This is a genomic window from Streptomyces sp. NPDC031049 (assembly GCF_055571015.1).
In genome coordinates, this window is record NZ_JBVIGC010000001.1 from 474291 (window position 1) to 531634 (window position 57344).

The 57344-nt window shown below is 71.7% G+C and carries 44 protein-coding genes and 1 pseudogene (1 of these 45 only partly in view); 16 read left to right on the top strand and 29 right to left on the bottom strand.

Features of this window, described 5'->3' with window-relative positions; all coding sequences use genetic code 11:
• A protein-coding gene (locus ACZ45Q_RS02085) for a uridine kinase (RefSeq protein ID WP_468253856.1) crosses the window boundary here: on the top strand, positions 1 to 584 show its 3' portion. The gene continues 121 nt to the left of window position 1, outside the view; 584 of the gene's 705 nt are visible here — the last part of the coding sequence; the start codon falls outside the window, past its left edge; it ends in the stop codon at positions 582 to 584.
• A gap of 237 nt (positions 585 to 821) precedes the next feature.
• Here the strand turns inward: ACZ45Q_RS02085 and ACZ45Q_RS02090 are convergent, their stop codons facing one another.
• Positions 822 to 1574 (bottom strand): SigE family RNA polymerase sigma factor, encoded by a 753-nt coding sequence (locus ACZ45Q_RS02090; protein WP_468253857.1) that lies wholly within the window; start codon positions 1572 to 1574, stop codon positions 822 to 824.
• 237 nt (positions 1575 to 1811) lie between these two features.
• Between ACZ45Q_RS02090 and afsQ1 the strand changes: the two genes are divergently transcribed.
• The 5 genes from afsQ1 (at position 1812) to ACZ45Q_RS02115 (ending at position 5630) form a co-directional block, all read left to right on the top strand.
• The gene (gene afsQ1, locus ACZ45Q_RS02095; protein WP_176710952.1) at positions 1812 to 2489 is read left to right on the top strand and encodes a two-component system response regulator AfsQ1; all 678 of its coding nucleotides are present in this window, start codon (positions 1812 to 1814) and stop codon (positions 2487 to 2489) included.
• On the top strand, positions 2486 to 4087 hold the full coding sequence (locus ACZ45Q_RS02100) for an ATP-binding protein (protein ID WP_468253858.1): 1602 nt from the start codon (positions 2486 to 2488) through the stop codon (positions 4085 to 4087). Before afsQ1 ends, ACZ45Q_RS02100 begins: the two co-directional genes overlap by 4 nt.
• A complete protein-coding gene (locus ACZ45Q_RS02105) occupies positions 4087 to 4686 on the top strand; it encodes a hypothetical protein (protein ID WP_468253859.1) in 600 nt (199 codons plus the stop codon). The genes ACZ45Q_RS02100 and ACZ45Q_RS02105 overlap by 1 nt, the downstream gene beginning before the upstream one ends.
• Before the next feature lie 94 nt (positions 4687 to 4780).
• Complete coding sequence (locus ACZ45Q_RS02110) at positions 4781 to 5335, top strand: VanZ family protein (protein ID WP_468253860.1); 555 nt, start codon at positions 4781 to 4783, stop codon at positions 5333 to 5335.
• Positions 5336 to 5426: 91 nt separating this feature from the next.
• On the top strand, positions 5427 to 5630 hold the full coding sequence (locus tag ACZ45Q_RS02115; protein ID WP_468253861.1) for a PspC domain-containing protein: 204 nt from the start codon (positions 5427 to 5429) through the stop codon (positions 5628 to 5630).
• An 86-nt stretch (positions 5631 to 5716) separates the two neighbouring features.
• On the opposite strand, the gene ACZ45Q_RS02120 is transcribed toward ACZ45Q_RS02115, so the two are convergent.
• A complete protein-coding gene (locus ACZ45Q_RS02120; RefSeq protein ID WP_468253862.1) occupies positions 5717 to 6082 on the bottom strand; it encodes an ATP-binding protein in 366 nt (121 codons plus the stop codon).
• Between the two features lie 138 nt (positions 6083 to 6220).
• Positions 6221 to 7378 (bottom strand): adenosine deaminase, encoded by a 1158-nt coding sequence (locus ACZ45Q_RS02125; RefSeq protein WP_468253863.1) that lies wholly within the window; start codon positions 7376 to 7378, stop codon positions 6221 to 6223.
• Positions 7379 to 7493: 115 nt separating this feature from the next.
• Here ACZ45Q_RS02125 and ACZ45Q_RS02130 point away from each other — a divergent pair, with 115 nt between their 5' ends.
• On the top strand, positions 7494 to 8258 hold the full coding sequence (locus tag ACZ45Q_RS02130) for an alpha/beta hydrolase family protein (protein ID WP_468253864.1): 765 nt from the start codon (positions 7494 to 7496) through the stop codon (positions 8256 to 8258).
• 151 nt (positions 8259 to 8409) lie between these two features.
• On the opposite strand, the gene ACZ45Q_RS02135 is transcribed toward ACZ45Q_RS02130, so the two are convergent.
• Together ACZ45Q_RS02135 and ACZ45Q_RS02140 are read right to left on the bottom strand one after the other, a co-directional pair.
• Positions 8410 to 9960, bottom strand: coding sequence for a M28 family metallopeptidase (locus ACZ45Q_RS02135; protein ID WP_468253865.1), 1551 nt, complete (start codon positions 9958 to 9960; stop codon positions 8410 to 8412).
• Between the two features lie 189 nt (positions 9961 to 10149).
• Entirely contained in the window at positions 10150 to 11103 is a 954-nt protein-coding gene (locus tag ACZ45Q_RS02140; RefSeq protein ID WP_468253866.1) for a LysR family transcriptional regulator, read from the bottom strand.
• A gap of 63 nt (positions 11104 to 11166) precedes the next feature.
• On the opposite strand from ACZ45Q_RS02140, the gene ACZ45Q_RS02145 reads away from it, so the two are divergent.
• Complete coding sequence (locus tag ACZ45Q_RS02145) at positions 11167 to 12504, top strand: MFS transporter (protein WP_468253867.1); 1338 nt, start codon at positions 11167 to 11169, stop codon at positions 12502 to 12504.
• Positions 12505 to 12638: 134 nt separating this feature from the next.
• Positions 12639 to 13652 carry a sigma-70 family RNA polymerase sigma factor gene (locus ACZ45Q_RS02150; RefSeq protein WP_468253868.1) on the top strand — a complete coding sequence of 338 codons (1014 nt, stop codon included), beginning with the start codon at positions 12639 to 12641 and terminating at the stop codon, positions 13650 to 13652.
• On the opposite strand, the gene ACZ45Q_RS02155 is transcribed toward ACZ45Q_RS02150, so the two are convergent.
• Positions 13536 to 13922 (bottom strand): STAS domain-containing protein, encoded by a 387-nt coding sequence (locus ACZ45Q_RS02155; RefSeq protein WP_468253869.1) that lies wholly within the window; start codon positions 13920 to 13922, stop codon positions 13536 to 13538. The two genes, ACZ45Q_RS02150 and ACZ45Q_RS02155, sit on opposite strands and share 117 nt — an antisense overlap.
• A gap of 126 nt (positions 13923 to 14048) precedes the next feature.
• On the opposite strand from ACZ45Q_RS02155, the gene ACZ45Q_RS02160 reads away from it, so the two are divergent.
• Positions 14049 to 14972: an AEC family transporter gene (locus ACZ45Q_RS02160; RefSeq protein ID WP_468253870.1), complete on the top strand. Its 924-nt coding sequence runs from the start codon at positions 14049 to 14051 to the stop codon at positions 14970 to 14972.
• A gap of 106 nt (positions 14973 to 15078) precedes the next feature.
• Here the strand turns inward: ACZ45Q_RS02160 and ACZ45Q_RS02165 are convergent, their stop codons facing one another.
• The 9 genes from ACZ45Q_RS02165 to ACZ45Q_RS02205 all read right to left on the bottom strand — a co-directional run bounded on the left by ACZ45Q_RS02165 (position 15079) and on the right by ACZ45Q_RS02205 (position 25744).
• Entirely contained in the window at positions 15079 to 16362 is a 1284-nt protein-coding gene (locus ACZ45Q_RS02165) for a thymidine phosphorylase (RefSeq protein ID WP_468253871.1), read from the bottom strand.
• A gap of 22 nt (positions 16363 to 16384) precedes the next feature.
• Positions 16385 to 16777, bottom strand: a complete 393-nt coding sequence (locus ACZ45Q_RS02170; protein WP_468253872.1) for a cytidine deaminase — start codon at positions 16775 to 16777, stop codon at positions 16385 to 16387.
• Positions 16774 to 18039 carry an ABC transporter permease gene (locus tag ACZ45Q_RS02175; RefSeq protein WP_468253873.1) on the bottom strand — a complete coding sequence of 422 codons (1266 nt, stop codon included), beginning with the start codon at positions 18037 to 18039 and terminating at the stop codon, positions 16774 to 16776. Before ACZ45Q_RS02175 ends, ACZ45Q_RS02170 begins: the two co-directional genes overlap by 4 nt.
• Positions 18039 to 19157 (bottom strand): ABC transporter permease, encoded by a 1119-nt coding sequence (locus ACZ45Q_RS02180; RefSeq protein ID WP_468253874.1) that lies wholly within the window; start codon positions 19155 to 19157, stop codon positions 18039 to 18041. Before ACZ45Q_RS02180 ends, ACZ45Q_RS02175 begins: the two co-directional genes overlap by 1 nt.
• The gene (locus tag ACZ45Q_RS02185; RefSeq protein WP_468254312.1) at positions 19157 to 20782 is read right to left on the bottom strand and encodes an ABC transporter ATP-binding protein; all 1626 of its coding nucleotides are present in this window, start codon (positions 20780 to 20782) and stop codon (positions 19157 to 19159) included. The genes ACZ45Q_RS02180 and ACZ45Q_RS02185 overlap by 1 nt, the downstream gene beginning before the upstream one ends.
• 164 nt (positions 20783 to 20946) lie before the next feature.
• On the bottom strand, positions 20947 to 21996 hold the full coding sequence (locus tag ACZ45Q_RS02190; RefSeq protein ID WP_468253875.1) for a BMP family lipoprotein: 1050 nt from the start codon (positions 21994 to 21996) through the stop codon (positions 20947 to 20949).
• 348 nt (positions 21997 to 22344) lie between these two features.
• Positions 22345 to 23400, bottom strand: a complete 1056-nt coding sequence (locus ACZ45Q_RS02195; protein WP_468253876.1) for a BMP family lipoprotein — start codon at positions 23398 to 23400, stop codon at positions 22345 to 22347.
• 226 nt (positions 23401 to 23626) lie between these two features.
• Positions 23627 to 24871 carry a M20 family metallopeptidase gene (locus ACZ45Q_RS02200; protein ID WP_468253877.1) on the bottom strand — a complete coding sequence of 415 codons (1245 nt, stop codon included), beginning with the start codon at positions 24869 to 24871 and terminating at the stop codon, positions 23627 to 23629.
• A 366-nt stretch (positions 24872 to 25237) separates the two neighbouring features.
• The gene (locus tag ACZ45Q_RS02205) at positions 25238 to 25744 is read right to left on the bottom strand and encodes a DUF6624 domain-containing protein (RefSeq protein ID WP_468253878.1); all 507 of its coding nucleotides are present in this window, start codon (positions 25742 to 25744) and stop codon (positions 25238 to 25240) included.
• A 194-nt stretch (positions 25745 to 25938) separates the two neighbouring features.
• Here ACZ45Q_RS02205 and ACZ45Q_RS02210 point away from each other — a divergent pair.
• Positions 25939 to 26514: pseudogene (locus ACZ45Q_RS02210) on the top strand (site-specific integrase); the annotation flags it as partial.
• A 114-nt stretch (positions 26515 to 26628) separates the two neighbouring features.
• Here ACZ45Q_RS02210 and ACZ45Q_RS02215 read toward each other — a convergent pair.
• From ACZ45Q_RS02215 to ACZ45Q_RS02245, 7 genes are all read right to left on the bottom strand, one after another.
• The gene (locus ACZ45Q_RS02215) at positions 26629 to 27369 is read right to left on the bottom strand and encodes a barstar family protein (RefSeq protein WP_468253879.1); all 741 of its coding nucleotides are present in this window, start codon (positions 27367 to 27369) and stop codon (positions 26629 to 26631) included.
• A 99-nt stretch (positions 27370 to 27468) separates the two neighbouring features.
• Positions 27469 to 34365, bottom strand: coding sequence for a polymorphic toxin-type HINT domain-containing protein (locus ACZ45Q_RS02220; protein WP_468253880.1), 6897 nt, complete (start codon positions 34363 to 34365; stop codon positions 27469 to 27471).
• Positions 34366 to 34488: 123 nt separating this feature from the next.
• Entirely contained in the window at positions 34489 to 37809 is a 3321-nt protein-coding gene (locus ACZ45Q_RS02225) for a laminin G domain-containing protein (protein WP_468254314.1), read from the bottom strand.
• A 705-nt stretch (positions 37810 to 38514) separates the two neighbouring features.
• Positions 38515 to 39576 (bottom strand): hypothetical protein, encoded by a 1062-nt coding sequence (locus tag ACZ45Q_RS02230; protein ID WP_468253881.1) that lies wholly within the window; start codon positions 39574 to 39576, stop codon positions 38515 to 38517.
• 49 nt (positions 39577 to 39625) lie between these two features.
• Positions 39626 to 40561 carry an N-acetylneuraminate synthase family protein gene (locus ACZ45Q_RS02235; RefSeq protein ID WP_468253882.1) on the bottom strand — a complete coding sequence of 312 codons (936 nt, stop codon included), beginning with the start codon at positions 40559 to 40561 and terminating at the stop codon, positions 39626 to 39628.
• A gap of 14 nt (positions 40562 to 40575) precedes the next feature.
• Complete coding sequence (locus tag ACZ45Q_RS02240; protein WP_468253883.1) at positions 40576 to 41877, bottom strand: cytidylyltransferase domain-containing protein; 1302 nt, start codon at positions 41875 to 41877, stop codon at positions 40576 to 40578.
• Positions 41878 to 42230: 353 nt separating this feature from the next.
• A complete protein-coding gene (locus tag ACZ45Q_RS02245) occupies positions 42231 to 43544 on the bottom strand; it encodes a DUF6716 putative glycosyltransferase (protein WP_468253884.1) in 1314 nt (437 codons plus the stop codon).
• A 198-nt stretch (positions 43545 to 43742) separates the two neighbouring features.
• Between ACZ45Q_RS02245 and ACZ45Q_RS02250 the strand changes: the two genes are divergently transcribed.
• The 4 genes from ACZ45Q_RS02250 (at position 43743) to ACZ45Q_RS02265 (ending at position 48252) form a co-directional block, all read left to right on the top strand.
• Positions 43743 to 44723, top strand: coding sequence for a glycosyltransferase family 2 protein (locus ACZ45Q_RS02250; protein ID WP_468253885.1), 981 nt, complete (start codon positions 43743 to 43745; stop codon positions 44721 to 44723).
• The gene (locus tag ACZ45Q_RS02255) at positions 44720 to 46057 is read left to right on the top strand and encodes a polysialyltransferase family glycosyltransferase (protein ID WP_468253886.1); all 1338 of its coding nucleotides are present in this window, start codon (positions 44720 to 44722) and stop codon (positions 46055 to 46057) included. The genes ACZ45Q_RS02250 and ACZ45Q_RS02255 overlap by 4 nt, the downstream gene beginning before the upstream one ends.
• A gap of 14 nt (positions 46058 to 46071) precedes the next feature.
• Positions 46072 to 47250 carry an acyltransferase family protein gene (locus ACZ45Q_RS02260; protein WP_468253887.1) on the top strand — a complete coding sequence of 393 codons (1179 nt, stop codon included), beginning with the start codon at positions 46072 to 46074 and terminating at the stop codon, positions 47248 to 47250.
• A 63-nt stretch (positions 47251 to 47313) separates the two neighbouring features.
• Positions 47314 to 48252: a class I SAM-dependent methyltransferase gene (locus tag ACZ45Q_RS02265; protein WP_468253888.1), complete on the top strand. Its 939-nt coding sequence runs from the start codon at positions 47314 to 47316 to the stop codon at positions 48250 to 48252.
• Positions 48253 to 48405: 153 nt separating this feature from the next.
• Here ACZ45Q_RS02265 and leuE read toward each other — a convergent pair whose 3' ends face one another.
• Positions 48406 to 49059 (bottom strand): leucine efflux protein LeuE, encoded by a 654-nt coding sequence (gene leuE / locus ACZ45Q_RS02270; protein ID WP_468253889.1) that lies wholly within the window; start codon positions 49057 to 49059, stop codon positions 48406 to 48408.
• A 178-nt stretch (positions 49060 to 49237) separates the two neighbouring features.
• The gene (locus ACZ45Q_RS02275) at positions 49238 to 50818 is read right to left on the bottom strand and encodes an acyl-CoA mutase large subunit family protein (RefSeq protein ID WP_468253890.1); all 1581 of its coding nucleotides are present in this window, start codon (positions 50816 to 50818) and stop codon (positions 49238 to 49240) included.
• Between the two features lie 178 nt (positions 50819 to 50996).
• Between ACZ45Q_RS02275 and ACZ45Q_RS02280 the strand changes: the two genes are divergently transcribed.
• Positions 50997 to 51917 carry a L,D-transpeptidase family protein gene (locus ACZ45Q_RS02280; RefSeq protein ID WP_468253891.1) on the top strand — a complete coding sequence of 307 codons (921 nt, stop codon included), beginning with the start codon at positions 50997 to 50999 and terminating at the stop codon, positions 51915 to 51917.
• Positions 51918 to 52059: 142 nt separating this feature from the next.
• On the opposite strand, the gene ACZ45Q_RS02285 is transcribed toward ACZ45Q_RS02280, so the two are convergent.
• The 5 genes from ACZ45Q_RS02285 to ACZ45Q_RS02305 all read right to left on the bottom strand — a co-directional run bounded on the left by ACZ45Q_RS02285 (position 52060) and on the right by ACZ45Q_RS02305 (position 57029).
• Positions 52060 to 53286 (bottom strand): hypothetical protein, encoded by a 1227-nt coding sequence (locus ACZ45Q_RS02285; protein ID WP_468253892.1) that lies wholly within the window; start codon positions 53284 to 53286, stop codon positions 52060 to 52062.
• Positions 53286 to 53948, bottom strand: a complete 663-nt coding sequence (locus ACZ45Q_RS02290; protein WP_468254316.1) for an RNA polymerase sigma factor — start codon at positions 53946 to 53948, stop codon at positions 53286 to 53288. The genes ACZ45Q_RS02285 and ACZ45Q_RS02290 overlap by 1 nt, the downstream gene beginning before the upstream one ends.
• Positions 53949 to 54302: 354 nt before the next feature.
• Positions 54303 to 55442, bottom strand: a complete 1140-nt coding sequence (locus ACZ45Q_RS02295) for a hypothetical protein (RefSeq protein ID WP_468253893.1) — start codon at positions 55440 to 55442, stop codon at positions 54303 to 54305.
• Positions 55443 to 55492: 50 nt separating this feature from the next.
• The gene (locus ACZ45Q_RS02300) at positions 55493 to 56110 is read right to left on the bottom strand and encodes an RNA polymerase sigma factor (RefSeq protein WP_468253894.1); all 618 of its coding nucleotides are present in this window, start codon (positions 56108 to 56110) and stop codon (positions 55493 to 55495) included.
• Between the two features lie 124 nt (positions 56111 to 56234).
• Complete coding sequence (locus ACZ45Q_RS02305) at positions 56235 to 57029, bottom strand: DUF3152 domain-containing protein (protein WP_468253895.1); 795 nt, start codon at positions 57027 to 57029, stop codon at positions 56235 to 56237.
• Between the last annotated feature and the right edge of the window lie 315 nt (positions 57030 to 57344).

Here is a 57344-nt window from a genome sequence, read left to right on the forward strand (position 1 = left end):
CCGGCTCCGGCAAGTCCCTTCTCGCCGCCCGCTCCGGTCTTCCCGTGCTGCGGCTCGACGACTTCTACAAGGAGGGCACCGACCCGACGCTGCCGCTGGTCGCCGGGGGTTCCGACATCGACTGGGACCACCCGGACTCCTGGGACGCGGACGCCGCCGTCGCCGCGATCGCGGAGCTGTGCCGCACCGGCCGTACGGAGGTGCCGGTCTACGACCTGGCGCTCAGCGCCCGGACCGGCGCGGAGACCGTCGACATCGGCCGTACGCCGTTGTTCGTGGCGGAGGGCGTCTTCGCCGCCGAGCTCGTCACGCGCTGCCGGGAGGCGGGCGTCCTCGCCGACGCACTGTGCCTGAGCCGGGGTCCGGTGACCACCTTCCGCCGCCGTTTCCTGCGCGACCTGCGGGAGGGCCGCAAGTCGGTGCCGTTCCTGCTGCGCCGCGGCTGGCGGCTGATGCGGCAGGAAAGGACGATCATCGCCCGGCAGACGGCCCTGGGCGCGCACGCCTGCGACCGGGACGAGGCGATGGGCCGCCTGGCGGCCGCGGCGGCCGGCCACTGCGCGACGGTCCGCACGGCGGCCTGAGGCGGGCACGGAAAACGGGACTGGACGGACCCCCCGGCCCTCCAGTCCCGTTCCCTTGGTGCTCCCCCCGTGTCCCCCGTGTTCCCCTTTGGTGCTCCCCCTTCGGGTCCCCCCGTTCCTGCTTCCCCCGTGATCCCCCGTGTTCCCCCCGGGTGGGGCTTCCCGTGAGTAAGAGTCCGGGTCCGCCCCCGTGATACACCCGGGCCCGTACTTTTTTTCGGGAACCCCCCCGAGCCCTCAGGCGACCAGTTCGCCGAAGGCGTCCTCCCGGTCACGGCCGAAGCTGAGGACCTCGTCCTCGCGCAGCCGGCGGAGCGACCGCCAGATGCTGGACTTCACCGTGCCGACGCTGATGTCGAGGATGTCCGCGATCTCCGGGTCCGTGCGGCCCTCGTAGTAGCGCAGGACCAGCATGGTGCGCTGGAGTTCGGGCAGCCGGGCCAGCGCCTGCCACAGGACCGCGCGCAGTTCGGTGCCGCGCATCGCGTCCGTGTCGCCGGGCGTCTCCGGCAGTTCCTCGGTCGGGTACTCGTTCAGCTTGCGGCGGCGCCACGCGCTGATGTGCAGATTGGTCATGGTGCGGCGGAGGTATCCGCCGACGGCGGCCTTGTCGCTGATCCGGTCCCACGCCCGGTAGGTCGAGAACAGCGCGCTCTGGAGCAGGTCCTCGGCCTCGAAGCGGTCGCCGGTCAGGTGGTAGGCGGTGGCGTACAGGGAGGCGCGGCGCTCCTGGACGTAGGCGGTGAACTCCGCCTCCGTCAGCGAGCGACGCTCCCCCTGGTCCTCCCCGTACGCTGCTCCCCCGTCCGTCTCCCCCCGGTCCCCCGTGTGCGCGTCAACCACCGTCATGTAGGCGGTGTGCTGACGCCCGGTGCCGCGAGCGCACCCCCGCCCGCTCACGGCACCGGACTTCTCGGAACCCCGGTGTGCGTGCACGTCGTGCAGACGCGTGATCACTGCGCTGGTGCTGGTGCTGTGCAGCGTGTTCATCTCGCGCCCCCGTCGTGGACTTCCGGTGTTCGACTGCTGTGGTGCGACGTGCTGTGTTGCCTGTGCCGAAAATCCTGCCCGGGTGACTTCATGGCCGTGTCCGCCGACTGTCACAGAGCTGTCACAGGGGTCCGTCACAGTGGCACCACACGTCCTTCACGGACCCCGGCGGCCGGGGCGGCCCGCATCCGCACCCACAGGTCGAACACCACCCCCTCCATGGGCCAGAATGAGCCCGTGCCTTCCCTGTTGCTGATCGAGGACGACGACGCCATCCGCACGGCCCTGGAGCTCTCCCTGACGCGCCAGGGACACCGGGTGGCCACCGCTGCCAGCGGTGAGGACGGTCTGAAGCTGCTGCGCGAGCAGCGCCCGGACCTGATCGTGCTGGACGTGATGCTGCCCGGCATCGACGGTTTCGAGGTGTGCCGGCGCATCCGGCGCACCGACCAGCTGCCGATCATCCTGCTCACCGCGCGGAGCGACGACATCGACGTCGTCGTCGGACTGGAGTCCGGCGCCGACGACTACGTCGTCAAACCGGTGCAGGGCCGGGTGCTGGACGCCCGGATCCGGGCGGTGCTGCGGCGCGGGGAGCGGGAGTCCAGCGACTCGGCGACCTTCGGCGGCCTGGTGATCGACCGGGCCGCGATGACCGTCACCAAGAACGGCGAGGACCTCCAGCTCACGCCGACCGAGCTGCGACTCCTCCTCGAACTGAGCCGGCGGCCCGGGCAGGCGCTCTCCCGTCAGCAGCTGCTGCGGCTGGTGTGGGAGCACGACTACCTCGGCGACTCACGGCTGGTGGACGCGTGCGTGCAACGGCTGCGCGCCAAGGTCGAGGACGTGCCGTCGTCCCCGACGCTGATCCGTACGGTGCGGGGTGTGGGCTACCGGCTGGACCCGCCTCAGTGACACAGGACAACCCGGGGGGTCTGCGCGGCTGGGCCGCGGCACGCAAGGGAGTCTGGTCGCGGCTGCGCTTCACCAGCCTGCGGCTGAGGCTGGTCGTCGTCTTCGGACTGGTGGCGCTGACCGCCGCCGTGTCCGCGTCCGGCATCGCGTACTGGCTCAACCGCGAGGCCGTTCTCGGCCGCACCCAGGACGCCGTGCTGCGCGACTTCGAGCAGGAGATGCAGAACCGGGCCGGTTCGCTGCCCGAGCACCCCACGCAGGACGAGCTGCAGCACACCGCCGGGCAGATGGCCAGCGGCGGGCAGCGGTTCAGCGTGCTGCTGGTCGGCGAGAACGCCGCCGGGCGGACCGTGTACGGCAGTTCCGGCGGGCTCGGCGGCTTCACGCTGGCGGACGTGCCCGAGTCGCTGCGCACCGCCGTGAACAAGGAGCAGAAGGTCACCGGGACCAACGAGTCCCCGTACCACCTGTACTGGCAGCGGATCGTCGAGGACGACACCCCGTACCTGGTGGCCGGCACGCGGGTGATCGGCGGCGGGCCGACCGGCTACATGCTCAAGTCGCTGGAGCCGGAGGCCAAGGACCTCAACTCCCTGGCCTGGTCGCTGGGGATCGCCACCGCTCTGGCGCTGATCGGCTCGGCGCTGCTCGCGCAGGCCGCGGCGTCGACGGTGCTCAAGCCCGTGCAGCGGCTCGGCACGGCCGCCCGGCGGCTCGGCGAGGGCAAGCTCGACACCCGGCTCAGGGTGTCCGGCACCGACGAACTGGCCGATCTGTCCCGGACCTTCAACCGGGCCGCCGAGAACCTGGAGAAACGGGTCGCGGACATGGCGGCCCGGGAGCAGGCCTCCCGGCGCTTCGTGGCGGACATGAGCCATGAGCTGCGCACACCGCTGACCGCCATCACCGCCGTGACGGAGGTGCTGGAGGAGGAACTGGACTCCGAGGGCGGCGGCATCGACCCGATGATCGAGCCGGCCGTCCGGCTGGTGGTGAGCGAGACCCGGCGGCTGAACGACCTGGTCGAGAACCTGATGGAGGTCACCCGCTTCGACGCGGGCACCGCCAAGCTGGTCCTGGACGACGTCGACGTCGCCGACCAGATCACCGCCTGCATCGACGCCCGTGCCTGGCTGGACGCCGTCGAACTGGACGCAGAGCGGGGCATCCACGCCCGTCTCGACCCGCGGCGCCTGGACGTGATCCTGGCCAACCTCATCGGCAACGCGCTCAAGCACGGCGGGTCACCGGTCAGGGTGTCGGTGCGGGAGGCGGACGACGCCGTCGTGATCGCCGTCCGCGACCACGGGCCGGGCATCCCCGAGGACGTCCTGCCGCACGTCTTCGACCGCTTCTACAAGGCCAGCGCCTCCCGGCCGCGGTCCGAGGGCAGCGGGCTGGGGCTGTCCATCGCCCTGGAGAACGCCCACATCCACGGCGGTGAGATCACGGCGGCCAACTCCCCCGAGTCGGGGGCGGTGTTCACGCTGCGGCTGCCGCGGGACGCCTCCACGCTGCCGGGGGCGGGCGCCGACGACGCGGCGGAGGCGGCGGTGGGTGACGAGAGCAAGGGCGAGGACGCGAAGGGACAGGCCTGATGACCGTACGCCGCCTGCCGGTGCTGGGGGTGCTCGCGGTGCTGCTCGCCGGGTGCGGCATCCGGGCCACGGAGGTGCCGACGGACTTCGGGCCGGCGCCCTCACGGGTGCGGTGCTCGCTCTCCGAGCAGGGCACGACGACACGGACCTCGCCCGGCATGGCGGTGCGGGTGTTCCTGCTGTGCGGCTCGTCGCTGGTGACCGTGGACCGGACGGTGCGGGTGCCGGACGGCGCGGCGGACTCCCAGCGGCGCGTGCTGGTGGCCCAGGGGCTGCTGGACGAGCTGGCCGAGCCGCCGTCGGCCGCGGAGAAGGAGGCCGGGTACACCACGGACGTGCGCGGGACGAAGGTGTCGGGGCCGCGGCCCGGCGACCCCGAGGACGCGCTGCGGCTCGGCACCGCGCCGGACGCCCTCACCTCGTACGCCCTCGCGCAGATCGTCTGCACGTTCTCCGACTCGGCCGCCGCCGAGGGCGACGGCTCGGTGATCCTCGGCGGCCCCGGCGACGAGGCGCCACGCCGCTACTCCTGCACGGAGGAGGTCCGTGCCCGCCCGGGCAGCAACGAGCCCCCGTCGACCGAGGTCACCGGGGGCTGAACGGCGCCCGAGGGCACGGGTGTGGTGTACGCCTCACGGGGGTGGCGGGTGACTCGCCGGAACCGACCGTGGCGGCGGCCGCGTCTAGGGGTTCGTGCAGCGTCAAGGGTCCATCGGCGGCGGGAACGCCGCGGTCCGTGTCCGAGTGGCGGGGAGTGTCCTCCTGGTCGCCCATCTCGCGTCCGTCGCCTGGCTGACGCTGCGGCCCCTGGACGTGCCCTGGGTGGTGCCCGCCAATCTGCGCCCACTGGAGGGCATCCGCGCCGATCTGGCGCTGGGCTGGCCGGGGGCGGCCCGACGGCTCGGCGAGGGGCTCGCGCTGCTGGCGCCGCTGGGGGCGCTGCTGCCGATGGCGCACGGCCGGCTGACCGCTTCCCCGGTCGCCTCCCTGCTGCGTACCGTGGCCGCCGGAGCGCTGCTGTCGCTGGCCATCGAACTGCTCCAGACCGGGGTCCCGGGCCAGGTGGTGGACGTCGACTCCCTGCTGCTCAACACGGCCGGCGTGGCCCTCGTCCACCTGGCCGTGGTGCCCGCGGCGCGGGCCCGGCTCCGTCGCAGGTCGCCGTCGGCGGGCCCGCGTGACGTCCTGTGGGAGGAGCCCTCTCAGGGTCGGACCCCGACGATTCCCAGGGTCGGGATCGCACCGTAGAGCGACGCTTGCCCCCTTTTATCTCCGTAGCGTGGGTACCAGACGAAGCGAACGAAGAACGCCTCGACGGAACGCTCACGAAGGAGCCGCCATGTCCCGCCTTGCCCGCCCGACCCACGGCCGCGTGATCGGCGGAGTGTGTGCCGCGCTGGCGCGGCGCTTCGGCACCTCCGCGACGACCATGCGCGTGATCTTCCTGGTCTCGTGCCTGCTGCCCGGGCCGCAGTTCCTGCTGTACCTGGCCCTGTGGATCCTCCTCCCGTCGGAGGGGAAGGCGGCCCGCACGGCCTGGTAGTCCCGCAGTCCCCCACTCCCCCTCTGGTACGCCGACGGGGCGCACCCGGTACGACACCGGATGCGCCCCGTCGCGCGTGTGCGGGTTCAGCCCAGCGGGATGCCGTTCACCGGCAGGCCCTGCGTCGGCAGGCCCTGCACCGGCAGTCCGCCGAGCAGGTTGGCGACCGGCGCGGTCGGGCCGTTGGCGAGCTGGTCGGAGACGAGCTGCTCGGCGATCGGCTGCGCGGCGGTCAGGCCCTTGCCGGCGGCGCCCTGCCCCTCCTCCAGCGCGTGACCGGCGCCCGGCACCGCCTGGGAGACGTTCTCGGCGGGCAGCGTCCTGGTGACGCCGTCCAGCGTCGGGGCGAGGTCCGGGACGTCCGGGGCCGCGTTGGCCGCGCCAGCGCCGGAGGCGGCGAAGGCGGCACCGAGGGCGGCGACACCGAGGGTCTTGGCAGCAGACTGCTTCATGAAATGCGTCCTCGAAATGGGATGTCGGGGATGTGAGCGGTCCTCGACCGTAAACATGCTCCGTCGTCCGCCGCAAACATCGAAATGCGGACGGATGGTGAATGCCCGTCCCCATCTCCCCGCGCCGATCGGCCCGACTCAGCCCTTTTCTTCCGAAGAACCGCTGGTGGAGACGGTCTGCTGGAACAGCCATTCGGATTTCAGCTCGGCATATCCGGGCTTGATCACGTCATTGATCATGGCCAGTCGTTCATCGAAAGGAATGAACGCTGATTTCATCGCATTGACGGAGAACCACTGCATGTCGTCGAGCGTGTAACCGAATGCGTCGACCAGGTGCTCGAATTCCCGGCTCATGCTGGTGTGGGACATGAGGCGGTTGTCCGTGTTCACCGTGGCCCGGAAGTGCAGCCGGCGCAGCAGCCCGATGGGGTGCTCGGCGTACGAGGCCGCGGCCCCGGTCTGGAGGTTGGAGCTGGGGCACAGCTCCAGCGGGATGCGCTTGTCCCGGACGTAGGAGGCGAGCCGGCCGAGCTTGACCGTGCCGTCCTCGTGGACCTGGATGTCGTCGATGATCCGCACCCCGTGGCCGAGCCGGTCGGCGCCGCACCACTGGAGGGCCTGCCAGATGGACGGCAGCCCGAAGGCCTCGCCCGCGTGGATGGTGAAGTGGTTGTTCTCCCGCTTGAGGTACTCGAAGGCGTCCAGGTGGCGGGTGGGCGGGTAGCCGGCCTCGGCGCCGGCGATGTCGAAGCCGACGACGCCCAGGTCCCGGTAGCGGTTGGCGAGTTCGGCGATCTCCAGGGCACGGGCGGCGTGCCGCATGGCGGTGAGCAGGGCGCCGACGCGGATGCGGTGGCCGTTGGCCCTCGCGCGCCGCTCGCCCTCCCGGAAGCCCTCGTTGACGGCCTCGACGACCTGCTCGAGGGTCAGGCCCTTCTCCAGGTGCTGCTCGGGGGCGTAGCGCACCTCGGCGTAGACGACGCCGTCCTCGGCGAGGTCCTCGGCGCACTCGGCGGCGACCCGGACGAGTGCCTCGCGGGTCTGCATGACCCCGACGGTGTGCGAGAAGGTCTCCAGGTACCGCTCCAGCGAGCCGGAGTCGGCGGCCTCGCGGAACCAGGTGCCGAGCCGGTCGGGGTCGGTCTCGGGGAGCTGGGAGTACCCGCTGTCGCGGGCGAGGTCGACGACGGTGCCGGGGCGCAGCCCGCCGTCGAGGTGGTCGTGCAGCAGAACCTTGGGCGCCCGGCGGATCTGGTCCGGTGCCGGGCTCTTCGCGGTGGTCTGGCTCGTCATTTCCGCACTGTAACTCCTACGCGCGTAGAGCACACGGGGTGTACGGAACCGTCGATATGTAACGGTGATGGTGCGGACGGGTGGCGTACACCCGCTCTTCTGACACTGTTCTGTCATGGCACAGGAAGCGAGGCCGGCGCCCGGGGCCCGGCTGGGGCGAGCGCTGGGTCCGGAGCCGACGGCGGTGAGCGGTGTGGTGCTGCTGCTTCCCGCCGGCGACGAGGTCTCCAGCCGCAGACCCTCGCCCCTGCTCGCGACCGCGTCCGTGCGCGCGCTCGGGCGCCGGCTGGTGCGGGCGGGGCGGGACGAGGGGCTGGCCGCGCACGTCGTGCACTACCGCTACCGGGGCTGGAACGGCAGCGAGGCGCATCTCGCCCGGGACGCCGCCTGGGCCGCCGACGAGGCCGTACGGCGCTACGGCGACGTCCCCGTCTGTCTCGTCGGGCACGGCATGGGCGGCCGGGCCGCCCTGCGCGCGGGCGGGCACGAGGCCGTCAACTCGGCGGTGGCCATCGCCCCTTGGCTGCCGGAGGAGGACGTGGCCGCGCCACCCGAACCGGTGAAGCAGCTCGTCGGGCGGCGGGTGCTGATCGTGCACGGCACGAACGACGAACGCAGCGACCCCGAGCTGTCGTTCCGGCTGGCGGCGCGGGCGAAGAAGGCCAACCGGGACGTGTGCCGGTTCGAGGTGCACTCCGACGGGCACGGGCTGCACCACTACCGGGACGAGGTCGCGGCGCTGACGGAGGACTTCGTGCTGGGCGCGCTGTTCGGCAGGGCCCTGTCCCGGCCGGTGCAGGACGCCCTGGCGGCTCCCCCGCCGCTCGGCCTGCGGATGCCGCTGGCGGCGGGGTTCGGGCGGACGCTGCGGCACCGGTAGCGCTCGGCCCGGTCGATGGACCGGGCCGGCCGCGCGAGGGTGCGGAAGGCGCGCGCGACGGAGTTCGAGGCGTGCGCGACGGAGTTCGAGGGCGGGCCGGAGCACGGGGCGGCCCCCGCCCCGGGGACGGGGGCCGGTACCGGGCGGGTGGTTACTCCGTGGCGTGGTCGTGGCCGTCGTGGAGGCCGCCGCCACTGCCGTCCGTGCCGCCCGTCGGCTGCGAGACCACCGGCTCCGACAGCGGCGCCAGGTCGAACGCGTAGTGCCCGACCGCGTCGGCGATCACGTCGACGTTGATGTCCAGCGCCTTGTGGTCGATGTTGGTGATGTCGTCACCCGGACCGTGGTAGTTGACGTCGTACGCGACGCCCGCCTGCCCGCCGAACTTGGCGGCCTGGGCCTCCGTCTTGATGCCCTCCGCACCGGTGAACGTGCCGCCGGACGGGATGCCCACCTCGATGAACGGACCGTAGTCCGAGCGGCCGCTGAAGTCCGTGCCCTCGTGCGGGATGTTCTTCGAGTCGAGGAAGTCGGTGATGCCCTTCTCGAGCTGCGCGGAGCCCTCCGGGCCGGGGCCCGCGCCGACGCCGTCCGAGTCGTCACCGTCGTACACGAAGTACGCGGCGTTCGGCGAGGCGATCATGTCGAAGTTGAGGTAGAGCTTGATCTGCTTCTTCTGCTCCTCCGTCAGGGAGGCGACGTACGCCTCCGATCCGAGGAGACCGAACTCCTCCGCCGACCACCAGGCGAACTTGACCTTGTTCTTGATCTTGTCCTGGCTGGCCGCGAGACGCTGCGCGACCTGCATGATGCCCGCGGAGCCCGAGCCGTTGTCGTTGATGCCGGGCCCGTCCGTGACCGAGTCCAGGTGGGCGCCGAGGAACACCGTGTCGTCCGCGTCGCCGCCGCGGGTCTCGGCGACCACGTTCCACGTCGTGCGGTTCTCGCGCAGTTCGCGGATGTCCAGGGTGACCGAGACCTCCCCGGCCGCCGCCTCGGCGGCCAGCCTCTCGCCGTCCTCCTGGGTGATGCCGCCGGTGGGGATCTTGCCGAGGGCCGGGTCGCCGATGGTGCCGTTGAGCTCGCCCGGCGTGTTGTTGTAGATGACGGCGCCGACCGCGCCGGCCGCGGCAGCGTTCGCCTGCTTGGCCGCGAAGGTGCAGCCGCCCCGCTGGACCAGGGCTATCCTGCCGGTGAAGGCGCCGGACGCGAAGTCGCCCGGCTCGCAGCCGTTGCTGCCGTCGGCGTCGACCGGGGCGACGGCCACGGGGGCGGTGACGCCGCCCTCCGGCCCGCTCGCCGTGTACGTCATCAGCTTCACCGGGACGTCGCGCCCGGCCGGGCCGTTCACGGTCAGCTTCTCGGCGATCGTCTCGACGTACACGAAGTCGAACTCCTGCCGGGACACCCGGTAGCCGGCGGCTCTCATGACCGCCTCCACGTACTTGGCCGACTGCTCGTGCCCCTTGGAGCCCGCCACCCGGGTGTCGCCGTTGTGGTCGGCGATCGCCTGGAAGACCCTGAGGTGGTCGAACGCCCCCTTGCCGGTCGAGTCCTTGACCAGCTTCCTGGCGAGCGCGTCACCGCGCGCGGCGTCGCTGCGCGGGCTGGTGGCCCCCGCGGGGCCGGCGAACAACAGCGGTGAGACGAGAGCCGCGGCGGCCAGGGTGGCGGTGGCAACGGCTGAACGACGTGAGGGCATGGAGGTCCTTCCACGACAGGCAGGGGCTCTGCGGTGGACGCACGCTAGACAGCAAACAGCCACTCTGACCAGAGTTCGCGCTGGTTCCGCTGTACGAGTTTCAGATGATCGGTACGCCATATCGGTACGTCAGCATGCGAACGGGCGTTTGCGGACCGGCCCGGACCCAGGAGCACCCGTCAGAAGCCGCTAGTCCGGGAGCAGGTGGCCCCTGCGGGACAGCAGGAACTTCTTGAACGCCGCCACCGGGGGCGTGTCCGGGTGGCCCGCGAGCCAGGCGACGCCGATCTCGCGGACCGCGCGCGGCGCGGTGACCGTCAGTTCGGTCACCCCCGGGCGGGGCACGGTCGGCGGCGGCAGCAGGGCGACGCCCAGGCCCGCCGCGACCAGACCGCGCAGCGTCTCGGCCTCCTCGCCCTCGAAGGCCACCTTGGGGCGGAAGCCGGCCTCCTTGCACAGGTCGTCGGTGATGCGGCGCAGGCCGTAACCGGGCTCCAGGGTCACGAAGGTCTCGTCGGCGGCCTCGGCGAGGCGGATGCGCCGGCGGCCGGCCAGACGGTGGTCGGCGGGGACGACCAGGCGCAGCTTCTGCTCGTCGAGGCGGCGGGCGACGAGGTCGGGGGCGTCGGGGACCGGGGAGGTCAGGCACAGGTCGAGTTCGCCGGAGCGCAGCCGCTCCAGCATGGCCTCGCCGTAGTTCTGGACCAGGCTGAAGCGGACCCGGGGGTGGTCGGCGCGGAAGGCGTGCAGCAGGCCGGGCACGGTCTCGGCGCCCATGGTGTGCAGGAAGCCGAAGGCGACCTTCCCGGTGGCCGCGTGGGCGTCGGCGCGGACCTCGTCGGCGGCCCGCTCGATCTCGCCCAGCGCGCGTTCGACGGAAGCGAGGAAGGTGCGTCCGGCCGGGGTGAGGGAGACGGTGCGGCCGTGGCGGGCGAACAGGTCGACGCCGAGGTCCTCCTCCAGACGGGCCAGGGAGCGGGAGAGGGTCGACTGGGGGACGTTCATCTCCTGGGCGGCGCGGGTGACGTGCTCGGTGCGGGCGACGCCGGCGAAGTGGACGAGGCGTGGCGCGAGCAGCGCGACGATGTCTTCTGTGTCACCGGTCCGTGACAGCCGGGGCTGCGACCTCTGCTGATGCACCATGGGAACGATTATGGCGAATCCATGCATTGGACGGATCAGTGCGGGTCTCCGTACCGTCGCAGCATGACTCCCGCCGATACCGGGGCGTCCACCGTCGTGGGCGCCGCCTCCGCATCCGCCGCCTCCGCCGCCTCCGCATCCGGTGCTCCCGCCGCCTCCTCGTCCGGTGGTCCTGCATCCGGTGCTCCCTGCGCCCCCGACTCCCGGGTGGCCCCCGGCGGTCGCGGCTACCGCCGGATGAGTTTCGCCCTCTTCCTCGCGGGCGTCGCCACGTTCGCCCTGCTGTACTCCACCCAGGCCCTGCTGCCGCTGATCTCCGGCGACCTGGGCGGCACCGCGGGCGACGCGAGCTGGACGGTGGCCGCCGCGACCGGCGGACTCGCGCTGTTCGTGCTGCCGATGAGCGCCCTGTCGGAGCGCTTCGGACGGCGTACGGTCATGACGGCGTCGCTCGCGGTCGCCGTGACGGTGGGGCTGCTGGTCCCCTTCGCGCCCTCCCTGCCGGTGCTGGTGGCGCTGCGGGCGGTCCAGGGGGCGGCGCTGGCCGGGCTGCCGGCGTCGGCGACGGCGTACCTCGCGGAGGAGGTCACGCCGCGGGCCCTGGTGACCGCGATCGGACTGTTCGTGGCGGGCAACAGCGTCGGCGGCATGAGCGGCCGGGTCATCACCGGCTGGGTCGCGCAGGAGTGGGGCTGGCGGGTCGCCGTCGGCGTGCTCGGCGTGCTCGCGGTGGCCTGCGCGGTCGCCTTCCGGCTGCTGCTGCCGAGGCCGCGGCACTTCACGCCGGGCTCCCTGCGGCCCCGGGTGCTGGCCCGCACGGTCCGCGACCACCTGTCCGACCCGCTGCTGCGCCGGCTGTACGCGATCGGTGCCCTGTTCATGACGGTGTTCGGCGGCGTCTACACGGTGATCGGCTACCGCCTGGCCGGGGAGCCCTTCTCGCTGCCGCAGGGCATCGTGGGCTCGGTCTTCCTCGTCTACCTGGTCGGCACGGTCTCGGCGTCGACGGCCGGCCGGCTGGTGGGCCGGCTGGGCCGGCGCGGGGCGCTGTACCTGGGCGGCGGCACGACGGCCGCGGGCCTGGTGCTGTCCCTGGCGGACGCGCTGGTGCCGGTGCTGCTGGGCCTGGTGCTGATCACCGCGGGGTTCTTCGCGGGGCACGCGGTGGCCTCGTCGGCGGTCAGCAAGACGGCCACGCACGGCCGGGCGCAGGCCTCCGCCCTGTACCAGTCGGCGTACTACGTCGGCTCCAGCGCGGGCAGCACCCTGGGCGCGGTCGCCTTCCACGCGGGCGGCTGGGCCGGGACCGTCGGGGTCGGGCTGCTGGCGGTGCTCGGGGTCGTGGCGATCACGGTGTCCGGTTCGCTGGCGGCGCGCCGCCGGGTCGCCGCGATGGCCTGAACCGGCGCCGCACGCCCCCTCGGCGACCTGCGGTTTTCCCGGCTGCACAGGCCATTGTCAGTGCCCTGCGGTAGCTTCCGGAGTGCGAGGCGCGAAGAGGCGCACGACTGGACGGCCACAGGGGTGGGTGGACGATGACCGACGGCACGGCGACGGCGGAGCTGGACTCCGCACTGGAAAAGCACCGGACCGAACTGACCGGGTACTGCTACCGGATGCTCGGCTCCTCCTTCGAGGCCGAGGACGCGGTGCAGGACACCCTGGTCCGCGCCTGGCGGAGCTACGACAGGTTCGAGGGCCGCTCCAGTCTCCGCTCCTGGCTCTACCGCATCGCGACCAACGTCTGCCTGGACATGCTGACCGCGGGCAACAAGCGCGCCCGGCCGATGGATCTGAGCGAGGCGACGCCCCTCGCCCAGGCGGCCCTCGCCCCCCGCCCCGACAACACCTGGCTGGAGCCGATGCCCGACGCCCGCGTGCTGCCGACGACGGACGACCCGGCGGAGGCCGCGGTGGCCAAGGAGTCGGTGCGGCTCGCGTTCATGGCCGCGCTCCAGCAGCTGCCGCCCAAGCAGCGGGCGGTGCTGATCCTGCGCGAGGTGCTGGCCTGGAAGGCGAGCGAGGTCGCCGAGCTGCTCGGCACCTCGGTCGCGTCGGTCAACAGCGCCCTTCAGCGGGCCCGGGCGACGCTGGCGGAGCGGAACGGCGGCAGCGGCGCCGGGGCGGTCTCCGACCCCCTGGACGAGGAGCAGCAGAAGCTCCTCGACCGCTATGTGGCGGCCTTCGAGGGGTACGACATGACCGCCCTGACGGCCCTGCTGCACGAGGACGCGGTCATGACGATGCCGCCGTTCGACCTGTGGCTGGCCGGCCCCGCGGACATCACCGGCTTCATGACGACCCTCGGCGCGTCCTGTGCCGGCTCCCGGCTGCTGCCGGTGCAGGCGAACGGGCTGCCGGGGTTCGCGCACTACAAGCCCGACCCGGAGGCCGGCGGCCACACCCCGTGGGCGATCCAGGTGCTGGAGACGTCACAGGGCCGCATCACCGGATTCCACTGCTTCCTCGACACCAAGCGGTGGTTCCCGCTGTTCGGGCTGCCCCTCCATCTCGAAGCGGAGTCCGACCAGCTCCAGGAGGGCGTGTAGCGCGGGGTCGGGGTCGCGCAGCCGGATCCGGCCGCCGGCCCGCCGGGCGTTGAGCTGAAGGCGAGCCAGCGTCTCGACGGTGCCGAGGCCCGGCGGCCCCAGCCCTCCCACGTCGCAGACGACGACGTTCGCCCCGGTGCTCCTCAGCAGCGCGCGCACCTCGTCGCAGAGCCGGGGCAGCTCCTCCGGGGAGACAGGCCCCGGCAGCACGAGTACGGCGGGTGTCACGGCATCCACGTCCGGTAGACCGGGCCCCGGTGCGGAACTCATCGGTGCCCGGTCCGGTCCGGGATCACATTGACCCCGGCGCAGCCCTGCCCCGAGGGTTTGCTGTATGCCTCAACCATCCCCTGCCGCCGTGTCGTCCGAGGTCCCGTCGTCCGCCGGGGAGGCCTCGTGCAGGGGGTGCTGACCGGCTTCGCGGTCATCGCGGCCGTGATCGGCGTGGGGTACGTCCTCGGCCGGGGCGGGCATCTCGGCGACCAGGGCCGCGAGGTGCTGACGAAGCTCGCCTTCCACGTGGCGTCGCCGGCCCTGCTGTTCACGACGCTCGCCGAGGCCGACCTCTCCGTCGTCTTCTCCGGGCGGCTCCTGGTGACGGCGCTGAGCACCCTCGCGGTGGCCGGGGTGTTCGTCGCGGTCGGCGTGGTGCGCGGCTGGGGCGTGGGCCCGACGACGATCGGCGCGCTGTGCTCCGGCTACGTCAACGCCGGCAACCTGGGCATCCCGATCGCGGTGTACGTGCTCGGCGACGCCTCGCTGGTGGCTCCGGTGCTGCTGTTCCAGCTGGTCGGGGTCACGCCGATCGCGTTGACGATCCTCGACCTGTCCGGCGGGGCCGGCCGGGGCGGCCCGCTGTGGCGAAGACTTCTGACGCCGCTGCGCAACCCCATCGCCGCCGGCTCGCTGACCGGCGTCGCGGTCGCGGCGAGCGGCCTGCGCGTCCCGGCCCCGGTCCTGGACCCGCTGACACTGATCGGCAACATGTCCGTCCCCGCGGTGCTGCTGGCCTTCGGCATCTCGCTGTGCGGCAGCAGCATGCCGCTGCGGGGCCCGGACCGAGGGGCGGTCCTGCTCGCGGTGGCGCTGAAGTCGGTGGCCCAGCCGGCGGTGGCCTGGTGCCTGGCGGCCGGGGCGTTCGGGCTGCGGGGCGCGGCCCTGCTGGACGTGGTGGTGACCTCGGCCCTGCCGGCCGCCCAGAACCTGTTCACGTACGCCACGGCGTACCGCGTGGGCGAACGACTGGCACGGGACGCGGTACTGGTGTCGACGGTGGTGGCGGTGCCGGTGCTGGTGGGGGTGGCGGCGGTGCTGGGGTGACGGCGGTCGTCGTCGGCCGGTCGTCGTCGGTCAGCGGTGCCGGCATGCCGAACGGGACCGGCGCACCAACGCCGGTCCCGTTCACCCCGGATGGGAAAAGCCCTGGTCAGGCGATGCGTTCCAGCACCACCGGCGGGGCCGGGAAGTCGGTGCCGGGGGCCGCGATGTCGTAGGATCCCTCGATCGCGCGCAGGGCGTACTCGAAGCGTTCCGGGGTGTCGGTGTGCAGGGTCAGCAGGGGCCGGCCCTCGTGGACCTCGTCGCCCGGCTTGGCGTGGAGTTCCACGCCGGCCGCCGCCTGGACCGGGTCTTCCTTGCGGGCGCGGCCCGCGCCCAGGCGCCAGGCGGCGACGCCGATGTCGTAGGCGTCCAGGCGGGTCAGGACGCCGGTGGCGGGGGCCGTGACGACGTGCTGCTCGCGCGAGGTGGGCAGGGGTGCGTCCGGGTCGCCGCCCTGGGCCGCGATCATGCGGCGCCAGACGTCCATCGCCGAGCCGTCGGCCAGGGCCTTGGCGGGGTCGGCGTCCTTGACGCCGGCCGCGTCGAGCATCTCGCGGGCCAGGGCGAGGGTCAGTTCCACGACGTCTGCCGGGCCGCCGCCCGCCAGGACCTCCACCGACTCGCGGACCTCCAGGGCGTTGCCCGCGGTCAGGCCCAGCGGGGTGGACATGTCGGTGAGCAGCGCGACCGTCTTCACGCCGTGGTCGGTGCCGAGGCCCACCATCGTGGACGCCAGTTCGCGGGCGTCCGCCAGGGTCTTCATGAACGCGCCCGAGCCGACCTTCACGTCCAGGACCAGGGAGCCCGTGCCCTCGGCGATCTTCTTGGACATGATCGAGGAGGCGATCAGCGGGACGGCCTCGACCGTGCCCGTGACGTCGCGCAGGGCGTAGAGCTTCTTGTCGGCCGGGGCCAGGCCGTCGCCGGCCGCGCAGATCACCGCGCCGACCTCGTCCAGGACGCTCAGCATCTCCTCGTTGGAGAGCAGGGCGCGCCAGCCCGGGATCGACTCCAGCTTGTCCAGCGTGCCGCCGGTGTGGCCGAGGCCGCGGCCGGAGAGCTGCGGGACGGCCGCGCCGCAGGCCGCCACCAGGGGCGCCAGCGGCAGGGTGATCTTGTCGCCGACGCCGCCGGTGGAGTGCTTGTCGGCGGTCGGGCGGGACAGCGACGAGAAGTCCATCCGCTCGCCTGAGGCGATCATCGCGGCCGTCCAGCGGGCGATCTCGGCGCGGTTCATGCCGTTGAGCAGGATGGCCATCGCGAGCGACGACATCTGCTCGTCGGCGACCTCGCCGCGGGTGTACGCGTCGATGACCCAGTCGATCTGCTCGTCGCTGAGCTCGCCGCGGTCCCGCTTGGTGCGGATGACGGAGATGGCGTCCATGGCCATGGCCGGGCGTTCCTTCCGGGAGTTACTTGGTGAGGTGGTCGGGGCCGAAGGCCTGCGGGAGCATCTCGGCCAGGGGCAGCACGCCCGCCGGGGTCTCGAGCAGCAGCTCCGGGCCGCCGAACTCGTACAGCAGCTGACGGCACCGGCCGCAGGGCACCAGGATCTCGCCCGTGCCGTCGACGCAGACGAAGTGCGTCAGCCGGCCGCCGCCGGTCAGCTGCAACTGGGAGACCAGGCCGCACTCGGCGCACAGGCCGATGCCGTAGCTGGCGTTCTCCACGTTGCAACCGGTGACGGTGCGGCCGTCGTCGACACGGGCGGCGGCGCCGACCGGGTAGCCCGAGTAGGGGGCGTACGCCCGGGACATGGCGTCCCGGGCCGCCCGGCGCAGTGCTTCCCAGTCGGCGTCGCTCACTTGCCCTGGCCCTTCTTGTAGGCCATGCCGTTGGCCCTGGGCATCCGCAGCCGCTGCGCGGACAGCGCGAGGACGACGAGGGTGACGACGTACGGCGTGGCGGAGACGACCTGGTTGGGCACCTGGTCGGTGGTGGCGTACCAGGCGAAGACCAGGGCGCCGACGGCGAGGGTGATCGCGGCCTTGACGTAGGCCTTGCGGACGATCAGCCAGATGGCGCCGGCGAGCAGCAGCAGCGCGCCGAGCAGCAGCAGGGCGTGCACGTTGGCGGAGCCGCCGCGCAGGTTGAGGCTGTCGGTGTAGCCGAACAGCCCGGCGCCGAGGGCGAGGCCGCCCGGCATCCAGTTGCCGAAGATCATCGCCGCGAGGCCGATGAAGCCGCGGCCGGAGACCTGGCCCTCCAGGTAGAAGGGGTTGGCCACGATGGACAGGAAGGCGCCGCCGAGGCCGGCCAGGCCGCCGGAGATGATCACGGCGAGGTACTTGTACTTGTAGACGTTGACGCCGAGCGATTCGGCGGCGACCGGGTTCTCGCCGCAGGAGCGCAGCCGCAGGCCGAACGGCGTCCGCCACAGCACGTACCAGGTGGCCGGGATCAGGGCGATGGCGATGAGGGTGAGCCAGGAGACGTCGGTGACGAGGCCGCCGAGCAGGCCGGCGATGTCCGAGACGAAGAACCAGCCCTTGTCGTTGAGGGTGATCAGGGCGTCGGACAGGCCGGGCACGGTGAAGTGGCCGAGGGACTCCACCGGCGGGGACTGCTTGGCGGAGCCGCCCTGGTGGCCCTCGAAGGCCAGCGGGGCGAGGTAGCGGGTGGCGCCGAGGGCGAGGATGTTGATGGCCACACCGGAGACGATGTGGTTGACGCGGAAGGTGACGGTGACGACCGCGTGCAGCAGACCGCCGAGCGCGCCGCCGATGATGCCGACGACGATGCCGGTCCACGGGCCCCACTGGAAGCCCGCCCAGGCACCGAACCAGGTGCCGAGGATCATCATGCCCTCGAGGCCGATGTTGATCACGCCGGAGCGTTCGGCCCACAGGCCGCCGAGGCCGGCGAGGCCGATGGGCACCGCCAGCTGGAGCGCGGTGGACATCTGGCTGACGTTGGTGATGCCGTTGGCGCCGGTGATGATGCGGACCAGCGAGGTCAGCGCCAGGGCGCCGGCGATGATCAGCATCAGGACCGGCAGGGAGAGGCGGCGGCCGGCCGGCGCTCCGTGCTCCAGCGTGGGCTGGTTGACGTCGGTTGCGGTGGTCATCAGCCAGCCACCTCCTTCTTGGTGTCGTGGGCGCCGAGGACGTGACCGGCGGCCAGTTCGGCGCCGACGCGGCGCTGCTGGCGGCGCAGGCCCCACTCGCGGACGGCCTCGTAGGAGACGACGACCGAGAGCACGATCAGGCCCTGCATGATGACCGCGATCTCCTTGTCGTAGCCGTGGAAGTCCAGTTCGGGCGAGGCCTTGTCGAGCCAGGCCCACAGCAGGGCGGCGAAGGCGATGCCGACCGGGCTGTTGCGGCCGAGCAGGGCGATGCCGATGCCGAGGAAGCCGATGCCGGTGGGGAAGTTGAGGTTGTAGGTGTGGCTGTCGCCGAGCAGGATCGGCAGGCCGGCGAGACCGGCGACGGCGCCGGAGAGCAGCATGGCGGTGAGCACCATCCGCTTGGGGTCCACACCGCTGGCCGCGGCGGCGGTCTCCGAGGCGCCGGAGGCGCGCAGGTCGAAGCCGAAGCGGGTGCGGTTCAGGGCGACCCAATAGCCGATGCCGAGCAGGACGGCGAGGACGACCAGGCCGTAGACCTCGCCGGCGGCGCCCATGTCGATGCCCGGGATCCAGCCGGACTCGTGCATCTCGCCGGTGGTGTTGTTGTTGCCGACCTTGACGCCGAAGACGTCCGGGCGCCACATGTAGACGATCAGGGAGGTCGCGATGGCGTTGAGCATGATCGTCGCGACGACCTCGCTGACGCCGCGGGTCACCTTCAGCACACCGGCGATGCCGGACCAGAAGGCGCCGGTGAACACCGCGGTCAGCAGCAGCAGCGGGATCTGGAGCACCGCGGGCAGGTTCGCGTGGGCGCCGACGACGGCCGCCATCATGGCGCCGAGCTGGTACTGGCCGTCGACGCCGATGTTGAACAGGTTCATCCGGAAGCCGATGGCCACCGCCAGGGCGGCGATGTAGTACATCGACGCCTGGTTGACGATCAGGACCTGGATGTCGGAGAAACCGGCCTGCTCGAACATGAGGGCGAACGGTTCGACCGGGTTCTTGCCCGAGGCGATCAGCACGACCGCGCTCAGCACGAAGGCCACGGCGAGCGCGATGACCGGGCCGGCCACGGCGAGGAGCAGGCGCTCCTTGTCGAACTTCTTCATCAGCGGGCCTCGTCTTCCGGAGACTCGCCGGCCTTCGTCGGGTCGGCCGGGGTCTCGGGGGTCTCTTCGTGTTCCAGGTGGCCGGTCGCGGCGCCGGTCATGGCCGACCCCAGCTCCTCCGGGGTGATCGTGGCCGGGTCGGCGTCGGCGACCAGCTTGCCGTCGTAGATCACCCGCAGGGTGTCGGACAGGCCGATCAGCTCGTCCAGGTCGGCGGAGATCAGCAGCACGGCCAGGCCCTCGCGGCGGGCCTCGCGGATGTGGTCCCAGATCGCGGCCTGCGCGCCGACGTCCACACCGCGGGTGGGGTGGGCGGCGATCAGGAAGCGCGGTTTGTGGCTCATCTCCCGGCCGACGATCAGCTTCTGCTGGTTGCCGCCGGACAGGGAGGCGGCGGTGACGTCGATGCCGGGGGTGCGGACGTCGTACTGCTCGACGATCCGGCGGGTGTCCTCCTGGGCGGCCTTCGGATTCAGCCAGACGCCCTTGGCGTTGGGCTCCTCGGTGACGTGGCCGAGGATGCGGTTCTCCCACAGGGGCGCCTCCAGCAGCAGGCCGTGACGGTGGCGGTCCTCCGGGATGTAGCCGACGCCCTCTTCGCGGCGCCTGCGGGTGGGCCAGCCGGTGATCTCCTCGTCGGCCAGCCGGATGGTGCCGGAGTCGGCGTGGCGCAGGCCGATGAGCGCGTCGACCAGTTCGGTCTGGCCGTTGCCCTCGACGCCGGCGATGCCGAGCACCTCGCCGGCGTGGATGGTGAAGGTGATGTCGTCGAGCAGGGCCTTGCCGCCGGGCGCGGCGAGCCGCAGCTTCTCGACGGCGATCACCGGGCGGTCGGTGACGGTGGACTCGGCGGTCTCCGGGGTGGGCAGCTCGCTGCCGACCATCAGCTCGGCGAGCTGGCGCGGGGTCGTCTCGGCGGGCACCGCGGTGCCGACGGTCGTACCGCGGCGGATGACGGTGATCTCGTCGGCGACGGAGAGGACCTCGCCCAGCTTGTGGGAGATGAAGATGACGGACAGGCCCTCGGACTTCAGCTCGCGCAGGTTGTCGAAGAGGGCGTCCACCTCCTGCGGGACCAGGACGGCGGTGGGCTCGTCCAGGATCAGCGTGCGGGCGCCGCGGTAGAGGACCTTGAGGATCTCCACGCGCTGCCGGGCGGCGACACCGAGGTCCTCGACCATCCGGTCGGGCTCCACGTCGAGGCCGTACCGCTCGGAGATCTCCTTGATCTTCCGGCGGGCCTTGCCGCCGATGCCGTACAGCTTCTCGCTGCCGAGGACCACGTTCTCCAGGACCGTGAGGTTGTCGGCGAGCATGAAGTGCTGGTGGACCATGCCGATGCCGCGGGCGATCGCGTCGGCCGGGGAGGAGAAGGCCACCGTCTCGCCGTCGACCGCGATCGTGCCCTCGTCCGGCTTCTGCATGCCGTAGAGGATCTTCATCAGGGTCGACTTGCCGGCGCCGTTCTCGCCGACGAGGGCATGGACGGTGCCCTTGTGGACGGTGAGATGGATGTCGTGGTTGGCCACGACACCGGGGAATCGCTTGGTGATCCCGGCGAGCTCGACGGCGGTCTGCGGACCACCCGCCGCCGCTCCGGCCGGAGGGCTGCTGGACGCGTTGATGGCGCACTCTCCTGGGGACGGGGGTCGTCTACGCGCGTAGCGCCCCTACGGCATGGAAGGCGGTGGCGCACCTGCTCCGGCGGGGTACGGGGAGGCGCCCTCCCCGTACCCCGCCGAGCGGCAACGCGACCGCGGTTGCTCGCTGCTCAGAGTCCTGCTGGGTGTCAGCTGCTCTTGACCTTGATCTCGCCGCTGATGATCTTCTCCTTGGCCGCGTCGATGGCTTCCTGGAGCTCGGCATTGTCCGCGAACTTCGGGTTGGAGTTCGACAGGCTCACCTCGCCGGTCTTCAGATCGCCCCGAACGATACCGGTCTCGGGCTTGCCGTCCTCGACCGACTTCGCCAGGTTGTAGACCGCCTTGGCGACGTCCTTCATCGCGGAGGTGAGGATCCAGTCCTTGTACTTCGCGAGCGCTTCCTGCTGGTACTGGTCGGAGTCGACGCCGATCGCCCACACCTCGTTGGCGGCGGCGGCCTCGATCACGCCCTGGCCGGACAGACCGGCGGCCGCGTAGACGACGTCGGCCTTGCGCTCGATCTGGCCCTCGGCGGCCGTCTTGCCCATGTGCGGGCTGGAGAAGCCGCCCTCCTCCGCGGTCTGGGTCAGGAACTGCGAGAGGACCTTGACCTTGGGGTCGGTGTCCTTGACGCCCTGCTCGAAGCCGGCGCGGAACTTGTGGATCAGCGGGATGTTCACGCCGCCCACGAAGCCGACCACGTCGGTCTTGGTGGTCTTGGCGGCGGCGACACCGGCCAGGTAGGAGGCCTGCTCCTCGTTGAACACCAGGTCAGCGACGTTCTTCGCCTCGATCGTGGCGTCGTCCACGATGCCGAAGGTGGTGTCCGGGTACTTCTCGGCGGCGCCCTTCACGGCGGAGGCGTAGGCGTAGCCCACACCGACGACCGGGTTGTAGCCCTGCCGGGCCAGCGACTCCAGGCGCTGCTGCTTGTCGGCGTCCGTCTCACCCTCGGTGGGCTCGATGTCGGCCGTCTCGTACTTGAACTCCTTCTTGGCCTGCTCCAGGCCCGCGTACGCGGCGTCGTTGAAGGACTGGTCGCCCTTGCCGCCGACGTCGTAGGCGATGGCGAGGCCCTTGTCGCCCTTGGACTCGGCCGAGCCGGAGGACGTCGAGGTGCCGCCGCAGGCGGAGAGGGCGAGAGCCAGGGAGGCGGTCGCTGCGCCTGCGACCGTGATCCGGGAAATCCGGCGCATGTGTGGTGCTCCTGTCGTACAAGCGCCGGACGGTTCAGCTTCGGCGCTGGCTTCGCCGCAGATTAACGCGCGTAGACCTGCCTGAAAACCCCTTCTGTCCACCTTGTTATCCGCCCGTGCCCAACCGGGCCGGGGGCCGCGCGGGACCCTTGCCGGGAGCAAACGGAAGGTGGCGCTGGGTGATGTGGACGCCGGATTCGGGCGGGGCGGGGTGGGGGGTGGTGGTGGGGTGGCCGGGGGGTGTGGCCAGGGGCGTCGCCGGTGGGAACAGGCGGGCATGCGGAGCGGGCGGGGCCCGAAGGGCGCCCGCCCGCTCCGCAATCGTGCGTACCCGTCGTACGGGTCGGCCTACGGCTCGGTCTTCACCTTGATCGAACCGTTGACGATGCCCTCCTTGGCCTTGGCCACGGCCTCCTTCAGACCGGGGACCTCGGCGTACTTGGGGTTGCTCTCGGAGAGGCCGACGCCGTCGGACTTCAGGTCGAAGGTCTGCACGCCGGTGCGCGGCTCGCCGTCCTCGACCGACTTGGCCAGCGTGTAGACCGCGTCGGAGATGTCCTTCAGGGCGGAGGTGAGGATGTACTCCTTGTACGGCGCCAGCGCCTCCTGCTGGTACTGGTCGGAGTCGACGCCGATCGCCCACACCTTGTTGGCGGCGGCGGCCTCGATCACGCCCTGGCCGGACAGGCCGGCCGCCTGGTAGACGACGTCGGCCTTCTTCTCGATCTGGCCCTCGGCGGCGGCCTTGCCCTTGTCCGGGCTGGAGAAGCCGCCCTCCTCGGCCGTCTGGGTCAGGTACTGCGCGATGACCTTCACCTCGGGCTTGGTGTCCTTGACGCCCTGGGTGTACCCGGCCTCGAACTTGTGGATGAGCGGTACGTCCACACCGCCGACGAACCCGACGACATCGGTCTTGGTGGCCTTCGCCGCGGCGACGCCCGCGAGGTAGGAGGCCTCGTTCTCGGCGAAGACGAGGGAGGCGACGTTGTCGCCCTCGACCACGGAGTCCACGATGCCGAAGGTCGTGTCGGGGTACTTGGAGGCCACGGCCTTCATCGCCGGGCCGTAGGCGAAGCCGACGCCGATCACCGGGTTGTAGCCCTGCCGGGCCAGCGAGGCCAGCCGCTGTTCCTTGTCGGCGTCGGTCTCCCCCTCGTTGGGCTCGATGTCCGCCGTCTGGTAGCCGAACTCCTTCTTGGCCTTCTCCAGGCCCGAGAAGGCGGCGTCATTGAAGGACTGGTCGCCCCTGCCGCCGATGTCGTAGGCGATGGCCAGGCCCTTGTCGTCCTTGGTGCCGCCGTCGCTGCCGCCGCCCTCACTGCTGGTTCCGCCGCAGGCCGTGGCGGCGAGCGCGAGCGACGCGGCCCCCACCGCGACGCGGGTCAGTTTCGATATCCGACGCATCTGAAGTTCCCCATTCTCCAAAACCCCGCAGCGGGCGCTCGGTTCGGCGCACATTAACGCGCGTAGACACTCCTGGGAACGGGGTTCCTCGGGGCCGTTATCCATTCGTGCCGATGGCCGGTCGCGCCCCTGTGAGCGTGGTCCACAGGCTGCCCCTGTCCCGCCCCGGCCGCAACCGGAGCGGGACCCGGCGGTCCAGGGGGGACGCCGGGGGCCGGGGCCGGCGTCAGACGGCGCCGTCGATGAGGGCGCAGGCGGTGAACATCTCCACGCCGACGGTGATGGCGTACTCGTCCACGTCGAAGTCGCCCTGGTGCAGGTCGCGCACCGTGCGCTCGCCGGGCGGGCGGACGCCGAGCCGGGCCATGGCGCCGGGCACGCGCTCCAGGTACCAGGAGAAGTCCTCGCCGCCCAGGCTCTGCTCGGTGCTCTCCACCGAGTCCGTGCCGCGCCGGGCGACCATGGCGGTCTGGAGGAGTTCGACGCTGGTCAGCTCGTTGACCACCGGCGGGACCCCGCGGACGTAGGTGATCTCGGACTTGGCGCCGTGCAGGTTGGCGACCTCGTCGATGGCCGCGACCACCAGGTCGGGGGCCTGGCGCCAGGTGTCGAGGTTGAGGCAGCGCACGGTCCCGGCGAGTTCGGCGTGCTGCGGGATGACGTTCGGGGCGTGTCCCGACTCGATCCGTCCCCAGGTCAGGGAGAGGCCGCTACGGCTGTCGACGCGCCGGGAGAGCAGTGCGGGGGCGTCGGTGGCGACGCGGGCGGCGGCGGTGACCAGGTCGGTGGTCAGGTGAGGGCGGGCGGTGTGGCCGCCGGGGCCGTCCAGGGCGATCTCCAGCCGGTCGCAGGCGGAGGTGATGGGGCCCTCGCGCAGCCCGATCCGTCCGGCGTCCACCCGGGGGTCGCAGTGCACGGCGAGGATGCGGTCCACCCCTTCCAGGGCCCCGCCCTCGATGGCGTCCTTGGCGCCGCCGGGCAGCACCTCCTCGGCGGGCTGGAAGACCAGCCGCACGGGGCGCGGCAGCAGGCCCTGCCGGTGCAGGTCGGCGAGGACCAGGCCCGTACCGAGGACGACGGTGGTGTGCACGTCGTGGCCGCAGGCGTGGGCCCGGTCCGGCACGGTCGAGCGGTACGGGCACTCCGTCTTGGTGTCCGGGATGGGCAGCGCGTCGATGTCGGCCCGCAGCGCGAGCACGCCCTGGGCGCCGGGCCGCTCCCCCGTGTCCATGCCGATGTCGCAGATGAGCCCGGTCCCGACGGGGAGCACGCGCGGCTTCAGGCCGGCCCGCTCGAGCCGTTCCTTGATCGCGGCGGTGGTGCGGAACTCCTGGTTGCCCAGCTCCGGGTGCATGTGCAAGTCGCGTCGGAAGGCGACGAGTTCGGCACGCAGCTCCTCGGGCAGGGTGCCGGGAAGCAGGGCTCCTCCGGGAAGCTCGGCCTCGGACTTAGGGGAGATCAATTGCTTCACCCTCTGAAGGGTAGGACGCCGAAGCGGCCAATTGACCCACGATCAACAAAAGTTCAGCCCGTTAGGGGAAGAAAATCTGGCCGCCGTGCGCATACGTATCGACTGTGTTGGGTAAACTCGCCCGTTCTCGGTGGGTACCGGTCCGGGGCGAGCCGATCACGGGATCGCGGGGGGCGCGACCATGAGATCACCGGGAAGCGACGGCGCCGCCCCCGGGCGCCGCTCCCCGGTACCGTCCTCTCCACACGGATACCACGCCCCGCGCACCCCACGCGCACGCGTTCATCTGACGGACGCCGGCCCGCGGCTCGTCCCGTACGTCCGCCGGCTCGGCCCGCACGTCCGCCGGCTCATCCCGTACGTCCGTCAGCGCGGAGCGTGCTGCGCTACGTACGCGTCGAACGGCTCGATCCCGACCTCGGCGCGCAGCGCGTCCGTCCGCTCCGGCTCGCGGCACGGCCACGGGACCGGCACGCCGTCGCGGACGCCGGCGATCTGGGTGCCGTAGATCTGCTCGCGGCCCTCGTTGACGAGGGTGCGATCACGGAGGAAGGCGAGATCACGCGGGCCGGCCTTGCCCTCGGCCACGGCCTCCTCCAGCAGCCGCAGGGCACGGCGCTGGACGTCGAGCTGCCGGTCGGCGTGCTGCGCGACGAGCCAGGCCGCCCGCGCCGCCTCCTCGCCGACGAGCCCGGCCGTGGGCCAGCCGTACGCATCCATGATCTCGTTCAGCCGGTCGGCGTGCCGCACGGTCAGCCGCCGCCAGGCGAGCTGGGCCGCGGGGTCGTCGCTGAGCGCCTGTGAGGAGGTCTGCCGGTCGGCCTTCCCCATCGCCACGAGCTCGGCCGAGAGCGCGGCCAGGTCCTCGGTCACCGTCACTGTCTCCTTCCTCTTCGCCGTCTGCCTCGTCTGCCTCGGTGGTCGGTGGCACGGACAGATGGCAACGGTAGGCGCTCGCGCGCGGCGGAAGATCATCCTGGAGAAGGGTGACGTGCGGCCCCCACGGCCGGGACAATGGTTCATCGAGGGCAGCGACGAGGCACGGAGAACTCCGCCCACGCTGGCGCACCGGGTTCCGCAAGGGCGAACTCCTCAGCCTGCGCTGGGAAGACCTCGATCTCGACAGCGGTACGGCCAGCATCTACCGCACTCTCCAGCGCACCCGCACCGGCGGCCTGGCCACCCTGCACACCAAGACCCGCGCCTCCGAACGCCGCATCACCCTCCCCACACGGTGTCTCCAGTCCCTGAGGCTCCACCGCGAGCAGCAGCAGCGCGAGAGTGAGTCCGCGGGCACGCCGTGGCAGCACAGCGGGCACGTGTTCACCACAGCGCAGGGCACACCGCTCGACCCGACCAACCTCACCCGCGCCTTCACCACGCTTCTCCGCAATGCGGGCCTCCGCCGCATCCGCTTTCACGACCTCCGCCACTCCACCGCCACCCTGCTCCTGGAACAGGGCGTCGAACTCGTCGTCATCAAGGCACTCCTCGGCCACGCCCACATCGGCGTCACCGCCACCGTCTAGCTCCGTCTCCAGCGGAACGCCATCGATGCCCTTGGCACCGCGCTCACCGGCCCGGAAGCCACTGGGACGGTCGACGGCGACGAACCGCCACCCTGCGACGCCCTCGTGCGCTGACGTTGCCGTCAATTACTGCCGTCACCCCACGCAAAAGCCCCGCCAGGACACACCTGACGGGGCATCAAATCTGCAACCGCACCTTCCGCTGGAGAGAAAGCCGCCAGAGGCCTGTCATTGCCGGGCAATGACCTCCACATGAAACTCGCGCATGACTGAATGGATCGACTCCATAAAGCCATCCCCTAGATGATCACGCGATGCCTGATAGTTACGCCACACAATACTGGACAGAGGAGCCGTTCCCTCAGGAGATAGGCAATCTGCGACAGCGTCGAGGTTCGACCCAAAATAGCCCCTGGGGCCATTTACCGCCTCACCCAAGGCGCAGTAGAAACTCGACGCCGTGAAGATATTCGCCCCATCGAGATAAACAACTTCATCCAGTCCGTAGCTTGCGGCTTTCTTGCCAGAAGCGAACCATGAATTCTGGACAACATGAAGCCAAGTTTCATGGTAGCGCGACGGCCACTGAAGCCACTCATCCATCGCGCCCTCCACCTTTGATGCCCAATGCCGCCACACTTCTCCCGCCGCAGAGTATTCACATACGCCACCAAGGAACTGATAAGTCGCATTCGAAGGAGAATTCTCCACCAAGCCACGGCGGCCGGTTCGGACAACCCGACCGATGCAGTAGTCGCCAATCTTCACCCCCTGAGAGTTCACGATCTCGAGATTCGCATCCTCGACCTTCCGCCTGGCATTCGCGATCTGGTGAACGCGAATGAAGGTAACTTCCGGAGGGTGCACCTCTTGCTCACCAAAGAACCCGCGGACATCTTCCGCCAAAACAATCAGGTCCTGAGATTCATCATCGATGAGCCGATACAGCGGGAAACTCTCAAACTTCATGAAGGGTCGACCAATCGCCTCTACATTACGACAGTTTGTGATACGCCGTAGCGGCATCAGCAAGATGCCGCTACGGCGTATCACTCGAACCAGGGCTATTTACCAGCCGGAATCAGGGAAGTGTGGCGCGCTGAACTTCTGAATTTTCCTGTAGTGAGTCGATGTCCATCCGTAGACCTCGACGCCATTTTTCTCCACGACCAGGATCCGGTCAGTCTCCGGGCGCCCCGGAACTCGATACTCCTTGGCGCCTGCCCACCATGAATGCTCCCGACCACTGTACGTATTATGCGATCTGATTTCCCCCAACCTGACCGCATCGTACGCCTCAGCAATCTTCTTGTTCATCCCTTGAGGCAAACCGTCAGACAGTTTCCCCTTGGGGCAGTTGCTGTTGTGAACGAGTACCGGCGCCTCGCCCGCCAGCACATAGTACGTGTGGAGGTCATCGACGGTGAGGTTGTAGGTGCTGGCCCGTGTGGTGAACGGTTGGTTGGCGGTGACGATGGCCGTGGTGCCGTCAGGGGTGAGCAGGGTCATCCCTGGCGTCAGGTCAGCAGCATCGAGCCAGCGCTGCTCGGAGGGCGACCAGAAAGGGTGCTCATGCGTTGCCGTGAGGGTTTCAATGCCGTCGCTGGTCGCAATGGACAGCTTGTTGAACTGCTTATCATCATCCGTTCGGATGAGTCGAGTAACTTCTCTTGGCCCCTGTTCACCGGTCTCCGGATCTGCGGCCAGGACCTTGTCACCGAGGGCGATGTCTTCGATGTCCTTGGTGGTGCCGTCGGCCAGGAGAACATCGGTGCCAGCAAGGAAGCAACTGCAGCCGTTCGGCCGGACTTTCCCTCCGCGGACTCCCGTAAACTCCTGAGCAGCTATCGCGAAGGCTGCTGCCATTTCCTTCCCGATGCTGTAGCCATCAGGACATCCCTTGTCATAGACCTCACGGCATGCGAAGTTCTTGGCCTTGTACAGATAGTTACTGACAACCGGCTGACTGAGGTCGCTGTAACAATGGAGATCGCCCCCGAGGCAGCCTGCGATGAGGTGTTGGTTGAACTCCTCCGCCAGCGCGGGCAGCTTCTTCCATGTCGCGGGCACGGACAGGCCTGGGTGGAGTGCTACCTTCCCGTCGCTGTTCCAGTCGTACCCATAAGACTCGCTCGGCGCTTGGTCCGGATTACTATAGTAGTAGTTCTCGAAAGCCTTTTTTAGGCTCTTCTCCTCCTTCGGGGTTCCCCAGTCCATGTCTGCACAGACGATTGGGTCACAGCTGCCACCACGCGGCATGGCATTCATGAGGCCTGTGGGATCGCTAATGGTGACAGGGTTGTTGTTCCCGTAGCTGTAGCCATTGAGGGAAAGAGCGTCGGCCGTGTTGAGGATGGGGTCGACACTGATGAACTGGCCGATAACGGGGTCGTACTCGCGGGCACCGATGTGAGTAAGGCCGGTTGTCGCGTCACGGGGTTTGCCGAGGAAGCCCTTGTCGTCGGGCCAGGGGCCGTACGTGGGCTTGCCGCGGTCTTCGCCGAAGGGGGTGGTGTAGCGCTTCGTGAAGGACTGAGTGTCGTCCCTCTCGACGGCGAGGCTGCCCGTGCCGTGGTGGTCGCTGACGAGGAACTTGACCTTGGGGGTGCCGGACTCGTTGGTGCGCATGGCGGCGGTGATGCCGCCAGCGGCGTAGTAGCGCTGGGCCCATGTGGTGCCGTCGGCGCGGAGGTGGAGCTCGGTGGCGCCGGCGTAGAGGATGCGTTCGCCGTTTTCCGTGGCTCGGATGAGGAGCGTGCCGTCGGCGCCGTAGAGGTAGTCGGTCGCCTGGCCGTCCTCCGTGAGGCGGGTGAGTTTGCCTTCCTCGGACCAGGAGAGGTCCTGAGTGGTGCCGGTGGCCTGGCCGGGGCGCTTGGTGGTGTTTCCGGTGGCGTCGTAGGTGTAGGTGCGTTCCGGGCTGGTGCAGTCGGCCTTGGTGGTGGTGCCGGTCAGGGTGTGGGGCTGGTCGGGGTCCTTGTAGCAGTAGGTGGTCTTGGTGGTGGCGTCGGCGGTGTGCTGGGTCTCGCTGGTGCGCTGGCCTGCGGAGTTGTAGGTGTAGCTGGTCCAGTAGGGGGCCGGACCCGAGAGTGCGTCGGCGCTAGGGGCGTCACTGCACTTCTGGGAGGCGGGGGTCCACGCCTCGGTCAGGCGGCGGTGCCCGTCATAGGTGAAGCACTGGGTTTCGGCACTGCTGGTTCCGCCGAGCGTGGTGGGGTCGGCGATGGAGGTGACGTTGCCGGCCTGGTCGTAGGTGTAGTTCAGGCTTTGCAGTTGGTAGGGGTGGGTTTCGTCCTGGACGTAGCTACGGGTCAGGCGGCCGGTGCCGGCTTCGAAGTCGTTGCCGACGTAGACATGCTTGCCGAAGTTGGTGCCGAAGGTGAGCTGGCGCGGTTGTGTCAGGGCCGAGTAGTCGATGTCGGTCAGGTAGACCCCGATGGCGGTCAGGTTGCCCAGGCCGTCGTAGTCGTAGCCGGTGATTTCGCGTTCCAGGCCGCCGAGGGCCGGGTCCTCGGTCTGCTTGACCGTGCCGTTGATGCCGTAATGCGTCTCGAACTGCAGGGTCGCGGGCGTGCCCGCCTTGACGAAGGGGTCGGTGTCCGGCAGCCGCAGCTCGGTGTTGATGGCGCGGCTCATGCTGTCGTAAGCGGTGACGGCCTGGGTGTAGGCGGCGCCGGTCTTGCCTCCGACGTAGCGGGTGGAGGTGGCGGGCTGCCCCTTGAAGACCGTGTCGTAGGTGTAGCCGGTGAGCTGGTTGGCGTCGGTCTTGGAACCTGCCCAGGTACCGGTGAGGCGGCCGATCTCGTCGTAGGCGCTCAGGATCGACTTACCGCGCGCGTCCGTGGCCTTGACGACCTGGTCGAGAGCGTTGTACTGGGTGGTCGCCTTCCCCTTGTCCGGGTCGTCGGCGCTGGTCTGGCGGCCGAACAGGTCGTAGCCGTAGGACCAGGTGGCGCCGTCCGGGCCGGTGATCGTCTTCTGCCTGCCGTCCAGGCCGTAGGTGAACTTCGTGGAGGCGTACTTCGCTCCCGGGGCGGTGCCGAAGTCGGCGTCCGCGGGGCTCGCGCCCTCGTAGGCTCGGGTCTCGATGGTGCGGCCGCGGATGTCGGTGATGGTGCGCTGCGCGGAGCCGCCCTGGAGAGCGGTGGTGGCGGTGGAGTCACCGGTGTAGCTCGTGGTGGTGGTCCACTTCTTGACGCCGTTGACGTAGAGGGTGCTGGTGGTCGGGCGTCCTGCTCCGTCGAAAGCGGTCTCCGTCTGCTTGGGGGCGCGGCCGTACTCGGCGCGGGTGTAGGTGCCGGTGGGAGTGCTTGCGCTGTCGAAGATGTCCGCGTACGTCTCGTAGGCCAGCCCCCGCTCGTCGTAGCGGGTGTCGGTCAGAAGCCGCCCGCCGTCCGGTGTGGGGGTCTGGGTCTGCAGCGGGCGGAGCAGGGAGTCGTACAGCGCGTAGCTGGTGTTGTAGGTACTCGAGTTCGTCAGTGTGGAGGTCGACACCCAGGACGGCTTTGTGGCGTCCAAGTGGTAGGCGAACTTGAGGTTCGGCACCTGACTGCCGCTGGAGCGGTTGGGCAGCCACACGTCGGTGAGCCGGCCGAGCGCGTCGTACTTCTGCTCGGTCTTCTTGGCGTTCGTGTCGTAGGTGCGCAGTGGCTGGCCACGGCGGGGTTCGAGGTAGTTGACGGTGTAGTGGCCCTTGGGGTTGGTGGTCAGAGTTCTGGTGAGAGGGCCGGCGTCGGCGGGGCGGTACTCGGTGGTGGTGGTCTCTCCGGCCGTGTCCGTGACGGATACGGGGCGGCCCAGGGCGTCGTAGGTGGTGGTGGCGGTGGTCTGCCAGCCGGAGGGCAGGCGCTGGCCATCGGTGCCTGCGGTGGCGGTGTAGCCGGTGGCCCGCCCGGTCCAGGTGACCTCGCCCTTGGTGGGCTTCTGGGTGGCCAGCCAGGTGGTGGCGTCCACGGTGTCGTAGACGACGGCGGTGTCGGACAGGACGTCGCCGGGGGTGCTGCTGGTGGCGGGCAGGTTCAGGCTGGTGTCGGTGACCGAGCACGGCTTGGCGACGGTGCGGGTGCGGGAGACCAGGCTGGTGATGCCGGCGTCCGGGTTGCGGGCGTACCAGGTGCGGGTGCAGGTCTCGTCGCCGCCTACGCCGCCCTGTCCCCAGTCGTCGACGGCCTCGACCATGCCGAGGGCGTCGTACCGCCTGGTCATGGCGTGGGTGCGCCAGTTGCTGGAGCCGGTGAGGTAGGTGCTGGTGTAGGTGGTGGAGGGGCGGACCCACAGGGCGAGGTGGTCGGCGGCGTCCGGGACGGTCTGGGTGCCGGTGTTCTTGTAGGTGTGGGTGTGGAAGACGCTGCTGATGGGCTGGCTGCCGTTGTAGGTGACCTGCTGGCGGAGCGCGCCCTTGTAGCGGTCGCTGTCGTAGGCGTCGCCGAAGTCGACGTCGGTGTCGAGAAGGGGCGGGACTTTGACGGTCTTGGTGGTGCCGTCCTTGTTCTTGTCGCCGTGCATGCCCTGCAGGAACAGGGAGACGGTCTTGGAGCGGGTGCCGCCGGCCGGGCCGGTGTAGGCGGTGACCTTGCGGTAGCCGCGCCAGTCGGACCAGGTCCGCTCGTCCTTCGGCGTGAACGGGTCGTCGTTGTGGTGCCAGGCGGCGCCGCTGTAGTCGTAGGCGTGCTCCACGGCCGGGTTGTTCGCGGCCGCGTCGTGCACGCCGACGGCCAGCACCCGGTACTTGTGGAACCAGTCGATCGAGGCGTTCTCGGATCCGTTGATGTGCCAGTACTGCGGGAAGCAGGAGCGGGTGTTGCTGTCGGGCGCCGCATCCTGGAGCTGGGCGCGCGTGCATTCCGGGGAGGAGAGGGTGACCTCGGTGATCGCGCCGGTCTCCGAGGTGATCGTGGAGATGCGCGGGCGGGTCAGCGGCAGGATGTCGTCGGTGGCGTCGACCCGGTTGGGCCGCAACTGGTAGGTGAAGGTGATCGGGCCGACCGTGATGGGCGTGTCGCCGGCCTTGCCGGTGCGCTTGAGCGACTTCAGGGTCAGGACCTGGTCGGAGCTGTCTCCGATGTCACCGCCGTCCAGGTAGGCCTGGGTCATGCTCCAGGAGTCCACCGGGTCGTACGCCGTGCTGGTGGCGTTGTAGGAGTACGTGTTGACGCCGGTGAGCCGCTTGCGGGTGAAGAAGGACGGGCCGGCCGCGTTGCACTCGGTGTCGTCCTTGGAGCAGATCGCGTCGAACGGCACGTCCGGCCAGTTCTCCGCGGTGTCCTCGGTCAGGCTGGAGCAGTCGGAGGCGGTGCAGCGCTCGGCATAGGAGAAGGTGACCTTGGCGTCGGCCTGGTCGGTGAACAGGGCGCCCTTGCGCAGACCGTACTCGATGCGGTTCAGGTAGCCGCCGCGGGTGTAGGAGGCGCCGGCCTTGGTGGCCTTGTTCTTCTTGTAGTAGTTCGATTCCTTGGTGTACCAGTACGTGACCGCGTTGCCGTGGGTGTCCTCGACGTAGTCCAGGTTCCAACGCCAGGCCTGCGTCAGGGAACGGTCGGCGAACGTGGTACCGCTGGAGTAACCGGGTTCGCCGGAGTCGTCGCCGAAGACGGGTACGGTCCAGGTGGAGTTGGTGCGCTGGGTGTCGGCGCCGTCCAGCTTGTTCAGGCCGAACACGTACTTGGTGCCCTCGCCGGTGACGACCGTCCAGTACTCACCGTTGTCGTCGCCGTTGTCCGCGCCGGTGGAGCGGGTCACCTTCGAGGCGTCGTCGTCGGCGAGGCGCCACTGGCCGCTGGTGTCGTCCTTCACCAGGCGGGTCGACTTGCCGTTGAGGACCAGGGTGGCGTTGTCGTACTTCCAGCACTGGTCGAAGACGTCGTCGTGCCCGTCCTTGTCGCAGCTGCCGTATGCGCGGGCGATGTAGGACTCGGTGAGGGTGAAGCCCTCGCCCACGGACGTGGTCTGGTTGTTCGTGGTGGCGGTGCGGCCGTCGACGCTGCCCGAGTCGTACGACAGGGACAGCGGCGGCACCGGGCCCGCCGCGGCGGGGGGCAGCGTGAAGTCGTGCGACCAGGTGAACGAGCCCGAGCTGCCGCCCGCCTGCCAGGAGGAGGACTCCGACAGCTTCGTCGCCGAGTAGTCGCCCGCACCGTTGGGGGACTGGCCGGAGCCGGCCGATGCGGCGGTCACCGCCAGCACCGTCGCGCCGCCGGAGGCAGCACTGCCCGCCTCGCCCATGAGCTGCGTGGACGCACCCTCCTCGGACCGGCCGAGGTGAGCCTTTGCCGAGAGCGTCTGGTTCTTGAGGTCATTGGCCGTGGGCAGCGGGGTCTGCTTGCGGCACTCTGCCTTGTCCGGCGTCGTCAGCACGCAGGCGGGCAGGCGGACCAGCCGGAGGCGCTGGGACCAGCCACCACCGACCACTGAGGCGAAACCGGAGTAGTCGACGCGCACTTCTGCCGCACCGGGCGTATCGGCCGCGATGGTCAGCAGTACACCGGTGACACCCGCATGACGGGCTGTCTTCTGGTCCAGGACTGCGACCTTCGCTTCCCCAGCAGCTGCAGCGGACGACGCTGAGGAACGCGACTTGGGCGATGCCGGTTGCAACGTGACCGGCACGCCGCCCGGTGTGACAGCACGGCCCGTACCAGACCTCAGCTCGACTGCCTCGGCGCCCTTCTCGGGCCAGGAGGCCTTACGCTCTCCCGTCGCCTTCTTGGCCAGCTCGGTATCGGCCTTGCGCTCCTTGGCCACCTTGGCCCGCGCCTTCTTGGCCCCCGGGCCTTCGAATGCTTTGACCTTGGTCACCGGGGATCTGGGCACGTCCGGGCGGCCCAGGGCCTGTGGCTCTGCAGCTTGGGCGACTTGGGCCAGTCCGGTCGGCACGACGAGGGCCAGTGCGAGCGACTGTGCCAGAAGGCGGCCCGTACGGTGCCGTCTCTCCCTGCCCCGTCTGCTTGAGGTGCCTATGCCAAAGACCATCGTTCCCGTCCCACCCAGTGTCTGATAAAGAAGAAGTCCGTACGTCGTTCGCAGGCAGCCGGGTCCTGCGGTCGTTCACGTGCTGAGGGCGGCCTTCAGCAGTTGCCCTCACCACCCGCGTGGTCAACCGCCCACGATCTCGCCCACCTGGTTGGCCGTCGCCATGGCACCGGCCCACACCCGCACTTCGGCCACTCGAGCCGGCAGGTGATGTCGCCATGTGCTGTTGGTGAAGCCCCTGCCGACCGCGAGACCACCGGAGCCGACCTTCGCCGTGTAGGCCTTCGCGTCACCGTTCTGGGTGTCGCTCAGGTAGAGACTGATCGTGCCGTCCGAGGCGTTGAAGGATCCGGTGAGGCGGACCATGCCGTCCATCGCGGCACTCTGCTCGGAGGCCACTGCGGAGAAGGTGCCGTCCGCGTTGAGCCTGCCGAAGCGCCAGTAGCCCTCGGGGACGGTCTTGTCCTCCAGCGTTTCCTCGTCGAAAACGGTCGTACTGCCGGTGCGTTCGTACCAGATGCCCCACGCCGAGCCATCCGCCGTGCGCTGGCCCACCACCTGGCCGATATAGCCGACGGGCTTGGAGAGGAGCTTGCCAGAGTCCAGTTCCGCCAGGGTGGTGACCGTGAAGGACCCTGTGTCGTCGATCACCGGCGCCGATGCGGTCGCGGCGTCGTCCGTGCCGTCGAGGACGATCGCCTCACCGTCCAGTGCCGCACCGCCGGTCAGGGTCAGCGGCTTGCCGTAGCCGGAGGTCGTGTCCGCAATGGTGGCGCCGCTGCCCCGGTCGGCCGACCAGTCCGCGACCAACTCCACGGCCGCGCGGCTCGGTGAGTTCATCAGCTGTGCCTCGTCCGCGATGAGGTCGCTGGTCAGTGCCTGCTGCCAGACGGTGACCTCGTCGATGGAGCCGGCGAAGTAGTCCGTGTAATTGCCGCGCCACAGCACCCGGCCGATCTGCAGCGGGCCCTGGGCCGCCCAGGACGGGGCGACTGTGGCGCTGCCCTGCAGACGGCCGTTGATGTACAGGCGGGTCTGCTTCGCTTCGGCGTCGTACACCGCCGCGAGGTGGGTCCACACCCCGCGTACAGCGGGTTGCTGGGCGACCACCATCTGGTCGGTGAGGTTGCCGTCCTCTGCGTCCTTGGGGGATGTGCTCAGCGTCCAGGTCTTCTTCTCGTCCCGGTAGGTGAGGTAGAAGCCGCTGTAGAAGGTGCCGTTCTGGCCCAGGACGGTCTGGTTGTCCCCGCCTCCCGGGCTGAGCAGGGCCCACGCGGAAACGGTGTACGAGGCGCGGGTGTCCACCACCGCGCTGCCGGTGGCTGCGTGGCCGGTGGTGCCGTTCAGGGACATGCCCTTGTCCGTCACCGGCGCGGCCAGCGCATTGTCCTGACTGTCGTGGGTGATGACGCCGCGGCGGCCGCGGTCGTCCCGTACTGCTCCCGTGGCGAGGGTGGCGTCGTCGCGGCCGTCGACAGTGGCGGAGTCGGTGGCGCTGCCGGACGCTTCGTCGAAGTGCCAGCGGCCGACCGGGGCGTCACCGGAGTCGACGAGGAACTCGGTCACCGACTGCCCGCCCCAGCCGAGGGCGTCCTTGGCGCGCACGTACACCCGGTACAGGCCGCCGCGCGTTGGTGTGATCTTCGCCGTGGCCGTGGTGCCGGGCAGCTCGGCCGACCAGGCGGCCGAGGAGGACAGCTTGTACTGGTAGGCGCTGTTCACATCGCCCGTGTAGGGCTTGAAGCTGAGGGTCGCCGTCACGCCCGGTCCTCCGCCGGCCGGGCAGGCGTTGGAGGTGCACTCGGTGTACGGGGTGGCCACGGAAACCTGCGGTGGCTTCGGCGGTCGGGCATCGACGCGGAAGTAGCAGAACCCGTCCGAGGCCGCGCTGCTGAGGTGGCTGGAGCCGTAGTACGACCAGGTCCAGGCGTGGTACCGGTACAGCTTGCCGTCGGCCAGGTTCGACCAGCTCATGGACAGGGCTCGGTTGTCACCTGCGTACCCGGTGGTGGGCCGCAGGGATCCGTTGGAGGGCGGGGTGACGTCGGTCCAGGTCTTGTCGGCGTTCTGCACATCCACGTCGAAGTAGACCCGCAGCTGCGCTTCGCTCTCCCCGCCCGCCTTCGTCTGAGCGGTGGCCAGCAGGGTCGGCGTGGAATCCGACACGATCGCCGGGTCGCTCGCATCCCGTTCGCACACCGGGGCCGTACTGGTACCGCCGCCTTGCAGGCCGACGCCGGTGGGCTTGTCCGGCAGGCCGACGAAGCTCACCGCGAGGACGGCGTCGTTGCGGAACCTCTTCCACGCGGAGGTGTCCGACTCGTCGTGCGCGCGGATCTCCAGCGTCAGCCGGGAGAATTTGCCGGCCGCGAAGTCCCGCACCGTGGGGGTGAGGTTCTCGTTCGGCTCGTCGGGGTTGTCGTTGAACTCGATCGGCGCGTCCGGGGAGTCGGGGTCGCACAGCGAGCCCCGGCCCGCTGAGACGTGCCGGTCGCCCATCCAGTCCAGCTCCTTCGGCCGCGACGACCACGTCGTGGAGGAGGAGATGTTGTTGGTGCGGACCAGATCGACCCAGCGCGGGTCGCACTGGAACGCCCACGGCTCCGTCACCCGGAACGTGGCGTCCAGGACCTTCTTGCCCTTCAGGCTGGCCGGGGAGAACTCGAAGTACAGGCGCTGCACATAGCCGGGGCCGCAGTAGTAGCCGGCCCACGAACCGCACTTGCCCGCGCCCTTGCCCATGTTGTCGCTGCCGTTGCCCCAGCCGTAGGACTCGTAGCCGTCACTGCGCAACAGGGTGCGCTCCGACTCGCCCCAGGTCACGGTCGGGTCGATGAACAGCGGGAACGCCGACTCCTCGGTCGAGGTGAGCATGTCCGCGTCCGGGATCACCGACAGCGAGTCCTCGCCGACCTCGACGTCCATCCGGGCGACGGTGTCCCCCTGGCCCGGCTCCAGGCCCGAACCCGACGGCGCCGTCTCGGCCGGATCCGACGGCTCCGTCGCCGCGACGCCGTCCTCCGTGGTGCCGGCGGTCGCGGTGAGCAACTGCGTCTGCGCGCCGGTGTCACTCTCCTCACCGGCCGAGTCCCACATCCGCGCAGGCGGCGCCCGGAACACGGTGGCCCCGTTGCCGTCGGCCGCGACCAGGTTCCCGGCCGGGCCCTCTTCGACCGTGAGGTTGTCGGCGTCGAGACCGAAGGTGAGCCTCTTCAGCTCCTCGCTCGCCGCGGCCTGGGGCGTCCTGACCACCAGGACGTGCTGGAAGCTCTCGGGAGTCGCCGTCACCTGAAGGTCGACGTCCGGCAGGACCTCCGGGTACACGGCGGTCGAACCGTCCAGACGGGGGGTGGGCAGCGTGCCCGGCCAGTCCAGGGCGAGCGAGCGGCCCTGCTTCCCGATCCGGGCCAGCGGCTCCTCGCTGCCGCCGCCGGAGAAGGTCATCTCCACGGCGGCGCCCTTGGGGGCGAGAGTGCCGTCGGCCCGCTTGACCAGCGTCGCGTCCGGCTCCTGCCAGCCACCACCGGCGGCCTTCACCCGTACCGGAGTTGCCGACTCCTCCAGCGTGAACGTCTGGCCGTCGGGGTTGGCGAACACCGTGGTCCGCTCCGTACGCTCCCCCGTCACTTCCACCCGCTCGCCGGATGTCTGCGCCGCCTGCAGGGCCTGCTGCCCCTCCGACGACGGCGCCGTACCCGCCGCTGTGTCAGTGGCGCCGACCACCGGACCGGGCACGAGTGCGGCGACCACCGCAGCGCAGAGCACCGCCGTCACACGGCCCGTGCGACGCCTCCCCCGCGCTGCGTCCGCTCCGACCGCCGCACGACCGGGAACACGTGCACCCCCGACTCGCAACCGAGTCCACACCCCCACCACGCCCCACCCACAACGTTCACAAGAAAATGGCCGTGAGTAACTAACGCGACACCCGAAGGCAAGGTCAACGGGCAGGAAACGGACATCAACGCGCCAAGCTCGGAAAGCCCGCGTGAGGAAGGCAACGTTTAGGCGGGGTTGTACTTCACGGGATCACGGTTTCGCATCTGCTGGGTCGCAGCGCGGTCGACCCGGCGGTCGCCGGAGGAGTGGGTGACGCTTCGTCGGCGGACCTGTGACGGGGCAAGCGGTGGTGCCCCCGGGCCCGGCCTGTCAGTGGACCACCGCCGACAGACGGTGGACGTCTCTCGCCGAGCCCGTCACCCCGGACAGGAAGCCGCGGGCGCGGGGGGAGGCGTGGTGGGTCAGCCAGGTGGGGTCGATGTCGCAGACGGCGATCTTGACGTCGGTGCCGGAGAGGGCCAGCGGCAGGGTGTGGACGACCGTGGAGGGGAAGCTGAGGATGGTGCGGCCGACCGGGCCGCGGCGGGCGATCAGTTCCAGGGGGAGGTCGGGGCGGACGACCTCCAGGCCCGTCTCCCCCGCCAGCCGGTGGAGTTTGTCGGCGCTCTCGCGGCGGTGGGCGAAGTAGCGGGTGGCGCCGTGGGTGCGGGCGAGGCCGCGGACGGCCTCCAGGTAGCGGTCGCCGTCGACGACGCCGGTCTCCACCAGTGAGGTGCCGACCATGTCGGCACCCTTGGTGATACGGGGCGGGCCGAAGCGGGCGCGGGTCCAGGCGAAGGCGTTGGCGGTGACCGTGACGCCTTCGGGGGTCTCCTCGATCGGCATGGAGGAGAAGATGGAGACCCGGCGCTCCCCGTTCGGGGTGAGTCTGCGGCGGGCCGACGACGCCACCGGGGCGAACAGCAGGTCGCGGGGGCCGGGGCGGCTGCCCTTGCGGTGCCAGCGCACCAGGCGTTCGCCGCGGGCGAGCTGGGTGACGAACTCCATGGTCGCCGTCCCGTCGTCGACGACGACCAGCTCGGCGGCGCGCGTGAGGGGCAGCAGGAGCTGGACGTAGCGGGAGAACGGGTCGCCTATGACGACCCGTTGCGCGCGGCGCAGGGTGCCGGTCAGGCCCCGGACCGTGCGGAAGGGGGCCGTGGCCCCTCCCCGGGCCTCTTCCCAGCGGACCTCGTGGCCCTCCTGGCGGGCCAGCTCCGCCATGCGGCGCAGCTGGCCCCGGGTCATGGGGTCCACGGGTGACAGGACGACGAGGGAGAGCTGCGTCCAGGGGGCGCGGGCGTGCGCCCACTCCAGCACGTTCAGCAGCTGTACCGGACTCTCGACGAACGCGAGAGTGTGAGGGCCGGTGTTCCCGGCGCGGGGGCTCATCGGCGTACGACCGTCCCGTCGTGAGAGAGGGGGAGGGAGGGGCTCGGGCTCAGACGGTGACCGGCTCGCCCGCCGCCGCGGCGATCTCGGCCTCGGCGACCACACCGGTGACGCGGCGCAGCTTCTTCATCGGGCCCAGCTCGGACTCGTAGACCTTCTTGACGCCGTCGCCGAGGGAGGCCTCGATGGTGCGGATGTCCCGGACGAGGCGCGTCAGGCCCTGGGGCTCGACGGAGGCGGCCTGGTCGGAACCCCACATGGCGCGGTCGAGGGTGATGTGGCGCTCGACGAAGACGGCGCCGAGGGCGACGGCGGCCAGGGTGGTCTGGAGGCCGGTCTCGTGGCCGGAGTAGCCGATCGGGACGTTCGGGTACTCCTGCTGGAGGGTGTTGATGACGCGCAGGTTCAGCTCCTCCGCCTTCGCCGGGTAGGTGGAGGTGGCGTGGCAGAGCAGGATGTTGTCGCTGCCGAGGACCTCGACGGCGTGGCGGATCTGCTTCGGGGTCGACATGCCCGTGGAGAGGATGATCGTGCGGCCCGTGGCGCGCAGGGCGCGCAGCAGCTCGTCGTCCGTGAGGGACGCGGAGGCCACCTTGTGGGCGGGGACGTCGAACTTCTCCAGGAAGACGACGGCCTCGGTGTCCCACGGGGAGGCGAACCAGGCGATCCCCTTCTCCTTGCAGTACTCGTCGATCTGGCGGTACTCGTCCTCGCCGAACTCCACGCGGTGGCGGTAGTCGATGTAGGTCATCCGGCCCCAGGGGGTGTCGCGCTCGATGTCCCACTGGTCGCGGGGGGTGCAGATCTCCGGGGTCCGCTTCTGGAACTTGACGGCGTCGCAGCCGGCGTCGGCGGCCGCGTCGATGAGCTTGAAGGCGTTCTCCAGCTCGCCGTTGTGGTTGATGCCGATCTCGCCGGTGACGTAGACGGGGCGGCCGGGGCCGGCCTCGCGCGAACCGAGGGTGCGGATGCGGGAGTTGCTCATGACAGGGGGTTTCCTTACGTGGGGAGGGAATCGAGAGAGGGACCGAGGATCCAGCCGGCGATCTCCCGGATCGCGCCGTCACCGCCGGGGACGGTGGTGACCGCGCGTGCGGCGCCGCGGACGACGTCGTGTGCGCCGGCGACCGCCACGGGCCAGCCCACGAGGGCGAAGCACGGGAGGTCGTTGACGTCGTTGCCGACGTAGAGCACGCGCTCCGGCGCGATGCCCTGGTCCTCGCACCACTGCTTGAGCGCGAGGTCCTTGCGGTCGACGCCGTGCAGCACGGGCAGCTTCAGCTTGCGTGCGCGGGCGGCGACGACCGGGTTCTGTTCCGTGGACAGGATCAGCATCCTCAGGCCGCTGCGGCGCAGGGCGGCGATGCCGAGGCCGTCGCCGCGGTGCACGGCGACGAACTCCCGTCCGTCGGAGTCGATCAGCACCCTGTCGTCGGTCTGGGTGCCGTCGAAGTCGAGGACGACCGCGTCGATGTCCTCCGCGGTCGGAAGGGCGCCGGGGCGCGTGGAGTCGAGGAGGGGCGCGAGGGCGCGGGCGCGGGCGAGGTCGTGCGGGTCGTCGATCTCCAGGACCCGCGCCGGGTCGGTGCGGACGAGGTCGGTGCGGCCGAAGAAGCGGTGCCGGTGCTCGCGGAAGCCGGCCGCGTCCATCGCGTAGGCGGCGCCGGTCTCCAGCAGGTCCTGGGGGCGGTCCTGGCGGCGCGGGCGGAAGGACTTGTCGTGGTTGACGCCGTGGCCGCCGGTGCTTTGGGCTTCGGCGCTCCCTTCGTCGCCCTCGGTGCTCCGGCCGTCGGCGCCCTCGGCGTTCCCGCCGTCGCCCTCGCCGTTCCCGTCCCGCCAGAGGAAGCCGTGGAACGGGGCGACGGTCACCGCGGTGTCGGCGCCCTGCTCGGCGACCGCGCCGGCCACCCCGTCGATGTCCTCGCGGACCAGGAACGGACTGGTGCACTGCACGAGCAGCACCACGTCGACGGCGGCGCCGTGCAGGGCCTCGTGGGCGTCCATGGCGTGCAGCACCGCGGCCTCGGAGGTGGCCGTGTCGCCGGCGATGGCGGCCGGGCGCAGCACCACCTCGGCGCCGGCCTCGCGGGCGGCCGTGGCGATGGCCTGGTCGTCGGTGGAGACGACGACGTCGGTGACGAGCCGGGCGGCCAGGCACTCGCGCACGGCGCGCGCCACCAGGGGGACGCCGCCGACGGGGGCGAGGTTCTTGGCGGGGACGCCCTTGGAGCCGCCGCGCGCGGGGATGACCGCGAGCACCCGGCGCACGGAGGCGCCCTGGCCCGCTTCGGGTTGGGACATGGGTACCCCTCCTCGGGTACGGGTCACGGGGGCCGCGACCGGGGTCGTGGCCGGGGTCCCGGCCGGGGTCTCTGCCTGGGGCGTGGCCGGGAACGCGGGGTCCGCGGCCGAAGCAACGGCCGGCGAGGCGGGGTCCGCGACCGAGGTAGCGGCCCGGAACACCGGCTCCGCGGCCGAGGTCAGAGCCGGGGGTGCGGGGGCCGCGACCGGGGTCGTGGCCGGGGTCCCGGCCGGGATCGTGGCCGGGAACGCGGGCTCCGCGGCCGGGGACGCGGCCGAAGCAACGGCCGGGGTCGCGGCCGAAGTCGCAGCCGGGAACGCCGCCGGGGTCGTGTCGGAAGTCGTAGGCCGGTTCACAGTTCCCCCATGCGGCGGATCACCGGCGCGACGCGCTGGACGCCGTGCCGGTAGGCGCCGCGGGCCGCGCGGCGGACGATCTGGCGGACGGGGCCGGGGTCGCGGTCGGCCGCGGGCGCGCCGGGCAGGGGCGTGCCGTCCGGGCCGAGGTGGTGCCGGGCGAGGATGCCGGGCAGGTATCCGGGCGCGGTGACGGGCGTGTAGTACGGGGTCAGGGGCGGCAGGCCGCCGGGGCGGCCGAGCAGCTTGGTGATCCGCTCGCGTGCCGCGTCGAAGGCGGTGGCGTAGGCGCCGTCGGCCGCCACCCCCTGCCGGGCCACCCACTCCGCGTCGGGGGCGGGCCGGTGGCCGGCGTCGAGCTGGTCCCAGGAGGCGAGGCAGCCGGAGCCGGCGAAGTGGTGGTTGCCGAGCGCCTCGCGCACGCCGAGGTCGGTGAGCACGACCGTCGGGATGCGGCGGTGCAGCGACTCCAGGGCGGCCGTGGAGCTGACGGTGACCAGCAGGTCGGTGCGGTCCAGGACCTCGCCCATGTGCCCGTAGACCAGGCGGAAGTTGGGCGGCGGGTCGGCCTTCTGCACCAGCTTCTGGTACGGCAGTTCCTCGATGTGGGTGGTGTGTTCGCCCGGCTTGGAGCGCAGCTTGAGCAGCACCTCGCGCTCCGGGTGCCGGCGGGCGTGCCCGATCAGCCGGTCCAGCAGGTACGTGCGGTCCCGGCGGGACTCCGGCACGGAGGGCTGAGCGGCGAAGACGACCGTGTAGGGGTCGTGCTCGCCGGTGTAGGGCGCGCCGCCGAGGAAGGGCAGGGCGACCTCGGTGACGGCGGAGGCGTCGGCGCCGACCCCCTCGTACACGGCCCGGAAACGCTCCGCGTCCTGGCGGGAGTTGGCGAGCACGAGGTCGGCGCCGTGCCGCAGCAGCAGGCCGTCGGCGAGCTTCTCGTAGACGACGCCGACGTAGCCGGTGACGACCACGGGCCGGTCGGCGCGGGCGCCCCAGGCCCGCTTGAGGCCGTGCAGCATCGCCTGCACGCCGCCGCCCACCAGGGCGAGGACGAGTACGTCGTAGCGTTCCTCGCCCATCGTCCGCAGGAACTCCAGGCCGGTGACCTCGCGCAGGGAGTCCGCGCGGACACCGACCTCCTTCAGCTGACGCGGGGTCGGGGTCGCCCGGCCGCGCAGCAGGTAGCCGTCCAGGCGGAGTTCGCGGTCCTCCGGGACGACGCGGCTGGCGGTGAGGGAGCCCCATTTCCACCGGGTGTCGGAGTCCGCGAGGACGGCCACCCGCAGGGCGTTCGTTGCACTTGCTGGCACGTCGCAGACGCTAGGAAGGCATTTCTAGGAACTGCCCAACCGGAATCCAACAAATGGTTAACAGCACACCGCCGAATGGGGAATCGGGCCGTTCGGCGTGCTGGAAAGTGCGCGATTCACGGCTTCGCCACGCGTCGTTCACCTCGCATCAAGGCTGGGGTAAAGGCGAATGACGGGCCGCCGCCTAACGTCTGCCACGTGCTCAAGCTCTCCGTCATCGTGCCGTTCTACAACGTGCGGCAATACGTCCCCGATGCCCTGCGGAGTCTGCGCGCGAACGCGCGGGACGACTTCGAATTCATTCTCGTCGACGACTGCTCCACCGACGGGACCGCGGACCTCCTCGCGCGCGCCGAGCGCGAGCTGCCGGGGGCGGTGCTGGTCAGACACGCGCAGAACGGCGGCCTGGCGACCGCCCGCAACACCGGCCTGGACCGGGCGCGCGGCGAGTACGTGACGTTCCTGGACGGCGACGACTGGCTGGCGCCCGGCCACTACGGCAGGCTGGTCGCCGCGATAGAGGAGCTGGGCTGCGACTTCGTGCGCACCGACCATGTGCAGTGCACGGCACGGGCCCGTTCCGTGCACCGGGTCCCGCACGGCCGCCGGAACGTCGTCCTGCGCCCGCGCGACGCGATCCTGCCCACCCACCGCACCACGTCCGTCGACTACGCCTTCGCCTGGGCCGGCATCTACCACCGCAGGCTGGCCGACCGCGGGCTGCTGCACTTCACCGACGGGCTGCGCACGGCCGAGGACCGGCCGTGGATCTGGCGGCTGCACCGGGAGGCGGAGTCCTTCGCGGTGACCGGGCTGCTCGGCGTCTACTACCGGCGCGGGGTCGCCTCGTCGCTGACGCAGATCGGTGACGCCCGCCAGCTCGACTTCATCCGCGCCTTCGACCAGGTGGTCGAGGAGACCGCGCGGGACGCGGACGCGGCACTGCTGCTGCCGAAGGCGGTGCGCACCTACTGCGCCATCATTTCCCATCACCTGGGTTCCATCGAAAGGTTCGAGCCGCCCGTGGCCCGGAAGCTGAAGGCGATGAGCGCCGCCGCGCTGCGGCGGATGCCGCAGGACGTCCTCGACGAGGCGCTGGACTCGATGGACGCCGAGCGCGCCACGCGGCTGCGCCGGCTGCGCCGCCGTCCGGTGCCGGCGGGGGAGGTGGCGGCGTGACCACGCAGATCTTCCTGGCCTCGACGCTGTACGGAACGGCCACGCTGGCCGCCGCCCTGGACGCCGGCTGCTTCGCGCCCGCCGACCGGCGGGTGCTGCTGGTGTCCAACAACGCCGCGACGCCGGAGACGGCGCCGGCCGTGGACGAGATGCCGGGGTTCGAGACGCTGCGGCCCCGCTTCGACGACGTGGTGTCGTGGAACGAGGTCATCTCCCCCTTCCATCCGTCGGGCTGGGCGCCGCGGCCGGACGACGTACCGCTGTGGGAGCGGCATCTGCGGCTGGCCTGGGGCATCGGGGACGACGACGTGGCGCTGGCCGTGGAGTCGATCCAGGTGAACCCGGCGCTCGGCGTGGCGCAGATCTTCACCGACGCGCCGGTGACGGTGTACGCGGACGGGCTGATGAGCTACGGACCGACCCGCAGCAAGATCGATCCGCTGGTCGGCACGCGCGTGGAGCGCCTGCTCCACCTCGATCTGGTGCCGGGCCTGGAGCCGCTGCTGCTGACCGAGTTCGGCGTCCCCCCCGAGGTGGTGCCGACGCCGGCGTTCACCAAGGTGCTGGCCGAACTGGCCGACACCGGTGACGACGCGCTGCCGGAGGCGGCGGAGCCGGCGCTGCTGCTGGGCCAGTACCTGTCCGCGCTGAACATCCTCTCCGCCGACGAGGAGGAGGACCTGCACGTACGGATGCTGAAGGGCGCCGTCGCCCTGGGCCACACCCGGGTGGTGTTCAAGCCGCACCCGACGGCCCCGGCCCGCTTCACCCGCACCCTGGAGCAGGAGGCGACGCGGCTCGGCGCCGAGCTGACCGTGGTGCAGACGCCGGTGCTGGCCGAGGTGCTGTACCAGCGGACGCGCCCGGCGCTGGTCGTCGGCTGCTTCTCCACCGCCCTGCTCACCGCGTCCGCGCTGTACGGGCTGCCGGTGGCCCGGGTCGGCACCGAGACGCTGCTGGAGCGGCTGACGCCGTACGAGAACAGCAACCGCGTCCCCGTCACCATCGTCGACGCGCTGCTGCCCGAGGTCACCGACGGCCCGGCCGTGGCCGAGCGGCGCCGCGGCCTGGACCCGCAGGGCCTGACCGAGCTGGTCCGGGCGGTCGGGTTCGCGATGCAGCCGAAGATCCTGCCGGAGCTGCGGCCGGACGCCGAGCGCTATCTGGCGGCGCGGCTGGACGCCCGCACCCGGCGGTACTTCAAGAAGCGGCGGCTGACGTCGCTGGGGCTGCCGGGCGGCATCCCGCAGCGGCTGGCGTTCCTGCCCCGCAGCGCCGCCGCGCGCCGGGTGGTGCGCCGGGCCCGGTCGATCCGGCGCTCGATCAAGCGGTGAGGGGCGCACGGAGCATGAGCCGCGCGCCCGCCGGCACCGGGCCGGCACCGCCGGACCGGCGCCCCGCCGTGCCCGTCGTCGTCGCCGCCCCGCCCCCTGCCCGCCGCCGGGCCGCCCCCGGGCGGCTGCGCGCCCTGGACGGGCTGCGGCTGGTGGCGGCGCTGATGGTGGCGGCCTACCACTTCGGCGGGCGCGGCGGCGAGGTCACCGAGGCCTGGGGCACCTCGCCCCGGGAGCAGTTCCCGACCCTGCACACGCTGTTCTCCTACGGCTGCCTGGGCGTGCAGGTCTTCTTCGTGATCAGCGGCTTCGTGATCTGCCTGAGCGGCTGGGGCCGCCCGCTGAAGTCGTTCTTCGCCTCCCGCGCGTCCCGGCTGCTGCCCGCCTACTGGGTGGCGGTCGTGCTGGTGACGGCGGTGTTCGCGCTGCCGCCCGTGGTGTACGACGCGGTGTCGCCGAGCGACGCGCTGGTGAACCTGACCATGCTCCAGCAGCCGCTGGGCGCGGACCGGGTGCTGGGGGTGTGCTGGACGCTGTGGGTGGAGGTCCGCTTCTACGCGCTGTTCGCGGTGTGCGTGGTGCTGCCCGGTGCGACCCGGCGGCGGGTGATCATGTTCTGCGCCTGCTGGACGCTGGCGGCGGCCCTCGCCCACGCGGCCGACGAGCCGCTGCTCGACCTGGTGCTGATGCCCGAGTACGCGCCGTTCTTCATCGGCGGCATCGGCCTCTACCTCGTCCACCGCGACCGGCGGGACGCCTACGCCTGGGGCATCGTGGCGGTGAGCTGGCTGACCGGCCAGCACCACGTGGTGCGGGAGCTGTGGCACGCCCCCGACGTGGAGGCGTTCTCCCACCGCTCCTCGCTGGGCATCGTCGCCGTCGTGACGTTCGGGTTCGTGGCGGTCGCAGCGATCGCGCTGGGGCTGCTGCGCCGGGCGGACTGGCGCTGGCTGACGGTCGCGGGCGCGCTGACCTACCCGTTCTACCTGGTCCACGAGCATCTGGGCTGGGTGGTGATCCGGTTCCTGCACCGCACGCTGCACGTGCCGTCGTACGCGACGTTCCTGCTCACCGTCGGTGTGATGCTGGTGCTGGCCTGGCTGCTCCACCGGTTCGCCGAGAAACCGCTGACTCCACGGATCCGGGCCGTATTGTCCGGGACGGGGAAGGCCGGCGGCGTGCCGTCCCGATGATTTGTTTGTGCGACATTCGACAATGGGCTGGATTGCGATGCCCTCAGGAGGCAATCTCCCTGCATGGCCACTGCACAGCACACCGAAAGCCGCCCCGGCGAGCTGAAGGACGTCCCGGGCTGGTTCTGGCCGCTGGACCAGGTGCTCTTCACCTGGTTCCTCGAGCGGCAGACCGAGCGGGGGATCTCCGGCGACCTGCTGGAACTGGGCGCCTACATGGGAAAGAGCGCGATTCTGCTGGGGCACCACCTCCAGGACGGCGAGAATTTCACGGTCTGCGACCTCTTCGGGAGCGACGCCCCCGACCAGGCCAATCGCGCCGAGTCGGCCGGCTCCTACTCGACCCTCACCCGGCAGGCGTTCGAGCAGAACTACCTCTCCTTCCACGACTCCCTGCCGACGGTCGTCCAGGCCCCCACGTCCGTGATCACCAAGGAGGTGAAGCCGGCCACCTGCCGGTTCGTGCACATCGACGCCTCGCACCTGTACGAGCATGTGCACGGCGACATCGAAGCGGCCCGTGAGCTGCTGATCCCGGACGGCGTCGTGGTGCTGGACGACTTCCGCTCCGAGCACACCCCAGGCGTCTCCGTCGCCGCCTGGGAGGCGGTGCTCAACGGCGGGCTGCGCCCGATCTGCCTGAGCACGCAGAAGCTGTACGCCACCTGGGGGGACCCCGAGCCCGTCCAGGAGGAGCTGCTCGCCGTGCTGCGGGGGCGCGACGACGTCTCGGTGAGCGTGCAGCACGCCGCGGGGCACCGGCTGGTCCGGGCCCGTGCGAAGAAGATGCAGCCGCCGCCGTTCCCCCGCTCGCGGCACTACCGGGCCGCGGTGCCGGCGCCCGCGCGGGAGCCCGTCCCCGCGTCCCGGCCCGCTCCGGCCCGCCCGGCCGGCGCCGTCCGGGCCCGCCGGCTCGCCGTGGACCTGCTGCCGCCGATCGTCACCCGGGCGGTGCGCCGCTACCGCGCGGCCGGCCGCGCCCGCGCCTCGGCGTCCCGCTGACCGGGTCCCGCCCCACGGGCGGCGCCCGCCTCACCCGCCCGCTCCCGCCCGCCTCCGCCGGCCGTTCCCCTGTCGGCCGGGGCGGGCGGGCGAGTGTTGGGGGGGCGCGTGCCGCGGCGTGGCGTTGGCGTGTCAGGCGGTCGACGTGGCGTGTCAGGCGCTCGACAGGGACAGCTTGACCGCGAAGCCCAGGAAGAGCGCGCCCGCCGCCGAGGTCGCCCCCGCCGACAGGCGCCTGCGGCGGCGGAAGGCGGCGGCCAGCCGGGTGCCGCTGAATATCAGCGCGCTGAGGTACAGGAAGCTGGCCAGCTGCGCGAAGGCGCCCAGGACGACGAAGGACAGCGCCGGATAGGCGTATCCCGGGTCCACGAACTGCACGAAGAAGGCGACGAAGAACAGGATCGCCTTCGGGTTGACGAGGCTGATGACCAGGGCCCGGCGGTAGGGCCGCTCGTCGGCGCCGGCGGCGGCCGGGGCCGCCGTCCGCCCGGCGGTCTGCCGCCGGGTCCGCCACATGCCCCAGGCCGCCCGCAGCATGCCGACGGCCAGCCAGGTCAGGTAGCCGGCACCCGCGTACTTCACGATGCCGAACAGCACGGCGTTGGCCTGGAGCAGCGAGGCGACGCCGGCGGCCGACAGCGTCATCAGCACCGTGTCGCCGCAGAAGACGCCGGCGGCGGCGCGGTAGCCCGCGCGGACGCCGTGGCGGGCGGCTACGGAGAGGACGTACAGCGAGTTGGGGCCGGGCAGCAGGACGATGAGGAGTACGCCCACCAGGTAGGTGGGCAGGTCGGTGACGCCGAACATGGAAGGGAGTGTCGCACGAGCCTGTGACACCCCGCCCCGGGGCCTCCGGGCCCGCGAACGTCCGTCCTCCCGGGCCGCCTCCGGGCCGCGAACGCCCGTCCTGCCGACCGCCTCCGGGCCCCGGACGTCCGTCCTCCCAGCCGCCTCCGGGCCCGCGGGGTGTCTCGTCGTCGGCGGCTCAGAAGCGCTCCGACGGCTCGTAGGCGCCCCACACCGCGCGCAGAGCGTCGCAGACCTCGCCCACGGTGGCGCGGGCCCGGAGCGCCTCCTTCATCGGGTACAGCACGTTGTCCGAGCCCTCGGCGGCCCGGCGCAGCTCCGCCAGGGCCGAGGCGACCGCGTCCCGGTCCCGTTCGGCGCGCAGTTTCGCCAGCCGCTCGGCCTGCTGCGCCTCGATCGCCGGGTCGACGCGCAGCGGCTCGTACGGCTCCTCCTCGTCCAGCCGGAACCGGTTGACGCCGACCACGACCCGCTCGCCCGCGTCGGTCTCCTGCGCGATGCGGTAGGCGTTGCGTTCGATCTCGTTCTTCTGGAAACCGGCCTCGATCGCCCCGACCGCCCCGCCGAGGTCCTCGACCCGGTCCATCAGCTCCCGCGCCGCCGCCTCGACGTCGTCGGTGAGCTTCTCCACGGCGTAGGACCCGGCGAAGGGGTCGACGGTCGCCGTCACGTCCGTCTCGTGGGCCAGCACCTGCTGGGTGCGCAGCGCGAGACGGGCGGACTTGTCGGTGGGCAGCGCGATGGCCTCGTCGAAGGAGTTGGTGTGCAGCGACTGGGTGCCGCCGAGGACCGCGGCCAGGCCCTGCACGGCGACCCGGACCAGGTTCACCTCCGGCTGCTGGGCCGTCAGCTGCACCCCGGCCGTCTGCGTGTGGAACCGCAGCATCAGCGACTTCGGGTTCCGGGCCTCGAACTCCTCCCTCATCACCCGCGCCCAGATCCGGCGGGCCGCCCGGAACTTGGCGACCTCCTCCAGGATCGTCGTACGGGCGACGAAGAAGAACGACAGGCGCGGCGCGAAGTCGTCGACGTCCATGCCGGCCGCGACCGCCGTGCGCACGTACGCGATGGCGTCGGCGAGGGTGAAGGCGATCTCCTGCGCGGGCGACGCACCGGCCTCCGCCATGTGGTAGCCGGAGATCGAGATCGTGTTCCACTTCGGCATCTCGGCCCGGCAGTACGCGAAGATGTCCGCGACCAGCCGCAGCGAGGGCTTCGGCGGGAAGATGTACGTCCCGCGCGCGATGTACTCCTTCAGCACGTCGTTCTGGATCGTGCCGGTCAGCCGGTCCGCGCCCACCCCCTGTTCCTCCGCCACCAGCTGGTACATCAGCAGCAGCAGCGCGGCGGGCGCGTTGATCGTCATCGACGTGGACACCTGGTCCAGCGGGATCCCGCCGAACAGCACCCGCATGTCCTCGACCGAGTCGATCGCCACCCCGACCTTGCCGACCTCGCCGTGGGCGAGCGGGGCGTCGGAGTCGTGGCCCATCTGGGTGGGCAGGTCGAAGGCGACCGACAGGCCGGTGGTGCCGTGCTCGATCAGCTGCCGGTAGCGGGCGTTGGACTCCGTCGCCGTGCCGAAACCGGCGTACTGGCGCATCGTCCACGGACGGTGCGTGTACATCGTCGGGTACACGCCCCGGGTGAACGGGTACGCCCCGGGCTCCCCCAGCCGCTCCGCCGGGTCCCAGCCGTCGAGGTCGGCGGGTCCGTAGACCGGTCGGATGGGCAGTCCGGACTCCGACTCACGCGCCATGGTCTGCCGCCTTTCGCTCCGTCGCCGTGCGCACCGCTGCGTCGCCGTGTGCTCCACGATGCCGCGCCGTTCGCCACCCGTCATCCGCGGGGAACATCTCAGGTGACGTCCGTGCGGGCCACGGGACGGCGGGGGCCGTGCCGCTCGGTGCGGGCGGGGGAGGGACAAGGGGAGGGCCATGGGCACGAGCAGGGGGCGGCGGGACGGGATCGTGGGACGGGCGGGCTCTACGGCGCTGGTGACGGCGGTGGCGGTCGTGGCGGCGGGCGGCTGCACGGTGCGGACCGACGGCGGCGCCGGCGGGCTGGGCGCGCCCGTGCGCGTCGAGACCACCACGACCGCGCCGCCGGCCGCCGGTGACGGGCCGGGCGGCCCCTCGGACGACCGGCAGGAGGACCGGCGGGACGACCGGCGGGACGACCGCCCGGGGGCGCGGGGCGGGCCGGAGCCGGAGCCGACGGAGCCGCCGGTGGTGCTGTGGTCGCGCGGCGACACCGGGCGGGACGTGCGCGAACTCCAGGCCCGGCTGCGCCAGGTCGAGTGGCTGTTCGACGGGCCGACCGGGACCTACGACGACCTGACGGAACGCGCGGTCCGGGGCTTCCAGGGCAAGCGCGGACTGCCGCGGACCGGCGAGACCGACACGGTCACCTGGCGGCGGCTGCTGCGGATGACCCGGGAGCCGGGGAAGTGGGAGCTGTACCTGATGGGCGGGCAGCCGGCCGCCGCGCCCGACCCGCGCTGCCGGACCGGCCGGGTGCTGTGCGTCAGCAAGGAGAGCCGGACCCTGCGCTGGATGATCGACGGCCGGACCGTGTCGACGGTGGCGGTGCGGTTCGGGTCGGAGTACACGCCGACCCGGGAGGGGGTGTTCAAGGTCTACTGGAAGTCCCGGAACCACTGGTCGACGCTGTACGACACCCCCATGCCGTACGCGATGTTCTTCAGCGGCGGCCAGGCCGTGCACTACTCGTCCGACTTCGCGGCCCGCGGTTACGCCGGCGCCTCGCACGGCTGCGTCAACGTACGCGACGAGGCGGCGATCGCCGCGCTGTACGCGCAGGTGAGGAAGGGCGACAAGGTGGTGGTGTACCGGTGAGAGCGGGGCGCGGGCGGGACCGGGGGAACGTGTCCCGCCCGCGCCAGGTGCACGAGCCGTAGGTACGGGGGGGACCCCGGCTCGGTGCGACAGCCGATGACCAGTCGGCTCACTCAGTACTGCGCCGCGGCGTCGAAAAGTGTCACACCCTCGCGGAAAACTTCTCTTCGGGCCCGGAAAGACGCAGGTCCCGGCCGTTCTTGCCGCTTCCGCCCCGGCCGCTGTGGCCGCTGTGGATGCTGTGGGCGCTGTGGACGCTGCGGGCGTTCTTGCCGCCCCTGCCGTTCTTCTCCCGGGCGCCCTTGTCGTGCCGGCCGGTGCCCTGGCCGGGCTTCTTGCCCTGGCCCGTGCCCTGGCCGTTGCCCTCGCCGTCGTCCGCGCCCCGGCCCTTGGTCCTGTTCTCGCCCTTGTCCGCGTCCCGGCCCCGGTCTCTGTCCCCGTCCTTGTCCTTGCCCTTGCCCTTGTTGTCGCGGCCCTCGTCGCCCGGACGGTCCCGGCCGTCCCGGCCGCCGTTCCCGGCGCCGTCGCCCTTGCGGGGCTCGGCCTCGGTGGCGGACAGCAGGCTCTTGCAGTACGCCCACATCCGGGCGGCACCGCCGCCGCCGGCCGCGTCGGTCAGGTCGCGCCTGCGCAGGCGGTCGAGGTCCTTGCCCGCGCTGAGGTCGCGGCAGGCCGCGACGACGCCCCGCCGTCCGCCCGTCGAGCGGTCCTCGTCGCCGGTTCCCTTGCCGGGCCGCGTGGCCGTGCCGTCGCCGGCCTCGCCGCGCCCGGCACCGCCGCCGGAACGGCCGGTGGCGTCGGCCGGTCCGGTCGGACCGGTACCGGACGTGGACCCGCCGTCGGCGTCCCTCAGGGGCGGCTCCCCCAGCGGCCGGCCGGAGCGGTCGGGGCTCACGGCGGTCGAGACGGAGGCGCCGGGGGCGGGGTCCCCACCGCCGAAGGGCGTCGGCAGCACTCCGGTTCCGGCCGCGGCCGCCGCCCCGCCGATCAGGCCGACGGTCAGGGAGGCGGCCAGCGCGAGGCGCAGCGGTCGCCACCTGCGCGGGGGCGCGGAGACGTCGCCGGAGCCCGCGATACGCACCAGACCGGCGCCGGCGGACCCGGCCGGGGAGCCGTCGGCGAGGGCGGCCGGGACGGTCTCGCGCTGCTCGCTCCGCTCGGCGTGCGCCTTGCGGAAGGCGGCCAGGGCGGAGGCCTCGCCGGGGAGTTCCTCGCTGGTGGGAGCGGGTTCCGGGGTGAGTGCCGCGAGGGTGGCGGCGAGCCGTTCGGCACGTCGCCGGGCCGCTGGGTCGACGGCCTCCGGTGGCTCTCCGCGCAGCATCGACTCCGCCGTTCTGCGGTCCAGCCACCTGTCCTGCTCGTCGGCCATCACATGTCCTTCTGCGTCCGCGCAACGCTTTGCGTCACAGTCGCGGACGTCACCGCGCGCCCACGCGGTTCTCGCGGCGCCGGCAGGGCGTCGAGCGCCCCGGGCGATTCCGGATCGTCACCGATCAGTTCGGCCAGCCGCTTCAGCCCGCGATGCGCGGCCGTGCGCACCGCGCCGGGCCGCTTGCCCAGCGTCTCGGCGGCGGTCTTGGCGTCGAGGCCCACCACGACCCGCAGCACGACGGCCTCGGCCTGGTCCTGCGGCAGCCGGGCTATCAGGGACAGGGCGTTTCCGGTGGCCAGGGCCTCGATGGCCTCCCCGGCGGTGTCGGACTCGGCGGGCTTGCCGGTCAGCTCGGTCTCGTCGCCGCCGATCGCGGGCCGGCGACCGCGCATCCGGATGTGGTCCAGGGCGCGGTTCCGGGCGATCCGGGCGGCCCAGCCGCGGAAGCGGTCGGCATCGCCGCTGAAGCGGTCCAGGTCACGGGCGATCTGGAGCCAGGCCTCGGACGCCACGTCCTCGGCGTCCGGCTCACCGACCAGTGTCCGTACATATCCGAGCAACCGCGGGTGCACAGCGCGGTACACAGTCCGGAACGCCGTTTCGTCTCCGTCCTGCGCCGCGCGCACCGCGGCGGTCAGCTCCGCGTCGTCCCCCAGCACCCCGCGCGCCTCTCTTTGCGCCTGAATCTCCATGGCTCCCCGCGGTGGTCTACCGCAGGCTGGCGCGGGGGCGCCGCCCTCCGCACTCCGGCGCGAAAGGCACGTTACGTCTTGAAACCGCTCCCCGTCCATGTCCCCACGAATGGCCGTACAAGATGCAACTAACCCGTGACGCGGACGGGTGTGACACAAAACGCAGCCGCGGCGCTGTAGGTAGTACGGGTCGCCGCGCGGCCCGTTCCGCGCGACGGCCGGGGCCTCTCCTGTGGGGGGTGGCGGCCCCGGCCGTTGCCTCGGCCTCGCGCCTCCCCGCGGACGGCGCACAGAGCCGGGCCGGGCCGGCCGAGTCCCGCCTCATGTGTTCCCGCCGCCGTCGGCGGCGGCCCCGTCACCCTGGCCGGCGGCGCTGTCGCCGCCGCGGGCGGTCGCGCCACTGCGGGCGGTGCCGTCCTGCGACTGCCGGTCCGCGTCCGCCGGAGCGCCGCCCGACCGCCCGTCGGCACCCGACTGCCCGCCCGCGTCGACCTGACCGCCGCCACCCGGCTGCCCGCCCCCGTCGGCCCGGCCGCCGCCCCCCGGCGGTCCGCCGTCCGCCGGCTGCCCGCCGGTGCCGGGCTGCCCGCCGTCCTCCGGATTCGGCCCCTCGTCCGGCCTCCCGCCGGCGTCGGGTTTGCCGCCGTCGTCCGGCCCTCCGCCGGCGCCCGGCTGTTGGGGGACGCCCGGCTGCTGCCCCGTCCCCGGCTGCCGGTCGGCTCCGGCGCCGTCCCCGCGCCCGGCGCCGTCCCCGCCTCCGGCGTCGTCCGCCGGGTCCGTGCGGCCGGCGTCCGTGCCGTCGCCGCGCGGCGCGGTCAGCTCCGCGCAGTACGCGTCGACCCGGTCGGCGCCGCCCGCGGCCTCGACCAGGGCGCGCCACGCCGGGGACTCCAGGGCTTCGCCGCGGTCGGTGACCTTCGCGTGGGCGCGGCAGCGGGCCTCGGCGTCCCGCGCCGCCTCCGGGCTGCCGGGGTCCGCCGAGCCGTCCGCCGAGGGGGACGGTCCGGTGCCGGTGGACGGCCGGGTCGGGGCGGACCCGTCCGCGCCGGGGGCCTCGGCCGGCGCGGACGCCCGCGGCCGGCGGGGCTCGTCGTCCCCGCCGCCGGAGGAGCCCACCGAGCCGATCGCCGCCACGGCGACGCCGCCCAGGGTCAGGCTCGCGAGGAAGACGGTCAGGGTGGCCCGCAGCGAACGCCGCGTCCGCCGGCCCCCAGGGGCCCGCCAGTCGTCCCGCCGCCTGGTCCGCGCACCGTGGGCGCCCGCGGCCCGGGCGGCCCGGAAGGCGGCCACCGCCGCTTCCTCGGCCGCCGGGTCCGAAGCGCCGGCCCGCAGGGCGGCGCCGAGCAGCACTTCCAGCGCCGCCCCATCCGGTGCGGGCGCGCCGTCGCCGGGCGCCGTCGCCACGGGGTGGTGCGCGGTGCGGCGGCCGGGAGCACCGTGGTGCCTGTGCGCTTCGCCCATGTCCGTATCCCGTCCGGCGTCCGTGTCCGGCGGTCCGCCGTCCCGTGTGTTCATTCCGCTTCACCCAGCGTCCCGGGGCCCTCGTACGTCACACCCGCGCCGCCCAGAGCGCGGGCCAGCCGCCGCAGCCCCCGGTAGGCGGCGGTGCGCACGGCGCCCGGCCGCTTGCCCAGCACGCGCGCGGCGGCGGGACCGTCCAGGCCGACGACGACCCGGAGCAGTACGGCCTCGGCCTGGTCCCTCGGCAGTCCGCGCACCAGCTCCAGGGCCCACTCCGTGGACAGGGACTCCAGGGCCTGGTCGTGGGTGCTCTGCGACGCCGGGAGTTGCAGCATGTCCTGCTCCAGCGCGGCAGGGCGGGGCCGGGCCCGCTGCCGCCGCAGATGGTCCAGTGCCCGGTGCCGGGCGATGGTCGCGGTCCAGCCCCGGAAGCCCGCTCCGTCGCCCTTGAACCGGCCCAGGTCGCGGGCGATCTCCAGCCAGGCGTCGGCCGCCACGTCCTCGGCGTCGTCGCCGACGATCCCGCGCAGGTAGCCGAGCAGCCCCGGGTGCACCAGCCGGTAGGCGACGGCGAACGCGGCCTCGTCCCCGTCCTGGGCCCGCTGAACGGCAGCGCCCAGCTCCCCGTCGTACGCCTGTACGCGGCGGGGTTCTCCTGCCTGGGCCAAGACCGTCCTCGTTCGTACCGGGTTCCGTACCGGGCAGGTTCCGCGCGGGGCGCCCCGCTCCCGGCTTCCGTGCCGACGCCTCAAGGTCATCAGCGTCACGGCTCACGGAAGTGTCACAGCGAGGTCAGGGGACGGAGGGACCTCCCAGGTACCGGCCGTCGCCGTCGTAGGGCCAGGCGTTGGCGACACACCCCTTGAGCCCCTTGATCTGCTGCATCATCGCCGGGGCCGGGCGGCCCGGGCCGGGGCAGGTCTCGTGGCCGTGCCCGATCCGGTGGCCCACCTCGTGATTGACGATGAGCGCCCGGTACTCGCCGATGGGCCCGTCGAACTGCGGCGAACCCAGCACCCACCGCTTGAGGTTGACGACGACGTCGGTTCCCACGCTGCAATTGACCTCACCGCGCGTCAGCAGTCCCGCGGCCCCGCAGATCCGGTCCACGGTGCCCGGCGTGGCGATCCTGACGACGAAGTCGTACGGCCCTGAGCTGACGAGCCGGAAGCTGTTCACGCCGTCCCGGGACCAGCCCCGCGGGTCGGCGAGCACGGCGGAGATCTCCGCCGCGGCGTCACTCGCCGAGACGTCGATGCCGTTCTCCACCAGGACCTTGTAGCGCCGCACCCGGCTGCCGGTGCCGACGCGTGTTCCGTCGGCCTGTGCCGTGACGAAGGTGCCGGGCCCGGTGGCCGGGATGTCGATGGTCTCCGGGGAGGAGGACGGGGACGGCGACGGGGACGCCGCGTCCGACGCCGTGGCGGACGGGGCCGGACCGTCCTCCGGGGAGGCCGTCGCCTCCGGCGCGTCGACGTTGCCCTCCAGCATGTCGCCGGTGTCCACGGCCGCGCGGCCGGCCGCCGCGGAAGCCCGCCGGTCCTGCCAGTGGGCCACGCCCACGCCCGCGGCCAGCATCACTCCCATGAACGCCAGCCCCGCCACCACGGTCGGCGCCGACGGTCCCCGGCGCTCGGCGGGCGCCGGGCGGCGCCGTCTTCGCCCGCGCCCGTGCCCCGGCCCTTGGTGGTGCTCACGACTGTTCCCGCGCCCGGCACGCTCGCCCACGACTTGAGACTCCCCCGGTTTCCTGATCACGCCTGCCGGTGGCCGTCCTGTGCCGCCGGCCGGCAGGCCCCCGCCCCCTCGAACCGGGACAATGCCTAACAACCGCCGCCCGCCCCGGTCAACCGAGCGGCCAAATGCCGCGAATCACCGCCCCGCCGTCCCCGTCAGGTGACC

Coding starts and splice junctions, on each gene's coding strand:
- ACZ45Q_RS02090 (WP_468253857.1), bottom strand. CDS start 1,574: ATGAACACGCTGCACAGCACCAGCACCAGCGCAGTGATCACGCGTCTG.
- ACZ45Q_RS02105 (WP_468253859.1), top strand. CDS start 4,087: ATGACCGTACGCCGCCTGCCGGTGCTGGGGGTGCTCGCGGTGCTGCTC.
- ACZ45Q_RS02115 (WP_468253861.1), top strand. CDS start 5,427: ATGTCCCGCCTTGCCCGCCCGACCCACGGCCGCGTGATCGGCGGAGTG.
- ACZ45Q_RS02120 (WP_468253862.1), bottom strand. CDS start 6,082: ATGAAGCAGTCTGCTGCCAAGACCCTCGGTGTCGCCGCCCTCGGTGCC.
- ACZ45Q_RS02125 (WP_468253863.1), bottom strand. CDS start 7,378: ATGACGAGCCAGACCACCGCGAAGAGCCCGGCACCGGACCAGATCCGC.
- ACZ45Q_RS02130 (WP_468253864.1), top strand. CDS start 7,494: ATGGCACAGGAAGCGAGGCCGGCGCCCGGGGCCCGGCTGGGGCGAGCG.
- ACZ45Q_RS02135 (WP_468253865.1), bottom strand. CDS start 9,960: ATGCCCTCACGTCGTTCAGCCGTTGCCACCGCCACCCTGGCCGCCGCG.
- ACZ45Q_RS02140 (WP_468253866.1), bottom strand. CDS start 11,103: ATGGTGCATCAGCAGAGGTCGCAGCCCCGGCTGTCACGGACCGGTGAC.
- ACZ45Q_RS02145 (WP_468253867.1), top strand. CDS start 11,167: ATGACTCCCGCCGATACCGGGGCGTCCACCGTCGTGGGCGCCGCCTCC.
- ACZ45Q_RS02150 (WP_468253868.1), top strand. CDS start 12,639: ATGACCGACGGCACGGCGACGGCGGAGCTGGACTCCGCACTGGAAAAG.
- ACZ45Q_RS02155 (WP_468253869.1), bottom strand. CDS start 13,922: ATGAGTTCCGCACCGGGGCCCGGTCTACCGGACGTGGATGCCGTGACA.
- ACZ45Q_RS02165 (WP_468253871.1), bottom strand. CDS start 16,362: ATGGCCATGGACGCCATCTCCGTCATCCGCACCAAGCGGGACCGCGGC.
- ACZ45Q_RS02175 (WP_468253873.1), bottom strand. CDS start 18,039: ATGACCACCGCAACCGACGTCAACCAGCCCACGCTGGAGCACGGAGCG.
- ACZ45Q_RS02180 (WP_468253874.1), bottom strand. CDS start 19,157: ATGAAGAAGTTCGACAAGGAGCGCCTGCTCCTCGCCGTGGCCGGCCCG.
- ACZ45Q_RS02190 (WP_468253875.1), bottom strand. CDS start 21,996: ATGCGCCGGATTTCCCGGATCACGGTCGCAGGCGCAGCGACCGCCTCC.
- ACZ45Q_RS02195 (WP_468253876.1), bottom strand. CDS start 23,400: ATGCGTCGGATATCGAAACTGACCCGCGTCGCGGTGGGGGCCGCGTCG.
- ACZ45Q_RS02215 (WP_468253879.1), bottom strand. CDS start 27,369: ATGAAGTTTGAGAGTTTCCCGCTGTATCGGCTCATCGATGATGAATCT.
- ACZ45Q_RS02220 (WP_468253880.1), bottom strand. CDS start 34,365: ATGGTCTTTGGCATAGGCACCTCAAGCAGACGGGGCAGGGAGAGACGG.
- ACZ45Q_RS02225 (WP_468254314.1), bottom strand. CDS start 37,809: ATGACCTTCTCCGGCGGCGGCAGCGAGGAGCCGCTGGCCCGGATCGGG.
- ACZ45Q_RS02230 (WP_468253881.1), bottom strand. CDS start 39,576: ATGAGCCCCCGCGCCGGGAACACCGGCCCTCACACTCTCGCGTTCGTC.
- ACZ45Q_RS02235 (WP_468253882.1), bottom strand. CDS start 40,561: ATGAGCAACTCCCGCATCCGCACCCTCGGTTCGCGCGAGGCCGGCCCC.
- ACZ45Q_RS02240 (WP_468253883.1), bottom strand. CDS start 41,877: ATGTCCCAACCCGAAGCGGGCCAGGGCGCCTCCGTGCGCCGGGTGCTC.
- ACZ45Q_RS02260 (WP_468253887.1), top strand. CDS start 46,072: ATGAGCCGCGCGCCCGCCGGCACCGGGCCGGCACCGCCGGACCGGCGC.
- ACZ45Q_RS02265 (WP_468253888.1), top strand. CDS start 47,314: ATGGCCACTGCACAGCACACCGAAAGCCGCCCCGGCGAGCTGAAGGAC.
- leuE (WP_468253889.1), bottom strand. CDS start 49,059: ATGTTCGGCGTCACCGACCTGCCCACCTACCTGGTGGGCGTACTCCTC.
- ACZ45Q_RS02275 (WP_468253890.1), bottom strand. CDS start 50,818: ATGGCGCGTGAGTCGGAGTCCGGACTGCCCATCCGACCGGTCTACGGA.
- ACZ45Q_RS02280 (WP_468253891.1), top strand. CDS start 50,997: ATGGGCACGAGCAGGGGGCGGCGGGACGGGATCGTGGGACGGGCGGGC.
- ACZ45Q_RS02285 (WP_468253892.1), bottom strand. CDS start 53,286: ATGGCCGACGAGCAGGACAGGTGGCTGGACCGCAGAACGGCGGAGTCG.
- ACZ45Q_RS02295 (WP_468253893.1), bottom strand. CDS start 55,442: ATGGGCGAAGCGCACAGGCACCACGGTGCTCCCGGCCGCCGCACCGCG.
- ACZ45Q_RS02305 (WP_468253895.1), bottom strand. CDS start 57,029: ATGGGAGTGATGCTGGCCGCGGGCGTGGGCGTGGCCCACTGGCAGGAC.